Source organism: Pseudomonas sp. 2957 (assembly GCF_031456345.1).
Taxonomy (GTDB): Bacteria; Pseudomonadota; Gammaproteobacteria; order Pseudomonadales; family Pseudomonadaceae; genus Aquipseudomonas; species Aquipseudomonas siliginis.
In genome coordinates, this window is the sequence record NZ_JAVDUL010000002.1 from 919,100 (window position 1) to 976,160 (window position 57,061).

Annotated in this window: 52 protein-coding genes (2 of these 52 cut by a window edge); 27 read left to right on the top strand and 25 right to left on the bottom strand. The window is 60.6% G+C overall.

The genetic code is table 11. The features are described 5' to 3' along the window. Window positions 1-525: the 5' portion of a shikimate 5-dehydrogenase gene (locus J2Y39_RS09615; RefSeq protein ID WP_122508131.1), read on the bottom strand. The gene continues 294 nt to the left of window position 1, outside the view; only the first 525 of its 819 coding nucleotides appear in the window; its start codon is at window positions 523-525; the stop codon falls past the left edge of the window. Window positions 526-768: 243 nt separating this feature from the next. Between J2Y39_RS09615 and J2Y39_RS09620 the strand changes: the two genes are divergently transcribed. The 3 genes from J2Y39_RS09620 (at window position 769) to J2Y39_RS09630 (ending at window position 1,860) form a co-directional block, all read left to right on the top strand. Further along, complete coding sequence (locus J2Y39_RS09620) at window positions 769-1,149, top strand: hypothetical protein (RefSeq protein ID WP_024013471.1); 381 nt, start codon at window positions 769-771, stop codon at window positions 1,147-1,149. Between the two features lie 230 nt (window positions 1,150-1,379). Continuing rightward, window positions 1,380-1,574 (top strand): hypothetical protein, encoded by a 195-nt coding sequence (locus J2Y39_RS09625; RefSeq protein ID WP_056789862.1) that lies wholly within the window; start codon window positions 1,380-1,382, stop codon window positions 1,572-1,574. Between the two features lie 103 nt (window positions 1,575-1,677). Then, the gene (locus J2Y39_RS09630) at window positions 1,678-1,860 is read left to right on the top strand and encodes a hypothetical protein (protein WP_041477171.1); all 183 of its coding nucleotides are present in this window, start codon (window positions 1,678-1,680) and stop codon (window positions 1,858-1,860) included. Here J2Y39_RS09630 and J2Y39_RS09635 read toward each other — a convergent pair. Then, window positions 1,857-2,918, bottom strand: a complete 1,062-nt coding sequence (locus J2Y39_RS09635) for an AI-2E family transporter (protein WP_041477173.1) — start codon at window positions 2,916-2,918, stop codon at window positions 1,857-1,859. The two genes, J2Y39_RS09630 and J2Y39_RS09635, sit on opposite strands and share 4 nt — an antisense overlap. Window positions 2,919-3,074: 156 nt before the next feature. On the opposite strand from J2Y39_RS09635, the gene yegQ reads away from it, so the two are divergent. Beyond that, window positions 3,075-4,403, top strand: a complete 1,329-nt coding sequence (gene yegQ, locus J2Y39_RS09640; protein WP_310217032.1) for a tRNA 5-hydroxyuridine modification protein YegQ — start codon at window positions 3,075-3,077, stop codon at window positions 4,401-4,403. Between the two features lie 159 nt (window positions 4,404-4,562). Here yegQ and J2Y39_RS09645 read toward each other — a convergent pair whose 3' ends face one another. Both J2Y39_RS09645 and J2Y39_RS09650 read right to left on the bottom strand, forming a co-directional pair. Next, the gene (locus J2Y39_RS09645) at window positions 4,563-4,793 is read right to left on the bottom strand and encodes a hypothetical protein (protein WP_217851984.1); all 231 of its coding nucleotides are present in this window, start codon (window positions 4,791-4,793) and stop codon (window positions 4,563-4,565) included. 91 nt (window positions 4,794-4,884) lie between these two features. Next, a complete protein-coding gene (locus tag J2Y39_RS09650) occupies window positions 4,885-5,598 on the bottom strand; it encodes a FadR/GntR family transcriptional regulator (RefSeq protein ID WP_252867899.1) in 714 nt (237 codons plus the stop codon). A 355-nt stretch (window positions 5,599-5,953) separates the two neighbouring features. Here J2Y39_RS09650 and J2Y39_RS09655 point away from each other — a divergent pair, with 355 nt between their 5' ends. Both J2Y39_RS09655 and gudD read left to right on the top strand, forming a co-directional pair. Next, window positions 5,954-7,300: an MFS transporter gene (locus J2Y39_RS09655; RefSeq protein ID WP_016775359.1), complete on the top strand. Its 1,347-nt coding sequence runs from the start codon at window positions 5,954-5,956 to the stop codon at window positions 7,298-7,300. 25 nt (window positions 7,301-7,325) lie between these two features. Continuing rightward, entirely contained in the window at window positions 7,326-8,669 is a 1,344-nt protein-coding gene (gene gudD / locus J2Y39_RS09660; RefSeq protein WP_310217041.1) for a glucarate dehydratase, read from the top strand. Between the two features lie 129 nt (window positions 8,670-8,798). Here gudD and J2Y39_RS09665 read toward each other — a convergent pair whose 3' ends face one another. After that, on the bottom strand, window positions 8,799-9,671 hold the full coding sequence (locus tag J2Y39_RS09665; protein ID WP_310217044.1) for a LysR family transcriptional regulator: 873 nt from the start codon (window positions 9,669-9,671) through the stop codon (window positions 8,799-8,801). Window positions 9,672-9,831: 160 nt separating this feature from the next. On the opposite strand from J2Y39_RS09665, the gene ampC reads away from it, so the two are divergent. Continuing rightward, window positions 9,832-10,998 carry a class C beta-lactamase gene (gene ampC / locus J2Y39_RS09670; RefSeq protein WP_310217047.1) on the top strand — a complete coding sequence of 389 codons (1,167 nt, stop codon included), beginning with the start codon at window positions 9,832-9,834 and terminating at the stop codon, window positions 10,996-10,998. Between the two features lie 99 nt (window positions 10,999-11,097). Here ampC and J2Y39_RS09675 read toward each other — a convergent pair whose 3' ends face one another. The 5 genes from J2Y39_RS09675 to J2Y39_RS09695 all read right to left on the bottom strand — a co-directional run bounded on the left by J2Y39_RS09675 (window position 11,098) and on the right by J2Y39_RS09695 (window position 14,798). After that, a complete protein-coding gene (locus J2Y39_RS09675; protein WP_016775363.1) occupies window positions 11,098-11,364 on the bottom strand; it encodes a hypothetical protein in 267 nt (88 codons plus the stop codon). 16 nt (window positions 11,365-11,380) lie between these two features. After that, window positions 11,381-11,710 (bottom strand): DUF6124 family protein, encoded by a 330-nt coding sequence (locus J2Y39_RS09680; RefSeq protein ID WP_039763404.1) that lies wholly within the window; start codon window positions 11,708-11,710, stop codon window positions 11,381-11,383. A gap of 567 nt (window positions 11,711-12,277) precedes the next feature. Continuing rightward, a complete protein-coding gene (locus tag J2Y39_RS09685) occupies window positions 12,278-12,841 on the bottom strand; it encodes a DUF4174 domain-containing protein (RefSeq protein ID WP_016775365.1) in 564 nt (187 codons plus the stop codon). 186 nt (window positions 12,842-13,027) lie between these two features. Beyond that, window positions 13,028-13,813, bottom strand: coding sequence for a sulfite exporter TauE/SafE family protein (locus J2Y39_RS09690; RefSeq protein ID WP_041477188.1), 786 nt, complete (start codon window positions 13,811-13,813; stop codon window positions 13,028-13,030). Window positions 13,814-14,048: 235 nt separating this feature from the next. Beyond that, the gene (locus J2Y39_RS09695) at window positions 14,049-14,798 is read right to left on the bottom strand and encodes a hypothetical protein (protein ID WP_056788708.1); all 750 of its coding nucleotides are present in this window, start codon (window positions 14,796-14,798) and stop codon (window positions 14,049-14,051) included. A gap of 276 nt (window positions 14,799-15,074) precedes the next feature. Here J2Y39_RS09695 and J2Y39_RS09700 point away from each other — a divergent pair, with 276 nt between their 5' ends. The 3 genes from J2Y39_RS09700 to J2Y39_RS09710 all read left to right on the top strand — a co-directional run bounded on the left by J2Y39_RS09700 (window position 15,075) and on the right by J2Y39_RS09710 (window position 17,789). Further along, complete coding sequence (locus J2Y39_RS09700; RefSeq protein ID WP_310217052.1) at window positions 15,075-16,223, top strand: aldose epimerase family protein; 1,149 nt, start codon at window positions 15,075-15,077, stop codon at window positions 16,221-16,223. 249 nt (window positions 16,224-16,472) lie between these two features. After that, entirely contained in the window at window positions 16,473-17,294 is an 822-nt protein-coding gene (locus tag J2Y39_RS09705; protein WP_310217056.1) for an aldo/keto reductase, read from the top strand. 24 nt (window positions 17,295-17,318) lie between these two features. Beyond that, entirely contained in the window at window positions 17,319-17,789 is a 471-nt protein-coding gene (locus J2Y39_RS09710) for a DUF1810 domain-containing protein (RefSeq protein ID WP_056788700.1), read from the top strand. Here J2Y39_RS09710 and J2Y39_RS09715 read toward each other — a convergent pair. Continuing rightward, a complete protein-coding gene (locus J2Y39_RS09715) occupies window positions 17,754-20,114 on the bottom strand; it encodes a DNA polymerase II (RefSeq protein ID WP_310217061.1) in 2,361 nt (786 codons plus the stop codon). The genes J2Y39_RS09710 and J2Y39_RS09715 overlap by 36 nt on opposite strands. Window positions 20,115-20,510: 396 nt before the next feature. Here J2Y39_RS09715 and J2Y39_RS09720 point away from each other — a divergent pair, with 396 nt between their 5' ends. Then, entirely contained in the window at window positions 20,511-20,951 is a 441-nt protein-coding gene (locus tag J2Y39_RS09720) for a CBS domain-containing protein (protein WP_041477195.1), read from the top strand. Window positions 20,952-21,129: 178 nt separating this feature from the next. Here J2Y39_RS09720 and J2Y39_RS09725 read toward each other — a convergent pair whose 3' ends face one another. Beyond that, window positions 21,130-21,753: a glutathione S-transferase N-terminal domain-containing protein gene (locus tag J2Y39_RS09725; protein ID WP_125918118.1), complete on the bottom strand. Its 624-nt coding sequence runs from the start codon at window positions 21,751-21,753 to the stop codon at window positions 21,130-21,132. 1,072 nt (window positions 21,754-22,825) lie between these two features. Here J2Y39_RS09725 and J2Y39_RS09730 point away from each other — a divergent pair. The 12 genes from J2Y39_RS09730 to J2Y39_RS09785 all read left to right on the top strand — a co-directional run bounded on the left by J2Y39_RS09730 (window position 22,826) and on the right by J2Y39_RS09785 (window position 36,214). Beyond that, on the top strand, window positions 22,826-23,641 hold the full coding sequence (locus tag J2Y39_RS09730; protein WP_310217064.1) for an energy transducer TonB: 816 nt from the start codon (window positions 22,826-22,828) through the stop codon (window positions 23,639-23,641). A gap of 45 nt (window positions 23,642-23,686) precedes the next feature. After that, window positions 23,687-24,394 carry a MotA/TolQ/ExbB proton channel family protein gene (locus J2Y39_RS09735; protein ID WP_041477200.1) on the top strand — a complete coding sequence of 236 codons (708 nt, stop codon included), beginning with the start codon at window positions 23,687-23,689 and terminating at the stop codon, window positions 24,392-24,394. Beyond that, complete coding sequence (locus J2Y39_RS09740) at window positions 24,394-24,795, top strand: biopolymer transporter ExbD (RefSeq protein WP_041477201.1); 402 nt, start codon at window positions 24,394-24,396, stop codon at window positions 24,793-24,795. The genes J2Y39_RS09735 and J2Y39_RS09740 overlap by 1 nt, the downstream gene beginning before the upstream one ends. A 211-nt stretch (window positions 24,796-25,006) precedes the next feature. After that, window positions 25,007-27,718 carry a TonB-dependent receptor gene (locus J2Y39_RS09745; protein ID WP_310217068.1) on the top strand — a complete coding sequence of 904 codons (2,712 nt, stop codon included), beginning with the start codon at window positions 25,007-25,009 and terminating at the stop codon, window positions 27,716-27,718. 224 nt (window positions 27,719-27,942) lie between these two features. Then, complete coding sequence (locus J2Y39_RS09750; RefSeq protein ID WP_310217070.1) at window positions 27,943-29,808, top strand: extracellular solute-binding protein; 1,866 nt, start codon at window positions 27,943-27,945, stop codon at window positions 29,806-29,808. A 1-nt stretch (window position 29,809) separates the two neighbouring features. Beyond that, a complete protein-coding gene (locus tag J2Y39_RS09755) occupies window positions 29,810-30,874 on the top strand; it encodes a microcin C ABC transporter permease YejB (RefSeq protein ID WP_056788670.1) in 1,065 nt (354 codons plus the stop codon). Further along, a complete protein-coding gene (locus tag J2Y39_RS09760; RefSeq protein ID WP_056788667.1) occupies window positions 30,874-31,896 on the top strand; it encodes an ABC transporter permease in 1,023 nt (340 codons plus the stop codon). Before J2Y39_RS09755 ends, J2Y39_RS09760 begins: the two co-directional genes overlap by 1 nt. Window position 31,897: 1 nt before the next feature. Further along, window positions 31,898-33,532: an ABC transporter ATP-binding protein gene (locus J2Y39_RS09765; protein WP_310217077.1), complete on the top strand. Its 1,635-nt coding sequence runs from the start codon at window positions 31,898-31,900 to the stop codon at window positions 33,530-33,532. A gap of 170 nt (window positions 33,533-33,702) precedes the next feature. After that, a complete protein-coding gene (locus J2Y39_RS09770) occupies window positions 33,703-34,224 on the top strand; it encodes a DUF3455 domain-containing protein (protein ID WP_310217080.1) in 522 nt (173 codons plus the stop codon). Between the two features lie 161 nt (window positions 34,225-34,385). Then, window positions 34,386-34,913 (top strand): sigma-70 family RNA polymerase sigma factor, encoded by a 528-nt coding sequence (locus tag J2Y39_RS09775; protein ID WP_310217083.1) that lies wholly within the window; start codon window positions 34,386-34,388, stop codon window positions 34,911-34,913. Then, the gene (locus J2Y39_RS09780; RefSeq protein ID WP_150741205.1) at window positions 34,910-35,602 is read left to right on the top strand and encodes an anti-sigma factor domain-containing protein; all 693 of its coding nucleotides are present in this window, start codon (window positions 34,910-34,912) and stop codon (window positions 35,600-35,602) included. The genes J2Y39_RS09775 and J2Y39_RS09780 overlap by 4 nt, the downstream gene beginning before the upstream one ends. A 132-nt stretch (window positions 35,603-35,734) precedes the next feature. Then, entirely contained in the window at window positions 35,735-36,214 is a 480-nt protein-coding gene (locus J2Y39_RS09785; protein WP_024013496.1) for a hypothetical protein, read from the top strand. Window positions 36,215-36,284: 70 nt separating this feature from the next. On the opposite strand, the gene J2Y39_RS09790 is transcribed toward J2Y39_RS09785, so the two are convergent. After that, window positions 36,285-37,367 carry a DUF1615 domain-containing protein gene (locus tag J2Y39_RS09790; RefSeq protein WP_310217087.1) on the bottom strand — a complete coding sequence of 361 codons (1,083 nt, stop codon included), beginning with the start codon at window positions 37,365-37,367 and terminating at the stop codon, window positions 36,285-36,287. A gap of 268 nt (window positions 37,368-37,635) precedes the next feature. Here J2Y39_RS09790 and J2Y39_RS09795 point away from each other — a divergent pair, with 268 nt between their 5' ends. Further along, the gene (locus tag J2Y39_RS09795) at window positions 37,636-39,840 is read left to right on the top strand and encodes a TonB-dependent siderophore receptor (protein WP_252876609.1); all 2,205 of its coding nucleotides are present in this window, start codon (window positions 37,636-37,638) and stop codon (window positions 39,838-39,840) included. A gap of 120 nt (window positions 39,841-39,960) precedes the next feature. Here the strand turns inward: J2Y39_RS09795 and hemB are convergent, their stop codons facing one another. Then, window positions 39,961-40,935, bottom strand: coding sequence for a porphobilinogen synthase (gene hemB / locus J2Y39_RS09800; RefSeq protein ID WP_016775388.1), 975 nt, complete (start codon window positions 40,933-40,935; stop codon window positions 39,961-39,963). Window positions 40,936-41,190: 255 nt separating this feature from the next. After that, window positions 41,191-41,889 (bottom strand): glutathione binding-like protein, encoded by a 699-nt coding sequence (locus J2Y39_RS09805; RefSeq protein WP_041477217.1) that lies wholly within the window; start codon window positions 41,887-41,889, stop codon window positions 41,191-41,193. 282 nt (window positions 41,890-42,171) lie between these two features. Between J2Y39_RS09805 and J2Y39_RS09810 the strand changes: the two genes are divergently transcribed. Beyond that, window positions 42,172-42,846, top strand: coding sequence for a hypothetical protein (locus J2Y39_RS09810; RefSeq protein ID WP_024013504.1), 675 nt, complete (start codon window positions 42,172-42,174; stop codon window positions 42,844-42,846). Window positions 42,847-42,955: 109 nt separating this feature from the next. Here J2Y39_RS09810 and mnmH read toward each other — a convergent pair whose 3' ends face one another. The 10 genes from mnmH to J2Y39_RS09860 form a co-directional block, all read right to left on the bottom strand. Further along, window positions 42,956-44,062 carry a tRNA 2-selenouridine(34) synthase MnmH gene (gene mnmH / locus J2Y39_RS09815; protein ID WP_236169570.1) on the bottom strand — a complete coding sequence of 369 codons (1,107 nt, stop codon included), beginning with the start codon at window positions 44,060-44,062 and terminating at the stop codon, window positions 42,956-42,958. Continuing rightward, window positions 44,062-45,096, bottom strand: coding sequence for a selenide, water dikinase SelD (selD, locus tag J2Y39_RS09820; protein WP_310217094.1), 1,035 nt, complete (start codon window positions 45,094-45,096; stop codon window positions 44,062-44,064). The genes mnmH and selD overlap by 1 nt, the downstream gene beginning before the upstream one ends. A gap of 172 nt (window positions 45,097-45,268) precedes the next feature. After that, window positions 45,269-46,378: a hypothetical protein gene (locus tag J2Y39_RS09825; protein ID WP_310217097.1), complete on the bottom strand. Its 1,110-nt coding sequence runs from the start codon at window positions 46,376-46,378 to the stop codon at window positions 45,269-45,271. A 231-nt stretch (window positions 46,379-46,609) separates the two neighbouring features. Then, a complete protein-coding gene (locus J2Y39_RS09830; protein ID WP_305381150.1) occupies window positions 46,610-47,725 on the bottom strand; it encodes a hypothetical protein in 1,116 nt (371 codons plus the stop codon). After that, complete coding sequence (locus J2Y39_RS09835) at window positions 47,715-51,299, bottom strand: toxin VasX (protein ID WP_310217101.1); 3,585 nt, start codon at window positions 51,297-51,299, stop codon at window positions 47,715-47,717. Before J2Y39_RS09835 ends, J2Y39_RS09830 begins: the two co-directional genes overlap by 11 nt. Further along, window positions 51,296-52,162, bottom strand: coding sequence for a DUF4123 domain-containing protein (locus J2Y39_RS09840; RefSeq protein ID WP_310217103.1), 867 nt, complete (start codon window positions 52,160-52,162; stop codon window positions 51,296-51,298). Before J2Y39_RS09840 ends, J2Y39_RS09835 begins: the two co-directional genes overlap by 4 nt. Beyond that, window positions 52,159-54,162: a type VI secretion system tip protein TssI/VgrG gene (tssI, locus tag J2Y39_RS09845; RefSeq protein ID WP_310217106.1), complete on the bottom strand. Its 2,004-nt coding sequence runs from the start codon at window positions 54,160-54,162 to the stop codon at window positions 52,159-52,161. Before tssI ends, J2Y39_RS09840 begins: the two co-directional genes overlap by 4 nt. Before the next feature lie 270 nt (window positions 54,163-54,432). Next, window positions 54,433-55,389, bottom strand: a complete 957-nt coding sequence (locus tag J2Y39_RS09850; protein ID WP_310217109.1) for a zinc-binding alcohol dehydrogenase family protein — start codon at window positions 55,387-55,389, stop codon at window positions 54,433-54,435. 31 nt (window positions 55,390-55,420) lie between these two features. After that, window positions 55,421-55,594, bottom strand: coding sequence for a DUF1427 family protein (locus J2Y39_RS09855; RefSeq protein ID WP_073471384.1), 174 nt, complete (start codon window positions 55,592-55,594; stop codon window positions 55,421-55,423). 211 nt (window positions 55,595-55,805) lie between these two features. Next, window positions 55,806-56,573 carry a helix-turn-helix transcriptional regulator gene (locus J2Y39_RS09860; RefSeq protein WP_252876621.1) on the bottom strand — a complete coding sequence of 256 codons (768 nt, stop codon included), beginning with the start codon at window positions 56,571-56,573 and terminating at the stop codon, window positions 55,806-55,808. A 146-nt stretch (window positions 56,574-56,719) separates the two neighbouring features. Between J2Y39_RS09860 and J2Y39_RS09865 the strand changes: the two genes are divergently transcribed. Together J2Y39_RS09865 and J2Y39_RS09870 are read left to right on the top strand one after the other, a co-directional pair. Continuing rightward, a complete protein-coding gene (locus J2Y39_RS09865; RefSeq protein ID WP_016775403.1) occupies window positions 56,720-56,947 on the top strand; it encodes a DUF6555 family protein in 228 nt (75 codons plus the stop codon). 49 nt (window positions 56,948-56,996) lie between these two features. Then, a protein-coding gene (locus J2Y39_RS09870) for a hypothetical protein (RefSeq protein WP_056791362.1) crosses the window boundary here: on the top strand, window positions 56,997-57,061 show its 5' end (the start). 208 nt of this gene lie beyond the right edge of the window; the window shows 65 of its 273 coding nt (coding positions 1-65); it begins with the start codon at window positions 56,997-56,999; its stop codon lies off the right edge, out of view.

Consider the following 57,061-nt stretch of genomic DNA (forward strand, 5'->3'; position numbering starts at 1 on the left):
ACCCAGCTCTGCCTGCCAGCGATAACCCAGCGAATCCGCCAGGGCGCGGCCGGCCCGCTCGTTACGGGCGACAATCAAACCGTTCTTGTAGCCACCATCGCGCAGGGCGCTGGCCACCGCTTTGGCCATGCCGCCGCTGCCACGCAGAGCGAAGGTGGAATCCTTCGGCACCGCGTGGCTCTCCAGCAATTGCGCGACGGCGATGTAATCGGTGTTGTAGGCCTTGAGGTGGCCACCAGTGTTGACGATGGTGTTGATCGACTGGATCGCCGCCGCCGACGCATCCAGCTCATCGACCAGCGCAATGCAGGCTTCCTTGAACGGCATCGACACGCCGCAGCCACGAATGCCCAGTGCCCGGATGCCACCGACCGCGCCGGTCAGGTCCTGGCTGCTGAACGCCTTGTAGTAGAAGTTCAGGCCCAGCTGTTCATACAAATGGTTGTGAAAACGCAGACCGAAATTCCCCGGCCGCCCGGACAGGGACATGCACAATTGGGTGTCTTTGTTCGGGTTCATCTGCATGAAACTTCTCCTTCAAACGCACTTTCGGATGGACGGGATTGGCCAGCCCACCGGGTTCTGAATCATCATTGCGGCTTGTCTGTGGCGCTGCGCAGCCGGGTAAAGAAGCCGCTACAGACCTTACACAAAATTTACCCAGCGGCTGTGCTGAATTTCGCAAATTTGCTGTCTTAGCTGTATCCCCGCGACAACTGTGGGCCTGATTCAGGCCGCGGCGCCGGGTCGAAGAACCGAGGACTTATCATGATTCGTAAACTTCCCATCATGGCTTTGTTGATTGGCGCACTTGCCGTCACCGGCCAGGCTGAAGCGGGTGGTGGCCATGGCTGGCAGGGCCCTGCAGTGTTTGGCGCGATCGTCGGCTCGGCCATCATCGGCTCGGCACTGATCAACCAGGATCGGCCGGTGTACGTGCAGCAGCAGCCGGTTTATGTACAGCCGCAACCGGTCTACGTGCAGCAACCGCCACCGCCGGTCTATTACCAGCCGGCGCCGGTGTATGTGCAGCAACCGGTTTACGTGCAGCCGGCCCCCGTCTATTACGGTCCGCCTCGTGGTTATTACGGTCGGCCCCACGGCTACTACGGCGGCCCGCATGGCTACTACGGCGGTCCACGCTGGTAAGCGCAACACAGAGCCCCGTTTTCAAGCGGGGCTTTTTTATGACCGCTGGTCGGCCAACGTCTGAAAAAATCTCGCCAGGGTCGCTGTGAGAACAGTTTGAGCAGCTAAAGTCGGCATGATGGAATCGACCGTAGTGATTTTTTTCATCAAACGGTCACCGCTTTGTCATGACGGAACCGCAATCTGAATCCGTCCGTAAACAACAGATCGATAACAACAAGGACGACTGTATGCCCACACAAAACCCGCACCGCATCGTCGGTCTGTGCACCTCGAACAAGGTGTACAGCGCGCTCACCGAGCTCAAGCACCTGGAAGGCCATCGCTGCGCCAAGCTGCTGTCCCTGCTCGCCGAAAACCTCGTGCACAAGGGCCTGCTCAATGAGCGCGAAGTCATGCACATGCTCGATCAAGTGGTCGAATGACGCCAGACCTCACTGGCATCAATGACCACTATCGAAAGCGTTGATTGTCCGTCGTGCCGGCAAATCCCTAAGGTAGCCCCATCAGTTTGATGGAGGTTTTCCCATGGCACAGGTTCAAATCATGTCGGTGATCGGCAGCGCAGTTCCCGCTTCGCTGCGTGCATCCGGTTTGCTCGCTTGCTGGTATCTGGTGCGCGATGGCGAGCCGATCAGCGGCCCGCTCACGTCGTTGCCAGCAGCGCAGGCCTTGTCGCAACAAGTCGCCAGCAGCACATTTCACGCTTAGGGCAGTTGCACCTTGGGCTTGGTCTCGACGAACAGCGCCCAGCTCGACAGGAACAATGCGGCAATCAGCGGCCCGATCACAAAGCCGTTGAGGCCGAATACCGCGAGGCCGCCGAGGGTCGAGACCAGAATCAGGTAATCGGGCATCTTGGTATCTTTGCCGACCAGGATCGGGCGCAGCACGTTATCGACCAGGCCGATCACGAATACGCCGAACAAGCCCAGCACCACACCCTGCCAGATCATGCCGCTGAGCAGGAAGTACACCGCCACCGGCGCCCAGACAATCCCCGCGCCCACCGCTGGCAACAGCGACAGAAACGCCATCAGTACCGCCCAGAGCAACGCGCTGGGAATGTCGAGAAACCAGAAAATCAGCCCGCCCAGCGCACCTTGGGTCACGGCCACCACCACGTTGCCTTTGACTGTCGCGCGCACCACGCGGTTGAACTTCAGTTGCAGGCGGCGCTTGTGGTTTTCTTCCAGCGGCACGGCAGTGCGCATCTTGCGCGCCAGCTCGGGGCCGTCACGCAGAAAGAAAAACAGCAGATACAGCATGATGAAAAAGCTCACCACGAATTCGAACGTGCCCTGGCCGAAACTGAACGCCTGAGTCGCCAGCGCCTGGCTGCCCTGCATCGCCGCTTTGACGATCTTCTCGCGCAAGCTGTCGAGTTCGCCCATGCCAAAGCGGTCGAGCAAGTGCTGAAAGTAAGGCGGCAGGCTGTGCTTGAACTGCGCCAGATACGCAGCGATGTCCAGCTCGCCGCTTTCAATGTTCTTGTAGACCGTCGCCCCTTCCTGGACCAGCAGGATGCTGACGATGATCACCGGCAGAATCGCGACCACCAGGCACAGGCTCAAGGTGCACAGCGACGTCACGTTGCGTTGCCAGCCGAACTTCTGCTGCAACCTGCGCTGTACCGGCGCAAACAGAATGCCGAGGATGACAGCCCAGAATACCGCGCCGTAGAACGGCAGCAGAATCCAGATAAAGGCCACCGTGACCAGCACCAGCAGCACTGTCAGGGATTTGAATTGCAGACTCTTTTCGTTCATATCCGGTCCATGTCAGTCAGGCGTCACGCACGCCCGCCCCACTTAGTCAGCCGCCGAGCGCGCGAGTGCCATGTTTATTCATGGAGCATAGATCCAGATCAATGAACCCTCGCAACAGCTGCCCTACCCTGCGCGGCTTTTGCGACTGACATCCAAATGCAGACTCTCATCGCCCCCGAGCTTCTCGCCCCCGCCGGCACCCTGAAAAACATGCGCTACGCCTTCGCCTACGGCGCCGATGCGGTCTACGCTGGCCAGCCGCGCTACAGCCTGCGGGTGCGCAACAACGAGTTCGATCATGCCAACCTGGCGCTGGGCATCCGTGAGGCGCAGGCGCAGGGCAAGCGTTTCTACGTCGTGGTCAACATCGCCCCGCACAACGCCAAGCTGAAGACGTTTCTCAAGGATCTGGCGCCGGTGATCGAGATGGCCCCGGATGCGCTGATCATCTCCGACCCCGGCCTGATCATGCTGGTGCGCCGGCATTTTCCGCAGATGCCGATTCACCTGTCGGTGCAGGCCAACACGGTGAATTGGGCGAGCGTCGAGTTCTGGCAGCAACAGGGGCTGAGCCGGATCATTCTGTCGCGCGAACTGTCCCTCGAAGAAATCGGTGAAATCCGCGAGCAGGTGCCGGGCATGGAGCTGGAAGTGTTCGTGCACGGCGCGCTGTGCATGGCCTATTCCGGGCGCTGCCTGCTTTCCGGTTACATGAACAAGCGCGATGCCAATCAGGGCACCTGCACCAACGCCTGCCGCTGGAAGTACACGGCGCAAGAAGCGACGGAAAACCAGCTCGGCGAGATCGTCCAGACCTTTCAACCCGAGCCGACGCTGGGTCTCGGCGCACCGACCGATCAGGTCTTTCTGTTGCAGGAAGCCAACCGCCCCGACGAATTGATGCCGGCGTTCGAAGACGAACACGGCACCTACATCATGAACGCCAAGGACCTGCGCGCGGTGCAGCATGTCGAACGGCTGACGCGCATGGGTGTGCATTCATTGAAGATAGAAGGCCGGACCAAATCGCATTTCTACTGCGCGCGCACCACCCAGGTATATCGCCGGGCGATCGATGATGCCGTGGCCGGGCGCGAGTTTGATCGCAGCCTGATGCTGGATCTGGAATCGCTGGCCCAGCGCGGCTACACCGAAGGTTTTCTGCGCCGGCATGTGCACGACGAATATCAGAATTATCAGCACGGCAGTTCGGTGTCGGAGCGTCAGCAGTTCGTTGGCGAGCTGACCGGCGAGCGCCGGGATCGCCTGGCCGAAGTGAAAGTGAAGAATCGTTTTGCCGTGGGCGATCATCTGGAACTGATGACGCCCAAGGGCAATTTCCATTTTGATCTGCATGAATTGCAGAGTGTCAGCGGCCAAGCGATCGAAGTGGCGCCGGGGGACGGGCATACGGTGTACGTGCCGATTCCGGACGCGGTGGATTTGCGCTTTGGGTTGTTGATGCGGGATTTGCGTGTTGGTTGACTGGCGATCTTGTCTGGCACTCGCAGCATGGCCGTAATTTGTTGCGAAGCCGATGCCGTCTTCGCGAGCAGGCTCGCTCCCACAGGGAGTTTGTGTCATCCACTGTGGGAGCGAGCCTGCTCGCGAAGAGGCCGGCCCACTCAATGAATAATCCAGACCTCAGCGCAAATCATCCGACAACGGCGTCGGCTCATCCGCTGGCGGCACATCCTCGTCATCCGGCGGATCCTTCCAGTCATCCGGGCGGTCGGCATCGCTCAACGGGTCGCGGCCCGGGTCCATGCCCGGCGGTGCGTCGTGATCGCTCAGGGTCGGCTCGTCGGTGCCGGATACGGGGCGGGTCTGGTCGGTGGGCGCCATGCCACCGGGAACAAGCGAGTCATCAGCCATGCTGCACCTCACAATACTGGCCCGGATTATCCGGGGCGTATTGTTTGGAAGCGCGACCGTTGACGGCGTGCGATAGATCAGACCAGCGGCATCAGCCTTGGGCGATAAAGCGATCACGACTGTTGGTCAGGTGCAGCCACATCGCGGCACGGGCGGCATCGGCGTCCTGACGCTTGATCGCATTCAGAATCGCCTCGTGTTCCAGATTGGCCAAGTGCCCGAGCTTGCTCAGATCCGCCGCGCCGCGCTCGGCAGCATTCAGGCGATTGCGCGGGATCATCGCACTGCCCAGGTGCTGCATGATTTCGCTGAAACAAGCGTTGCCGGTGGCCTCGGCGATCAGCAGATGAAAACGCCGATCGGCTTCCACGCAGCTGTCATTGTTTGCCAGCATCCGTTGATAGTCATCCAGCGCCTGACGCATCTGCTGCACCTGCTGCTCACTGCGCCGCTGCGCCGCCAGCGCCGCCGCTTGCGTTTCCAGGCCCATGCGCAGCTCAAGAATGCTGCGCACGCCGAGCGCCGTGTCGACATTCAGGCGCAGGCCCTGCTCCGCTGCGCGTTCGATCACGAAAGTACCGATGCCATGGCGCGTCTCCACCAGCCCCGAGGCCTGCAACTTGGAAATCGCCTCGCGCACCACCGTGCGGCTGACGCCGTGCTCCTGAACGATGGAGTTCTCCGAAGGCAGCTTGTCACCGGGCGACAGTTGCCCGAGCAGGATGCTCTGGGTGAGCTTTTCCACCAAGTCATGAGCGAGGTTGTGAGTGCGTTTGCGCGCGGGCGCGTCGAGGTCTTCTTGCATGGTCGGTTCCGGTGATCGGGGCTTGCCGATCGTAGCACTGCGGAATGACGGTTGAGATGGATTTTAGCGGTCGATGAGACATCAACTTGTATGACAACACTCAATTACGTCGAATATTTTCGATAGCCAGCCATCACGCACCACCATTCATATCTCAAAAAGGCGCTCCGCTCGACTGGCGCAACAATCAACAAATACGAGCTTAAATCCTGTTTTCGCATAAGAAACCGAACAATCAGAAGAATTTAATCGCCCCTCCCCACTTGTCGGACAAAAAAACACAGTTGTATGATGTCTATCAACAACGCAACACCCAGTCCTACCCGCATAAAAATAATCAGTGGGAGAAACATCAGTGAAAACCTCCGTCTCCGGGATGCAGGACAGCGTCGATCCGACGCTCGCCTCAGCCATCTCGAAAGTCAAACGCCACGTCCTGCCGCTCTTCGTGATCATGTTCATCGTCAATTACATTGACCGGGTGAACATCGGTTTCGTCCGCACCCACATGGAAACCGATCTGGGCATTGGTGCTGCTGCCTACGGCTTCGGCGCCGGTCTGTTCTTCATCGGCTACGCGCTGTTCGAAGTGCCGTCCAATATGCTTCTGCAAAAAGTCGGCGCACGGATCTGGCTGACCCGCATCATGTTCACCTGGGGCATAGTCGCGGCCTGCATGGCGTTCATTCAGAACGAAACCCACTTCTATATTCTGCGTTTCCTGCTCGGTGTCGCCGAGGCCGGGTTCTTTCCCGGGGTGATTTATTACTTCACCCGTTGGCTGCCCGGCGTCGAGCGCGGCAAAGCGATCGCGATCTTCCTCAGCGGCTCTGCCGTGGCCTCGCTGATCTCCGGCCCGCTGTCCGGTCTGCTCCTGCAGATCAATGGGCTGGGCATGCACGGCTGGCAATGGATGTACTTCATCGAGGGGATGTTCTCGGTGTGCCTGTGCGTGTTTGTCTGGTTCTGGCTGGATGCCAAACCCCACGACGCCAAATGGCTGAGCCGCGCCGAACAGGATGCGCTGGTCAGCGCCATCGACGACGAGCAAAAGGCCCGCGAAGCCGCGACGCCGATCCGGCCGTCGCTGGGCAAACTGCTCAAGGACCGGCAGATCATTCTGTTCTGCCTGATCTACTTCTTCATTCAGTTGACCATTTATGCGGCGACTTTCTGGCTGCCGAGCATCATCAAGAAGATGGGCGAACTCAGCGACGTGCAGGTCGGCCTGTTCAACTCGATTCCATGGTTGCTGTCGATCGTCGGCATGTACGCCTTCGCCTCGCTGTCGGCGAAGTGGAAACATCAGCAAGCGTGGGTCGCCACTGCCCTGTTGATCGCCGCAGCGGGGATGTTCATGTCCACCACTGGCGGGCCGATCTTTGCCTTCGTCGCGATCTGCTTTGCGGCGCTGGGTTTCAAATCCGCCTCGTCGCTGTTCTGGCCGATTCCCCAGGCTTATCTGGATGCACGCATCGCGGCGGCAGTGATCGCGCTGATCAACTCGGTGGGCAACCTCGGCGGCTTCGTCGCGCCAACCACCTTCGGCCTGCTGGAACAGCACACCGGCTCGATTCAGGGCGGCCTCTATGGTCTGGCCGCGACCTCGATCATCGCCGCAATCATCGTCTTCGCCGCGCGCACCACGCCGAAACCCGCTGCTGAAAAGGCTGTGGCCGACGCCGCGCCGAAACACGCCTGACTTCGTCTCGACAAGGAAAACAATAATGACTACTCACGACACCGCCAAAGCTCCGATCATCACCGACATGCAAGTGATTCCGGTGGCCGGTCACGACGGCATGCTGCTCAACCTGAGCGGCGCCCACGGGCCGTTTTTCACCCGCAACATCGTCATCCTCAAGGACAACGCCGGCCACACCGGCGTCGGCGAAGTGCCCGGTGGCGAGCGCATTCGCCAGACCCTGGAGGACGCGCGCAATCTGGTGGTCGGCAGCCCCATCGGCACCTACCAGAAGATCCTCAACCAGGTGCGCCAGACCTTCGCAGACCGCGATGCCGGCGGCCGTGGTCTGCAGACGTTCGACCTGCGCATCACCATTCACGCGGTCACCGGCCTGGAAGCCGCCCTCCTCGACCTGCTCGGCCAACATCTGGACGTGCCGGTGGCGGCGCTGCTCGGTGAAGGTCAGCAACGCGACGAAGTGAAGATGCTCGGTTATCTGTTCTACGTTGGCGATCAACACGAAACCGATCTCGCCTACCGCAGCGAACCGGACGCCGACAACGACTGGTTCCGCGTGCGCCACGAGAAAGCCATGACCGCCGAAGCGGTCGTGCGTCTGGCGGAGGCGGCGCATGCCAAATACGGCTTCAAGGATTTCAAACTCAAGGGCGGCGTGCTCAGCGGCGATGCCGAAATCGAAGCGGTCACGGCACTGGCCGAGCGTTTCCCCGACGCGCGGATCACCCTCGATCCGAACGGCGCCTGGTCGCTGAAAGAAGCAATTCGTCTGTGCCGCGATCAGCACCAAGTGCTCGCCTACGCCGAAGACCCTTGCGGCGCGGAAAACGGTTATTCCGGGCGCGAAGTCATGGCCGAATTCCGCCGCGCCACCGGGCTGAAAACCGCGACCAACATGATCGCCACCGATTGGCGTGAAATGGGCCACGCGATTCAGTTGCAGTCAGTGGACATCCCGCTGGCCGACCCGCACTTCTGGACCATGCAGGGTTCGGTGCGCGTCGCGCAGATGTGCCACGAATGGGGCCTGACTTGGGGTTCGCATTCCAACAACCACTTCGATATCTCTCTGGCGATGTTTACCCATGTCGCCGCTGCGGCACCGGGCGACATCACGGCCATCGACACCCATTGGATCTGGCAGGACGGCCAGCGTCTGACCAAGGCACCGCTGCAAATTGTCGACGGCTGCGTGCAAGTGCCGCAGAAACCGGGACTGGGCGTGGAACTGGACATGGATCAAGTGGCCAAGGCCCACGAACTGTACAAAGGCATGGGCCTCGGCGCGCGGGATGACAGCGTGGCGATGCAGTTCCTGATTCCGGGGTGGAAATTCGATAACAAACGGCCGTGTCTGGTGCGGTGATCCAGCAGGCGCCGCTGATTTCAATTGTGGGAGCGAGCCTGCTCGCGAAGGCGTCAGGTCAGTCGATAGTGCTGTCGCTGATGCACCGCTTTCGCGAGCAGGCTCGCTCCCACAAGGGGGGGGTTTGTGTCAGGCAGAAACTTGCAGTAACCACGCCTTGAACGCGTTCATCGCCGCCGTTTCCGCTCGCGACTGCAACCGCGTCAGCCAGTAACTGCCGGTGGTGATCTCGATCGCGAACGGCTGGCAAATCGCATCAGCCGCCAGTTGCCGGGCGAACATCAGTGGCGGCGCCAACGCCACGCCGCCGCCCTGCAACGCCGTTTCCATCATCGCCAGTGAAGAGTCGAAGACGATGCTTTGCGGTGGCGCGGCCTGGGTCGCCAGGCCCGCCGCCTGAAACCACTGCGGCCATTCATCAGTGCGATAGGAACGCAGCAAGGTCTGCTGCAACAGGTCCGCCGGCGCGTGCAGTTGCCGGGCAATCTCCGGCACGCATAACACCGACAACGGCGCATCGAGCAAGCGTGTCGCCTCAATGCCATGCCAGGCGCCAGCGCCGAACCGAATCGCGTAATCCAGCCCTTCCGCCGCCACATCGACCCGGTTGTTGTGGGTCGACAGGCGTAAATCGATCAGCGGATATTTCGCCCGAAAGTCCGCCAGCCTCGGCAACAGCCAGCCCACCGCAAACGTGCCCACTGCGCCGACCGTCAACATGTCGCGATACTGCCCACCGGCCAGACGCTCAAGCATCTGCGCAATGTGGTCGAATGAGGTGCTGAGCACCGGCAGCAAGGTTTCGCCTTCACTGGTCAGCATCAGCCCACGGGGCAGGCGTTTGAACAGGGTCAGGTTGAGCTGCGCTTCCAGGCTTTTGACCTGATGGCTGACCGCTGCCTGCGTTACGCACAGTTCGACGGCGGCGCGGGTGAAGCTCAGGTGGCGTGCCGAAGCTTCAAACGCGCGCAGAGCGTTGAGCGGCAGTTGCGATCGAATCATGGGTTGTCCCAAATTTTTCTAAGGCTTCGTGCGAGTTTTCATCGTTTGTCGAAGGTCGGCAAAGTGCCTAAATTAACCGCGCTGATCAGCCGCCCGATGAAAAAATCACCCGCAGTGTAGCGGGATACAACAAACGACACTCATGGAGAGTGATTCACTCATGTGTTCCTTCAACCCGAGCAAGGTCTTTTCCCACAGCGCTTTCGCACTGTTCTTCGGCAGCGTTGCCTGTCATGCCGCAACGCCGACGGATGCGCAATTGCAGGCACTGGTCAGCCAAGCCGTCACCCCGGTGATGCAGCAAAACAACATCCCGGGGCTGACCGTAGCGATCACGCTGAATGGCCAGGCGCATTACTTTAATTACGGAGTCGCTGCCAAAGACACCGGGCAAAAAGTCAGTGAAAACACCCTGTTCGAAGTCGGCTCGGTGAGTAAAACCTTCACCGCCACCCTCGCCGGTTACGCCCAGGCCACCGGCAAACTCGACCTGTCGAGCAAGGCCAGCCAGCTCTGGCCGGAGCTCAAGGGCAGCGCCTTCGACAACATCAGCGTGCTGCAACTGGGCACCTACAGCGCTGGCGGTCTGCCGTTGCAATTTCCTGCCGAGGCGGATTCTTCCGACAAGATGCTCGGCTATTACCAACAGTGGAAACCGCAATTTCCCGCCGGCAGCCATCGCCTGTATTCCAACCCGAGCCTGGGCCTGTTCGGCTACCTGACGGCGAAAAGCCTCGGCCAGCCGTTCGACCAGGCAATGACGCAAACCCTGCTGCCGAAACTCGGCCTTCAGCACACCTTCCTCAGCGTACCGTCAGCGCAGTCGAAGCTTTACGCCCAAGGCTACGACAGCGCCGACCAACCGGTACGCGTCAGCCCCGGCGCCCTCGACGCCGAAGCCTACGGCATCAAAACCAGCGCCGCCGACCTGCTGCGTTACGTCCAGGCACAACTGAAACCGGCCAGCCTTGCGCCTGATCTGCACCGAGCCATCGCCAACACCCACATCGGTTATTACCGCGTCGGCGACATGACCCAAGGCCTGGGCTGGGAAGGCTACGCCTACCCGATCACCCTGGAAAAACTGCAAAACGGCAACTCGACCCCCATGGCCATGGAACCTCACAAAGTCGAGTGGCTGACCCCACCGCAAGCTGAGCCGGCCAATGTGCTGTTCAATAAAACAGGTTCTACACGGGGCTTTGGCGCGTATGTGGCGTTTGTGCCGTCGCGGGACATGGGCATTGTGATTCTTGCCAACAAGAATTACCCGAATGCCGAACGGGTGAAGATTGCGCACACAGTTTTCGCGGCGTTGGCGGATTAAGAGCAGAAGATCGCAGCCTGCGGCGGCTCCTACAGGATCGGGTTTTCACTCGGTTGATGGTGGAGCTGCCGCAGGCTGCGATCTTTTTCGTTTCAGCGCTTAAAGCTGCGCCTGCAAGCGCCAGCCAATCACATCCATCAAGTCACAGCTATCGCGCAACGGAATCGCCAGCACCCGGGCGAAATCCTGCAACAGCAATGCATCGTGTCCCTTGCCCTCGTCCAGCGAAAGGCTCTCCATCAGCTGCGTCACACAGCGCAATCGGTAAGCCGCGGTGCCGTGCAACACGTCGATGGGGGCTTCGCTGTCGATCAGCACACAGGGAATTTTGCAGTCAATCCCGGTGATCGGTATGTAGCGCGCCATGGTAGAACCTCCCTGTTCAATGTTGAGTCGCCGTTGCGGGTGAATCGAGATTGTCCAGCGCGCGGTTGACCAGCAGTTCTCCGACTACCGCCAACTGCTGGATCGACAACGTCAGGCTGCGCTGCGCACCGCTCAATTCACAGGCAAGGTCGGTGGTCAGTACGTTCAGTGAGGCAAGGGTTTCGCAGGCATGGCTCAGCAGTGTCGCCGTGTCGATGTCGGGGAGAATGGTGAAGACGTGGCTGATGGGATCGGGTTGGCCGGGGTGGCGCAGACGCGGGTTATTGGAGTCGAAGGAGCTTGAATCCATGGGGGATTCGGGGGGATTTGGAGTGTGTTTTTTCATGTGTTGATTACCGTTGTGGATTGTAGGAAACACTACCTGTCTCACTTCCACATGAGGGTGGCAGCTGTACGCAGGTGTGGAAGACCAGGCCAATCCACCAATACCCGGCGCACTCGAGAGTGCTCCTGCGCACAGCCGCCAAAACGCGGCGATGTTGACATAAAACCCGTCGACATGCGCTTTTGAGACATTGATGGATGTAACCGAACAACCGGACTTCCACATCCGACCACTGTGTTTTTCAGCGGCCAAAAGAGGTTATCCCCCTGCGCCACAACGCACCAGTTCACCACGGCCGCCGCGTCTTGCAGGAAAAATCCACAGAGATTGAAGGCGATTTGTGTCAGACATTTCGGCAGGCACATGCTGCAACGACTTTCGATCAGCAGATGACTTGTGGGAGCGAGCCTGCTCGCGAATGCGCTCGATCAGTCACCTTTCAGCGCCTGAAAAACCGCTATCGCGAGCAGGCTCGCTGCCACATTTGAACTGTGCACTTCACAAAAAAATGTGGGAGCTGGTCTACCAGCTCCCACAGGGATTTTGCTTCACTCACGCAACGCGCAATCAATCATCCGGCATCTGCGGCGGTTTGCTCGGTTTCGCCGGTTTGCTGCCCTTCGCGCCTTTGGCCGGTTCCGGCTCGGTGGCGGCAGGTGTTTGTGCGGCGGCGGCCGCAGCGGCGGCTTCTTTTTCGGCCATGGGCATGGCGTCGATGGTTTCGAAGATTTTCGCCAGGCTCAATGCCTTGGCTTCGTCACCCGAGGCGGAGAGCTTGGTTTCGCCGTCCTTGCCCACCAGGAACACTTTTGGATAAGCGCCGGCGCCGAGCTTCAGCGAGCGCAGCAGGGCCATGGTGTCCTGCTGGCCCATGTCCTTGCCGTCGAGCTGGCCGGACATGCTGAGGATGGTGTAGACCTTGATGTTGCGGTCGGTGACGCCCTTTTTGTTGGCCGGGTCTTCCAGTGACTTTTTCAGGCTCAGCCACACCGGGTCGACGGTGCTTTGCGCAATCACGATCAGCGGACGGGCGCGGCCCACGTCCCCGGCCAGGGGTGAATCGCTGTCGGCGGCGAACAGGGGGCCGGCGATTGCCAGCAAGAGGGTCAGGGTCAGGGACCTGATGAGCATGCGCATCTCCTTTTGATATCCACGCACTACTGATTGCGCATCGTGGCGATTGTTCCGGCGGCGTCTGGCAAAAAGGCATTGCCCTGTCAGAAGCTTAGGTCAGGGAGAACTTTGCGCAACATGACGCAAGCGATCATTGGCACATCCCTACGGCCGCTGCACAGGAAGTGTTTTCTCCAGGCTGACTCAGAACGCCAACTTGTAACCAATCAACACCAGCATCGTCGCCAGGCACGGGCGCAGGACTTCGTCGGAGATGCGACCGGTCAGGTGGCTGCCGAGCCAGATGCCCGGCAGCGAGCCCATCAGCAGGAAGCCCAGCACGCCCCAGTCCATGTTGCCCATGCTTGCGTGGCCGAGGCCGGCGACGAGGGTCAGTGGAACGGCGTGGGCGATTTCCGTGCCGACCAGGCGCCGGGTTGGCAGCAGTGGGTAAAGGATGAACAAGGCGACGGTGCCCAGTGCGCCGGCACCGATCGAGGTCAGGGCAACCATGGTGCCGAGGATCAGACCGGTGATCACCGTCATCACGTTAAGCCGCGAACCGCTCGGGTTGTAGTTGCCGCCGGCGCGTTTGTGGGCAAATTCGAGCAAGCGTTTCTTGAAGAAAATCGCCAGGGCGGTGGCGAAGAGGACGAAGCCGAGCGCCTGCTTGATAATGGCGTTCATCGCGTCCGGCGCGGTGTGCAGGGTGCTGAGGAACCACAGGGTCATGGCCACGGCTGGCACACTGCCGAGGGTCAGCCAGCCGGTGATCGCCCAGTCGATGTTCTTGTTCTTCTTGTGAACGAGGACGCCGCTGGATTTGGTGATCGCGGCGTACAACAGGTCCGTACCCACCGCCGTCGCCGGGTTGATGCCGAACCACAGCAGGATCGGCGTCATCAACGAACCGCCGCCGACACCGGTCATGCCGACGATAAACCCCACCACCAGCCCGGCAATCACCAGGCCGAAATTTGCCAATTCCATTCAAACGTCCAGAAAACGACAGGAAAATCTGGCCCGCAGCATAGCGATTTTTCTTATAACCACATATATCGATGCGGTCTATGGTTATGCCATATCGAATTTGCTGCAGTTCCCTGTGGGAGCGAGCCTGCTCGCGAAGGGGGTGTCAGCCGACCGATGAGTTGAATGATGCAACGCTTTCGCGAGCAGGCTCGCTCCCACAGTGGCCCCTGGCGCTACAGAAAACTTGCCGGGTTCACTGCACCGGCAGGAAATTCAAGAACAAGAGGCTTTGCGCGTAATTCAGTCCGATCCTGCGATAGCGCTCATCGAGCATCTGCGTGAGCAGGTCGAGGCGCGCGACGATTTTGCTGAATTCGGTGGCGAAGCTGAGGTTGCTGCCCTCCTCCGAGATTTCGTTGGAGAACAGCAACGGCTGGCCTTCCTTGTTTTGTCGTTGCGACAGAATCCACATGGCTTTTTCGATGTTACGCGCGGCGTTGTGCACGAAAGTCGGGTTGATCGCGTCGGTCATGTAGAACTCGGTGCGATTGCCGTGAGCGGTAACCAGCATGCTGCCGATCGCATAGATGAAGGCGCCGACGCGGTCGCCGAGGAATTCCGGACTCATCGCATAGCTCAGTGCCGCCAGATCCTTGCGTCCGCCCAGCACGGGCAACGGCTGCTGTTGCTCGACAGCGAGACGCACCTGTTTCACGGCGGCGTTGACGGTGAGGAAACCGGATTTGCGCAGTTCTTCCGGGTTGCGCAAGTAAAGCTTGCCCATCAATCGATAGAGACTGTCGAGGTTATCGCGCATCGCCAGGGTGGCCATACGGTCGACGCTGGTCTGGAGAAATTCCTGCGGCTGCCCTTCTCGTATCTGATTGAAAAATCCATTGCCGTTCTGGTGGCTGCAGCCGCTGAGCAACAGCGACAACAGGCAGGCCAGCAGCAGGCACGGGCGGCGGTGAGCGACGGTGATCAGGGCAAAAACACTCGGCATGAAATCTCGGACAGGCACATTCCTGTGCGGCGGGAGTCACCGCATCCTGGCCATGCATAGAGCCGCCGATTACGAAAAAGTGCGGTGCCCGGGCGGTGAGCCGACCTTCGGTGCTTTTCGCCATATCAATTAGTCGGACTTTATATTTGCCAACAGCGGTAAATCCGCTATAAATCTTCTTTCTCGGCTCAAATAGCATGACTAGTGACATATAGGAGCAGCCTTCGGCAGCTCCTACGGTCAATACGAAAACAACAACAAAAAGGAAGGTCAACCATGCTTCAATCCCGTCACCTGCTCTCCGGCCTCGGACTGTCCCTGATGATCGCTACCCTTTCCGCCAACGCGGCGGGCCTGACCGCCGAACACAAAGCCTTCGGCAAAACCAATGACGGCACGCCTGTCGAACAGTACATCCTGCGCAACAGCCACGGCATGCAGGCCACCGTGATCACCTACGGCGCGACCCTGCAAGCGCTGAAAGTCGCCGACAAGCACGGCAAGTTCGACGACATCGTGTTGGGTTTTGACGATGTGCAGGGCTATCAGAAAGGCACCGCGTACTTCGGCGCGACCATCGGCCGCTTCGGCAATCGTTTGGCCGAAGGTGCTTTCGAACTTGATGGCAAGCGTTATCAAGTGCCGCAGAACGACAAATCCAACGCCCTGCACGGCGGCCCCGAAGGTTTCGACAAGAAAGTCTGGAAGGCCAAAGAAACCAAGGACAAGGATTCGGTTGGCGTAACCCTGACCTACCTCTCGGCCGACGGCGAGATGGGCTTCCCAGGCAATCTGACCACCGAAGTCACCTATCGCCTGACCGACAACAACGAGCTGCGCATCGACTACAAGGCCAGCACCGACAAGCCGACCGTGCTCAACCTGACCAACCATAGCTACTTCAACCTGGCCGGTGCCGGCAATGGCGATATTCTCAAGCAAGTCGCCATGATCAACTCCAGCCGTTACACGCCGGTCACCGCGAAACTGATCCCGACCGGGGAGCTGGCGGCTGTCGCCGGCACGCCGATGGACTTCAGCAAACCGACGGCAATCGGCACGCACATCAAGGCTGATCATCCGCAGCTGAAATTCGCCGAGCCGAAACAGGGCGGCTTCGATTTCAACTGGGCGCTGGACACCAAGGGCGATGTCAGCAAGCTCGCCACCGAAGTCAGCGATCCGCAATCCGGACGGGTCCTGCAACTGTTCACCAGCGAGCCGGGCGTGCAGTTCTACACCAGCAACTTCCTCGACGGCACGGTCAAGGGCAAGGGTGGCAAGGTCTATCCGCACTGGGGCGCGTTCACACTCGAGACCCAGCACTACCCGGATTCGCCGAACCAGCCAGACTTCCCGAGCACGCGGCTTGATCCGGGGCAGACTTACGCCCACAGCGTGATCCTGAAGTTCTCCACCAAGTAACCTGCCATGCTCCCCCTGTGGCGAGGGGATTCATCCCCGTTGGGATGCGAAGCAGCCCCAAAAACCTGCAATAGAACGCTGTCTGATACAGCGCGAGTTGCAGGATCGGGGCTGCTTCGCAGCCCAGCGGGGATAAATCCCCTCGCCACGATTGACCGGTTTCATCCTTGACTCCTCCTTCCTTCCGGGAACCCTTGCTCTATCCTGCTGCCCACTAAAGATATCGACTCTTTAAGGCAGAAGGTTTGGATGCGTACTCTTGAATTGGCCGGCGTACAGGTTCCCGTGATTGGTCAGGGCACCTGGCGCATGGGCGAGGATCGTTCGGCGCACAGCCGTGAAGTGGCGGCGCTGCGCACGGGCATCGAGCTCGGCATGACCCTGATCGACACCGCCGAGATGTACGCCGAGGGCGGTGCCGAAACGGTGGTCGGCGAAGCCATCGCCGGTCTGCGCGATCAAGTCTTTCTGGTCAGCAAGGTCTACCCGCACAACGCCAGCCGCGAGGGCATCCCGCAAGCCTGCGAGCGCAGTTTGCGTCGGCTCGGCACCGACTACATCGATCTGTATCTGCTGCACTGGCGCGGTCAGTATCCGCTGGAGGAAACCGTCGAAGCCTTCGAACGCCTGCGCCAGGACGGCAAGATCGGCCGTTGGGGTGTGTCGAATTTCGATGTCGACGACCTCGAAGAACTGTCCAGCTCGGCCTGCGCCACCAATCAGGTGCTGTACAACCTCGAAGAGCGCGGTATCGAATTCGATTTGCTGCCGTGGTGCCAGCATCAGCGCCTGCCGCTGATGGCGTACTGCCCGATCGGCCAGGGCGGCGCGATGCTCGCCGAGCCGGTTCTGCAGGACATTGCCAGTCGTTACAACGCCACCCCGGCGCAGATTTCACTGGCGTGGCTCCTGCGCCAGGACGGCGTGATTGCGATTCCCAAGGCTGTGCGCCCGGAGCATGTGCAACTCAATGCCGAGGCGGCGCAGTTGCAACTGGACGCCGGGGATCTGGCGGCGCTGGACAAGGTGTTTCCGGCGCCACAACGCAAGCAGCGACTGGCCATGGTCTGAGCTGCCGACTGCGAGGGCTTCGCCATGAGAAGCACAGATCTGCACGACCCGTACAACCTGCAACGTTTTGTCCAGGCTCAGGACCCGGTGTTCGAACGGGTCCAGCGTGAACTCGAGACGGGCCGCAAGCGCAGCCACTGGATGTGGTTCGTCTTCCCGCAGTTCGCCGGGTTGGGCGGCAGCGAGATGGCACGGCGCTTTGCCATTGGTTCAGCCGAGGAAGCCCAGGCCTATCTGGCCCACGAGCTGCTCGGGGCGCGGCTGCGCACTTGCACGCAACTGGTGCTGAATGTGCCGCAGCGCTCGATTGCAGACATTTTCGGCCATCCCGATGACCTGAAATTTCATTCTTCGATGACTTTGTTCGCCCAGTTCAGCGCCGAGGACAGCCTGTTCCATCAGGCACTGGAGCGCTACTTCCACGGCATTCTCGATGAATGGACGCTGCAATTGCTCGACTCAAAACAGGCCCAGTTGCCCACCGATCAGGGTTGAGAAGTCGTCGTCGACAAACGGCAGAATCGCATCCGCCACCGGTTGCAATTGGCGGGTGATGTAGTGGTCGTAGTCGATGGCGGCGCGGCGTACCTCCAGCGGCTCCGGGCCGGCCAGGGTGATGACGTAGCTGATCCAGCCGCCGTTCTGATACTGCCGGGGCCGCCCGTGCTCGGCGTTGTATTCGTCGGCCAGCCGCGCCGCGCGGACGTGCGGCGGCACATTGCGTTCGTAGTCGTCGAGGGTGCGGCGCAGGCGCTTGCGGTAGATCAGCCGATCGTCGAACTCGCCAGCGAGCGTCTTGCGCACGTAGTCGCGCACGTAATCCTGATACGGCTTGCGCTGGAAAATCCGCTCATAGAGTTCCTGCTGAAATTGCCGCGCCAGCAGCGACCAGTCGGTGCGCACGGTTTCCAGGCCCTTGTAGACCATTTCCTCGCTGCCATCGGCGCGGGTGACCAGACCGGCGTAGCGCTTCTTGCTGCCCTCCTCGGCGCCGCGAATGGTCGGCATCAGGAAGCGCTTGTAGTGAATCTCGAACTGCAATTCCAGCGCGCTTTCCAGCCCGTATTCCTCACGCACATGCGCGCGCCACCAATCATTGACGTGCTTGACCAGCGCGTGGCCGATCTGCGCTGCTTCTTCCTGACCGTGCAGACTGCGCAGCCAGACGAAGGTTGAATCGGTGTCGCCGTAAATGACCGCGTGGCCCTGTTCTTCGATCAACTGGCGGGTGCGCAGCATGATTTCGTGGCCGCGCAAAGTGATCGACGAGGCCAGCCGGGTATCGAAAAAACGGCAACCGCTGGAGCCGAGCACGCCGTAGAAGGCGTTCATGATGATCTTTAACGCTTGGGACAGCGGCGCGTTGTGCTCGCGTTTGGCGGTCTCGCGCCCTTCGGCCACTCGCGCCACGATGGACGGCAGACAATGGCGGGTGCGCGAGAAGCGTGCGCCACGAAAACCCGGCACCGAGTCGGCGTCATCCGGGTGTTGCAGGCCCTCGATCAAGCCCACCGGGTCGATCAGAAAGGTGCGGATGATCGACGGGTAAAGGCTTTTGTAATCGAGGACCAACACCGATTCGTACAGCCCCGGGCGTGAATCCATGACAAACCCGCCGGGGCTGGCCTGGGGTGGATTGGTGCCCAGATTGGGTGCAACGAAGCCCTGGCGGTGCATCAACGGCATGTACAAATGGGTGAACGCGGCGACCGAACCGCCGCTGCGGTCGGCCGGCAAACCGGTGACGCTGGCGCGTTCAAGCAAAAACGTCAGCAGTTCGGTCTTGGCGAAGATCCGCGTGACCAGCTCGCAGTCCTTGAGGTTGTATTTGGCCAGAGCAGGCTTGTCCTCGGCGAACATGCGGTTGATCTCGTCCATGCGCTGGTATGGGTTGTTGATCGCCTTGCCTTCGCCGAGCAGGGTCTGCGCGACGTTTTCCAGGCTGAACGAAGGAAAACTCCAGGTCGCCGAACGCAACGACTCGATGCCATCGATGATCAGCCGCCCCGCTGCCGAGGCGAAGTAGTGATTGCGGCTGCCGTGCTCGCGCCACTGCATTTCTTCGCCGCCACGACCGATCTTCAGCGGCACGCCAAGACGCCGCGCGTGTTCATGGAGGATGCGCAAATCGAACTGCACGACGTTCCAGCCAATGATCGCGTCAGGGTCGTGGCGGGCGAACCAGTCGTTGAGCTTCTTCAGAATGAGCGTGCGCGAATCGCAGTATTCGAGGTCGAAATCGACAATGCTGGCATCGCCATTCGGCGCGCCGAGCATGTACACCTGGCGCTCGCCACAGCCTTCCAGCGCGATGGAATACAGCTCGCCGTTTTCGGTGGTCTCGATGTCGAGTGAGACCAAGCGCAGTTTCGGCCGGTAAATGGGGTCGGGTTTCAGTTGGGCGTTGATCAGCACGCCGTCAGCATCAGGCGTGCCGCCGAACAGCACCGGCGCGGTGATGAAGCGCTCCATCAGATAGCGTTCCGGGGGGCGCACGTCGGCTTCAAAGACGTCGACGCCGGCGCGGTTGAGCGCGGTTTCGAGGCGCATCAACTGGCCGTGCTGCTGGCAATACAGACCGAGCACCGGACGATGCTGAAAATCCAGCAGCGCCAACGGTCGCAGTTCCACATTCTTTTCATCGTGCAGCAGACGCTCGGCCGCTTCCCGCTGGGCGGCGGGAATAAACGCCACCGATGGCTGAGGCGCCAGACGCACGCGGCGCGGCCCGGCGTCCGTTGCCAGCCAGAACTCGACTTCGGTGCCGGCCGGCGTATCGCGCCAATGCCGGGTCAGGACGAAGCCCTGCTGTAAATCCACCACTGCGACCTCAACGTTTCAATCAGAACGCCATTCTACGCAGCATTTGTGGCGAGGGGATTTATCCCCGCTGGCCGCGAAGCGACCCCGCTTTTAATGAAAGGGCCTGCTGCGCAGGCCAGCGGGGATAAATCCCCTCGCCACAGATAAATCCCATCACCACAGATAAATCCCATCACCACAGATAAATCTTATTGCCACAGATAAATCCTCTGCCACAGATAATCCCCCTTGTTACAGATAAATCCCCTAGCCACAGATGCTTCATTCACCGATACAAAGATGTTTTTTCCGGCAAATGGCGTTTTTTGCACGCTAACTGCCGCTTTGCCACCTTGCTCTGCGCAGCTGCGTCTACGATGCTTGATGAACAACGACAACACCTGAGTAACCGCCATGAAGACCGTCGCCCAACTGCTCAAGCTCAAAGATCAGAAAAATCAGGAAGTGCACCAGATCAAACCCGATCACATGGTGCTCGAAGCGCTGATGAAGATGGCCGAGAAAAACGTCGGCGCCTTGCTGGTGGTCGAAGACGACAAAGTGGTCGGCATCATCAGCGAGCGCGACTATGCACGCAAACTGGTGCTGCACGGGCGCTCTTCGGTCGGTACGCCAGTGCGCGACATCATGGTCAAGGACGTGATTACCGTGGATACCCGACAAACCGTCGACACCTGCCTGGGCATCATGTCGGACAAACGCCTGCGCCACCTGCCGGTGGTCGAGGACGGGCAACTGATTGGTTTGCTGTCGATCGGCGACCTGGTGAAAGAGGCAATTGCCGAACAGGCCGAGCTGATCAAACAGCTGGAGCAGTACATTCGCGGCGACTGAGCCCACCACCGTGATCCCCTTGTGGGAGCGAGCCTGCTCGCGAATGCGCCAGGTCAGTGATGATCGTTCCCACGCTCTGCGTGGGAATGCAGCCTGGGACGCTCCGCGTCCCTCTAAAGCCGAACGCGGAGCGTCCGTTGAGGCATTCCCACGCAGAGCGTGGGAACGATCGCGCCTGTCAGGCCGGCCAATGCCGCTCGAACACCGGTGCCAGCACCGGGTGCCGGTCGATCCTTTGCAGCCACGCATAAAAGCCCGGGCGGGTCTGGCGCAGATGTTCGCGGCTGCCGGCCCAGCGGCTCACCACGGCCGCCAGCACATCCAGTGCACCGGGCGTTTCATCATCCAGATACAACTCCCCGGAAAACTGATCGGCAAACACCTCCCAACTGAAGTGCAGGCGCTGGCGGGTGCCGGCGATCAGGTTTTGCCGTGCGCTCTCGTCGGGCGCGCTCAGCCAGCGCTCGGGGTAATCGATGATGCCGACCGCTGCGTAGCAATTGCTGACGATATAGGCGAGGCCGCGAATTGCCTGATCACGATCGGCAGCCTTGCTCGGCAGCAGGCCGGACTTGGGAAACGTCAGGCCCAAGTGAATAAGGATCGCCGCACTTTCGGTCATGGCGCTGCCGTCCGGCAGTTGCAGGGTCGGTATCTGTTTCAGCGGATTGAGTTTGCCCAGCGCCTCGTCGGCCTCGGCGCTGGCTTCGGTATCAATGAAACGATAGGCGATCTGGCACAACTCCAGTGCCGCCTCGATGGCAGCCGCGCCGGAATTCTTGTGCCCGTAGAGCTGGTACATGTCCGTTCCCCCGATAAGGCCTTTGCACAGGGTAGATGGCTGGCTGGCCTGACGTAGAAAATTCTGCAAATGTGTCGTGATTGGCACGTTTTTCCCATGCACTGCCGACTTGCGAAATCAACCTTCGCCAATCAGCGCTGGCGGTGCCCATCCCGCACCAAGAGCATTCATCGAACGCTATCCGCGTTCTTGTAAGGTGCGACAGCGAACCAAAAGTTCGCCTGTCCGAGCTGGCAATAAGGAGTTCCTCCGTGAATCTTCAAATGCTCCGCCGTACGACATACCCGACTCACTCGCAAATCCAGCCCAAAGTTCAGCCGAACCTATTCAGCCTGGCGCGTTTCTCCTTTATTACCTGAAACCCAATGCACACTTTGCGTGCCTGGCGATCGAGCGATCGTCGGGCGCCGAGTGTTATTTATTTTTTAAATACGGCAATTAATAAAAGGCACAACAACAAGATTGTCGAACAATGACTTTCCGTCATTGAAGTTGCACCAAAAGCGCACGCCCGAATGTGATGCAGTTAACCAATACTCCAGAATCAAAATAAGGAACCTGTCCTGTGAACCGCTGAATGACTGACCTGCACCAAATCGATTCGCTACGCACCGATAGGTGCTAAGCCTGATCACCGAGGAGCCGCTCTATCCCGCCGATTGGCGTGATACAGCGTTCCCTCTGACTCGCTCTGGAAAAAGCCCTTCTGCGAGGACTTGAGGACCGCTTCGCGCCGAATAAACAGTGGGCGAAACTGAAACTTATATAAATGCGACATCAGTAACACCGAAGATATGCGTTCAACCCGTTTCAGCAACATCTGGCACACCTGTTGCAAACTGTAACAAACCTGAGACAGCTCACGTCTCCGCACAACAACAAGCCACGGAATGGATAATGAACAATCGATATAGATGCTACTAAGCCATTAAGTTTGTTCGAGGCCGTTTAAACAGATAGTCCAACTATCGGCTCGCGTACACCTTGAAGAAAGTTGCACCCACTCACTCGAACATCAGCCATATGTTCGGACGGCACCTTATTGCCCTTCATCTGACCCGAGGGAGCTTTAATGAACGATGCGGTAAAGCACAAAACCCTGCCGGGGCCGTTGCGGCAAGCGCCGGTCCCGCCGCCCCCGGCCAGTCCGGCGTTTACAGCCAATACGTCACGACCCGGCGGGTTGAACAAACCACAGTTGCTCTTGCTGATCGCCGTGTCGGCGCTGATACACGGCGGCGCGTGGTGGTTCTTCCATCAGGCGCGGCCGGAGCCACTGCCGACGCCGCCGGAAATTCCGGAAATGACCGTCGAGCTGACCAGCCCGACGCCTCCGGCCCCACCGACACCGGAACCACCACCGCCGCCCCCGCCGCCGGAACCCGAGCAGCCGGTGGAGGACGAGGACGCGGTCAAGCCGCCGCCCAAACCGGTGGAGAAGCCCAAGCCAATCGAAAAACCAAAACCGGTCGAGAAACTCAAACCGGTGAAGAAAGTCGAGCCACCGAAAGCGCCGCCGGCCCCGGCGCAACCTGCCGCACCTGCGGCGCCGACGACACCGAGCGCACCACCGGCACCCCCTGCTGCGCCCGCTCCTGTCAAGGAGTCGGCAGCGATTTCCGGCCTGGCCAGCCTTGGCAACCCGCCGCCGGAATACCCGTCGCTGGCGCTGCGCCGCAATTGGGAAGGCAGCTTGGTGCTGCGCATTCAGGTGCTGGCCAACGGCCGTGCCGGTGCGGTGACGGTGACCAAGTCCAGCGGCAAGCCGCAACTGGATGAGGCGGCCGTCGCGGCGGTGAAGAACTGGAAGTTCATTCCGGCCAAGCGCGGTGACACGCCGATCGACGGCTTCGCCACCCAGACCATCGATTTCAAATTGCCGCAATGACGGCACAACCGACTCATTACTGATTAACGCAAGCGAGGTGTAGCCATGAACGATTCACTGTCTTCGATGATTGTCCCCGGTGTGCTCTGGGGTCTGGTGCTGTTTTCCGTGGTCAGTTGGGCGATCCTGCTGGTCAAGTCGGCCCAGTACCTGCGCCAGAAAGCGCAGAACAAACAGTTCGCCAAAGCCTTCTGGAGCGCGCCGGACCTGCTCACCGCCGCCGAACACGCCAGCCAGTATCCGGGCTCGCTGGCGCGCATCGCCAGCAGCGGTTTCGAAGCCCTGCTGGTGGAAGATTCGCCGCGCACCACGCAGCAACTGGCGCACACCATCAACCGTTCCGACCGCCTGGAACGCAACCTGCGCCAGCAGATCCAGAAGGAACGTCGCTCGCTGGAAAACGGCCAGGCGATCCTCGCCAGTATCGGCAGCACCGCGCCGTTCATTGGTTTGTTCGGCACCGTGTGGGGAATCATGGAAGCCCTGCAAAGCATCGGCGAAACCGGCTCGGCCAGCCTTGAGGCGGTCGCCGGGCCTATCGGCCACGCGCTGATCGCCACTGGCGTGGGCATCGCCGTCGCGGTGCCGGCGGTGCTGATCTACAACTTCTTCCTGCGTCGGCTGAAACTGGCCTCAGCGGACATGGACGACTTCGCCCACGACTTCGACGCCCTCGCCTCGCGCAGTGCCTTTTCCATCAGCCGCCAGGCCATTGCCAGCAAAAGCACCACCGCCGTGCGGGAGGCCAGCTGATGTCGTTTTCCACTCAAGACAGCGATGAAGTGCTCAGCGAAATGAACGTCACGCCGCTGGTCGACGTGATGCTCGTACTGCTGGTGGTGTTCATTGTCACCGCGCCGCTGATGACCAACGCGATCAAGGTCAACCTGCCGAAAACCGACGCCGTCGCCCCTGCCGAAAAGAAAGACCCGGTGGTGGTCAGCGTCGATCAGGACGGCAAGTTCTATCTGGCCAAGACCGAACTGGCCCCGGAATCCCTCGAGGCCAGTCTCAAGGAGGTCAAGGCCAAGGACGCCGACGTGCGCGTGCAGTTGCAGGCCGACGCCGCCGTCAATTACGGCCAGGTGGCCAAGGCCATGGCATCGATCGAGCGCTCCGGCATCAGCAAGATTTCGGTGATGACCACCCACTGAGTGCGGTGCCGGATGGGTGTTGAAACACCCGCCCGGCGCCGCTGAAAAAAAGAAATCCCGTCGCACCCGGCCGACCGAAAAAACGCCACGCGTCTTCGGAGGGGATCGGCTTGCTTGAAGAAAGTGGTTTTCCGCGCGCGGTATCACCGGAAGCGGAGCAATGAGCGGCTCACAAGGCCAATTCGATAACGTCTGAAAATCGGAAACAACCATGCTGATGAACACTCCACGCTTCACGCTCAAACCTTTGGTGGCAACGATGTCTCGCCACCGTTTCGTTCCGCTGTATCTGGTGGCCATGGGGATGGGCGCCGGGACCGTGCAAGCGGCCGAGGACGACAACAGCGCCACGCCAGCAGCCGCTGTCGTGGCGGCGCCGACCACGCAACTGCAACGGGTCGAAGTGACCGGTTCGGCGATTCGCCGGGTCGATGCGGAAACGGCGGTGCCGATCACCATCCTCAAGGCTGACGAGCTGCGCAAACAGGGCGTGACCACCACCGCCGAACTGGTGCAGCGCATCACCGGCAGCCAGTCGATCAACAACAGCGCCGGCTCCGTCGGCGCGGCAACGGGCGGTGCGTCGTTTGCCGACATGCGCGGCATCGGCGCGAACAAAACCCTGGTGCTGCTCAACGGTCGACGCCTGGCCAACAATGCCTTGTCCGGCACCAACTCCGCCGGCGGCGCGGTGGATCTGAACATGATCCCGTTTGCCGCCATCGAACGCGTGGAAGTGCTGCGCGACGGCGCCTCGGCCCTGTACGGCACCGACGCCATCGGCGGTGTGATCAACTTCATCACCAAAAAATCTCTCACCGATGGCGCCCTGACCCTGGGCGGCGAAACGCCGACCCACAGCGGTGGCGGCGCGACCAAAGACATGAGCGCCAGTTGGGGCTACGGCGATCTGGAAGAAGACCGCTTCAACGTCCTCGGCGTGTTCAACTACAACAAGCAGCAGAACCTCGACGCCAACGACCGCTCCTTCGCCACCGACTACGCGCCCGGTCGCGGTCTCGATCAGACCTCCGGCACCGCGTTCCCCGGCAACTACAGCCAGAACGGCAACGCCACCAACCCGTTGGCCAACAGCAATTGCAACGGCCCCAACCTGATCGCCCGCGACGGCTTGTGCCGCTTCAGCACCCGTGAATACATCGATCTGGTGCCGCAGACCGAGAAGACCTCGTTCTTCGGCAAGACCACTGCCAAGCTCGGCGATGATCACAACGCCAACCTTGAATATTTCTGGTCGCGCAACAACAACGCCGTCGCCGTCGGCCCGGCGCCACTGACTGGTCTGAGCCTGGATTCCTCGTCGCCCTACTACCCCGGCAATGGCATCACCCCGGCGCCCACCGATTTCGCCCTCGACCCGACGCAGCCGGTGGACGTCAACTGGCGCGAGACTGCCGCCGGCCCGCGTGAATCGAAAGACCAGAACACCAGCCAGCGCTTTCTGCTGAGCTTCGATGGTCTGGTTGGCGGCTGGGATTACAACGTCGGCGCCTCGTACAACCAGAACAAAATCGTCTCCAGCGTCACCAGTGGCTATGTCAGCGATCAGGCGATGATTGACGGCCTGGCCAGCGGTTTGCTCAACCCGTTCGGCCCGCAGACCGCTGCCGGCCAGCAGTACATCGATGCCGCCGCCTACCACGGCGCCTACTCCACAGCCGTGGGCCGCGTTGCCGGTTTCGATGGCCGCGTGAGCCGTGAAATCGGCGACTGGTTCGGCGCAGGTCCGTCCGGTCTGGCGCTGGGCGGCGAGTACCGCAAGGAGAAATTCCATCAGGACTTCGAGTCGTTCGCCGGCGACATCCAGAGCCTCGGCATCGACCCGGCCGGTAGCGTCGAAGGTGATCGCAGCGTCAAGGCCGCCTATGCCGAACTCAACGTGCCGGTGCTCGACAGCCTTGAATTGTCCGCCGCTGTGCGCCACGACAAATACAGCGACTTCGGCAGCACCACCAACCCGAAATATTCGTTCCGTTATCAGCCGATCAAAGAGCTGGTGGTGCGTGGTGCCTACAGCGAAGGTTTCCGCGCGCCATCGCTGTACGAGCTGTATTCGCCGCGCAGCATCACCTTCACCCAGGGTTTCTACAACGATCCCGTGCTGTGTACCGGCGGCGTGGTGCAACCAGGCGGTAACGGCGGGCGTGATTGCGGTCAGCAATTCCTCAACCAGATTGGCGGCAACGAGGATCTGGCCCCGGAGAAGGCGCGCAACGTGACGTTGGGCTTCGTCTACCAGCCGATCAGCAATCTGTCGGTGGGTCTGGATTTCTGGTGGATTCACATCTCCAACCAGATCCAGCCGTTCCCGGAATCCACCGTGTTCGATCAGGCCGGATCCTACCCGGACCGCTTCGTGCGCAACGCCGACGGCACGCTCAACTACATCGTTACCGGCAACGCCAACCTCGGCATCGTCGAAACCAATGGTGTCGACGTGTCGCTCGACTATCGCTTCCCGAACACGCCGTACGGTCAGTTTGGTCTCGGCCTGCAAGGCACCTATGTCGACGAGTACGACTTCCAGAGCACTATCAAAGGCCCGTTCACCGACAAGGTCGGCGACTTTCAGGGTGACGGCGTGATCGCGCGCTGGAAGCACAACCTCACCGGCAGCTGGAGCCTGGGTGCGGCGCGAGCAGCGCTGACCAACCGCTTCACCACCGGTTACAACGATTACGACCGCGAGACGCACGCGCGGGTGGCGTCGTATTCGGTGTGGGACCTGTCGGCCGGCTACACCTTCAACAAAGTGCTCGACGTTGATGCCGGGATGAAGAACGTGTTCGACCGCAACCCGCCGTTCTCCAACCAGGCTTACAACTTCCAGAGCGGCTATGACCCGCGCTACACCGACCCGCTGGGCCGGACATTGTTTGCGCGCATGACTTACCACTTCTAACCCCAAATAAAACGCATCCCTCTGTGGGAGCGAGCCTTTGTGGTGAGGGGATTTATCTCTGATGGGGTGCGAAGCGCCCCCAAGACCTGCCGACGCGGAGAATCAGAAGTACCGCATGCATTGATCTTGCGACTGCTGCGCAGCCGATCGGGGATAAATCCCCTCGCCACAAAAGCTCGCCTCACATCGGGTCCGGGTTCCTTCAGGGATTTCAAGGTGACTTCATGAGTTTTTTGCGCAACATGGCTGGCCTGCTGCTCGGCAGTGCGCTGCTGTGCTTCGGGGCGTCGGCGTTGGCCGGCGGCAGTTATGCGCTGACGGTGTACGGCGAGGCGCCGAAGTATCCGGCCGGCTTCAAGCATTTCGATTTTGTTAACCCTGACGCGCCCAAGGGCGGTTCGCTCAGCCGTGCGTCGATGGAGATCGGTCAGTACAACTACATCACGCCGTATGCCGATCAGGGCATTTCGGTGGTGCAGGTCAATGATTGGGTCTACGCGCCGCTGGCGTTCCGTTCGCTGGATGAGCCCTACACGGTTTACGCTCTGGTTGCGCAGCAGATCGAGCGCGATCCGGAGGGCTTGTGGGTGCGCTTCACCCTCAACCCCAAGGCACGTTTCGCCGATGGCACGCCGATCACCGCCGAAGACGTGCGCTACACCTTCAACCTGCTGATGACCAAGGGCAGCCTGAGTTACCGCCAGCAATACGCCGACGTGCAGGACGTGCTGGTCGAAGGTCCACGGCAGGTCCGTTTCACCTTCAAGAACAACCTCAATCGCACCCTCGCGCTGGATCTGGCGACGCTGCGCGTGCTGCCCGAGCACTGGTGGAAAACCCGCGACTTCGCCAACGGCGGCGGCTTCGAGCCACCGCTGGGCAGCGGCCCGTACCGGGTGAGCAAAGTCGACGCCGGGCGCAGCATCAGTTTCCAGCGTGACCCGGACTGGTGGGGCAAGGACCTGCCGGTCAGTCGCGGCATGTACAACTTCGACAGCCTGACGGTGAATTTCTACGGCGACACCGACGTCGCCCGCCAGCTGTTGCAGGCCGGCGCGTTCGACTACAACCGCGAGTTCTCCTCGTCCGGTTATGTGGTCGGCTATGACAGCCCGGCATTGCGCGACGGTCGTTTGCAACAGTCGATCCTCGCCCCGGACAAACCCACCGCCGCTCAGGGCTTCGTGTTCAACCTGCAGAACCCGTTCTTCAAGGATCGCCGCGTGCGTCAGGCGATCAGCCTGCTCTGGGATTTCGAGTGGACCAACAAACAGATGATGCGCGGCTTCTACGTGCGTCAGAACAGCTTCTGGCCCAAGAGTGAAATGGCCGCCAGCGCCCTGCCCGATGCCGAGGAATTGAAGATCCTCGAACCGCTGCGCGGCAAGGTCCCTGACGAGGTGTTCACCACGGTCTATGAAGCGCCGAAAACCGATGGCAGCGGCTACATCCGCGACAAGCAACTGCAAGCGCTGAAGCTGCTCGCCGAAGCCGGTTGGACGGCGAAAAACAATCGTCTGGCCAACGCCGCCGGCGAGCCGCTGGAATTCACCTTTCTCGATGGCCAGGGCGGCTTCGATCGCATGCTGCTGCCGTTCAAACGCACCCTCGCTCAGATCGGCATCACGCTCAATCTGCGCCGCATCGATTCGGCGCAATACATCAACCGTCTCAACGCCCGCGATTACGACATGATCGTCTGCGCGTTCCCGCGCAGTGGCGATCCGATCGTCTCCCCGGGCCGCGAGTTGTACAGCCTGTACGGCTCGCAAAGTGCCACGCAAGTCGGCAGCTCGAACGCGATGGTGCTGGCCGATCCGGCAATCGATCAACTGATTGACGGGCTGGTCCAGGCCAACAGCCGCGAAGCCATGGTGCATTACGCCCGCGCCCTCGACCGGGTGCTGCAATGGGGTTACTACATGATTCCCAACTACTACTCCAAAGGCACGCCGACGGTGTATCAGAACCGCTTCGGCATGCCCGCCGTGCAACCTTCGTATGACGAAGGTCTCAACACCTGGTGGGAAGTCTCGGCCAGGCCGCTGACGACTCAGCAGATGAGCGCTCAGCTTGCGGGAGGCCAGTGACATGCTGCGTTATCTGAGTCGCCGATTGCTGCTGATCATCCCCACGCTGTTGTGCATTCTGGTGGTGAATTTTCTTATCGTGCAGGCCGCGCCCGGCGGCCCGGTGGAACAAGCCATCGCCCGCCTGCAAGGCTTTGGCGGGCACAGCATGGGCGGCGGTGGCGAAGTCGCGGCGGTCGGCGGTGCCGGGCGCAGCAGCCGTGGGCTGGACCCGGCGCTGATCGAGGAAATCAAACACCATTACGGCTTCGACAAACCGCTGCACGAACGCCTGTGGCTGCTGCTGAAAAACTACGCACAACTGGATCTGGGCAACAGCTTCTTTCGCGGCGCCAAGGTCACCGACCTGATCGTGCAGAAGCTGCCGGTGTCGTTGTCGCTGGGCTTGTGGGCGACGCTGATCACCTACCTGATTTCGATTCCGCTGGGCATTCGCAAGGCGATCAGGAACGGCAGCGCCTTCGATGTCTGGAGCAGCACCGCGATCATCGTTGGCTATGCCATGCCAGCGTTTCTCTTCGCCATTCTGTTGATCGTGGTGTTCGCCGGGGGCAGCTACGTCAACTGGTTTCCGGTGCAGGGATTGGTGTCGGACAACTTCGACAGCCTCAGCACATTGGGCAAGGTCGGCGACTACCTCTGGCACCTCGTACTGCCGGTCACGGCGCTGGTGATCGGCGGCTTCGCCACGCTGACGATCCTGACCAAGAACAGCTTTCTCAACGAGATCAGCCGGCAGTACGTGATCACCGCACGAGCCAAGGGCCTGACCGAGCGGCGCGTGCTGTACGGCCACGTGTTTCGCAACGCCATGCTGCTGGTGGTGGCCGGCGTGCCGTCGGCGCTGATCGAAGTGTTTTTCGCCGGCTCCCTGCTGATCGAAACCATCTTCAACCTCGACGGCCTCGGGCGCATGAGCTACGAAGCGGCGGTGTCGCGTGACTATCCGGTGGTGTTCGGCGCGCTGTTTCTGTTCACCCTGTTCGGCCTGCTGATCAAGCTGATCGGCGACCTCTGCTACACCCTGCTCGACCCGCGCATCGATTTCTCGGCGAGGACTGCCTGATGTTCACACTGTCGCCTCTGGGCCAGCGCCGCGTCGCGCAATTCAAGGCCAACCGCCGTGGGCGCTGGTCACTGTGGCTGTTTATCGGCCTGTGCCTGATCTGCCTCGGTGGCGAGCTGATCGCCAATGACAAGCCGCTGGTGATCCGCTACCACGACGCCTTCTACTTTCCGATCCTCAGCGATTATCTGGAAACCGATTTCGGCGGCGAGCTGCCGTTTCAGCCGGATTACGCCAGCAGTTACGTGCACAAGCTGATCGAGGATCAGGGCGGCTGGATGCTGTTTCCGCCGATCCCGTTCAGTTACGACACGGTCAACTACGACCTCACCGAACCGGCGCCCAGCCCGCCGTCATCGAGCAATTGGCTGGGCACCGACGATCAGGCTCGCGATGTTCTGGCGCGGGTTATTTTCGGCACGCGGATCTCGATTCTGTTCGCGCTGATCCTCACCGCCATCAGCGCGTTGATCGGCATTCTCGCCGGGGCTTTACAGGGTTATTACGGCGGCTGGGTCGACTTGCTCGGGCAGCGCGTTCTGGAAATCTGGTCGGGGCTGCCGGTGCTGTATCTGCTGATCATTCTGTCCGGCTTCGTCTCGCCGAGTTTCTGGTGGCTGCTGGGGATCATGGCGCTGTTTTCCTGGCTGGCGCTGGTCGACGTGGTGCGCGCCGAGTTCCTGCGGGGGCGCAATCTCGAATACGTGAAAGCCGCGCGCGCGCTGGGCCTGACCGACAGCGAACTGATGCGTCGGCACATTCTGCCCAACGCCATGACCTCCACCCTCACCTACCTGCCGTTCATTCTCACCGGCGCCATCGCCACCCTGACCGCGCTGGATTTCCTCGGCTTCGGCATGCCCGCCGGTACCGCGTCGCTGGGCGAGTTGATCGGCCAGGCCAAACGCAATCTGCAGGCACCGTGGCTGGGGCTGACGGCGTTTTTTGCCCTGGCGCTGATCCTGTCTTTGTTGGTTTTCATCGGTGAAGCGTGCCGAGATGCCTTTGATCCGAGGAGCTGACATGCAAGACCATTTAATCGAGATCCGCGACCTGCGCGTCGCCTTCGCAGGGCAAGAAGTGGTGCACGGTGTGAACCTCGATATTCGCCGTGGCGAGTGTCTGGCGCTGGTCGGCGAGTCCGGCTCGGGCAAGTCGGTGACGGCGCATTCGATTCTGCGTTTGTTGCCGGGCAAGAACGTCAGCAGCAGCGGCGCGATTCGCTACAACGGCGTGGATTTGCTGCACGCCAGCGAACAGCAGATGCGTGGTTTGCGCGGCAATCGCATTGCGATGATTTTCCAGGAGCCGATGACCTCGCTGAACCCGTTGCACACGGTGGAAAAACAGATCAGCGAAGTGTTGGAAATCCACAAGGGCCTCAAAGGCCGCGCCGCCCGCGCGCGGACGCTGGAGCTGCTCGAGCTGGTGGGTATCCGCCAGCCGTTGCAGCGACTCAAAGCCTATCCGCATCAGCTTTCCGGTGGTCAGCGCCAACGGGTAATGATCGCCATGGCGCTGGCCAACGAGCCGGAACTGTTGATTGCCGATGAACCGACCACGGCGCTGGACGTGACCGTACAGCAGAAGATTCTTGAGCTGCTGATCGAGTTGCAGCAGCGCCTCGGCATGTCGCTGTTGCTGATCAGCCACGACCTCAATCTGGTACGCCGGATCGCTCAGCGCGTGTGCGTAATGCGTCAGGGCGAGATCGTTGAACAGGCCGATTGCGAGACGCTGTTCCAAGCGCCGCAACACCCCTATAGCCGGTTGTTGATCGAAGCGGAACCGAGCGGCGCGCCAGTGCCCAGTGAGTACGAGCACAACCTGCTGGAAGTCGATGATTTGAAGGTGTGGTTTGCCCTGCCGAAAAAACTCTTCAGCCGCCAGCAGGATTACATCAAAGCGGTGGACGGCGTCAGTTTCACCCTGCAACGCGGCAAGACCCTGGGGATTGTCGGCGAATCGGGGTCGGGCAAGTCGACGCTGGGCCAGGCGATCCTGCGCCTGGTCGAATCAGAGGGCAATATCCGTTTCGGCAACAAGCAGTTGAGCCTGCTCAATCAGCGTCTGATGCGCCCGTTGCGCCGGCAGATTCAGGTGGTGTTTCAGGACCCGTTCGGCAGCCTCAGCCCACGCATGTCGGTGCAGCAGATCATTGCCGAAGGCTTGCTGACCCACGGCATCGGCAGCGAGGCCGAGCGCGAGGCAGCGGTGATTCGCGTGCTGGAGGAAGTCGGCCTCGATCCGCAAAGCCGCCATCGTTATCCCCACGAATTTTCCGGCGGCCAGCGCCAGCGCATCTCCATCGCCCGCGCACTGGTGCTGGAACCGGCGCTGATTCTGCTCGACGAACCGACGTCGGCGCTGGATCGCACGGTGCAGAAGCAAGTGGTGGAGTTGTTGCGCCAGTTGCAGATCAGGCATGGGCTGACGTACCTGTTCATCAGCCATGATCTGGCGGTGGTGCATGCACTGGCGCATGACTTGATGGTGATCAAGGACGGCAAGGTGGTTGAACAAGGCTCGTCGCGGGAGATTTTCGCTGCGCCGCAACATCCGTATACCCAAGAGTTACTGAAAGCCTCGGGCCTCAAGCCGTACAGAGAACCCTGTGGGAGCGAGCCTGCTCGCGAATGCGGTGCATCAGTCACATAAGTGCTGGCTGACCCGACGCTTTCGCGAGCAGGCTCGCTCCCACAGGTTTGATCGGTGGTGTTTGAAATTTATTTTTCCGGCACTGCATCCAATCGCCTCCGTCACGGGTAGTCCCTGTAACAGCCCACTCTGGTGCTGTAAGCGCCCTACCCTTTTCGGAGAATCATCGGATGAAAATCACCCAGCTGATTGGCTTCACCGGTTTGCTCGCCTTCACCGCGACCACCTTCGCCCAGAGCAGTTATCCCGACGCGATCAAGGTGCCGGACGGGCACAAGATTGCCCTGGAAACCACCGGGGTTGGCGAGATCACCTACGAATGCCGCGACAAGCCCAATATGGCCGGGCAGACCGAATGGACCTTTGTCGGCCCGAAAGCGGTGCTCAATGATCGCAGCGGCAAACAGGTCGGCACCTATTTCGGCCCGCCAGCGACCTGGCAAGCCAAGGACGGTTCGAAAGTCACCGGCACACAACTCGCCGTGGCACCGTCGAGCCCGGGCAACCTGCCCTATCAACTGGTCAAGGCCAATCCCGCCGAGGGCAAAGGCGCAATGACCGGGGTCAGCTATATCCAGCGTGTCGCGCTCAAGGGCGGCGTGGCGCCGGGCAGTGAGTGCACGATGGCGAACAAGGGCAAGCAGGAAGTGGTGAAGTACCAGGCGGATTATATTTTCTGGGCGGCGAACTGATATCCGGAAGCAGTGCACAATCCTGTGGGAGCGAGCCTGCTCGCGAAGACGGAGTGTCAGTCGCCTTATTACTTTCTGACCCACCGCATTCGCGAGCAAGCTCGCTCCCACAGGGAACCATGCCTCTGGATGTTTGGGAAATGTGAGCTAGATTGCACCCCATGCCTTTACCCGAATCCGTTTTCGATTACGAAGCCCGCCTCGCCGCCTGTGCCCGGGGCGAGCGCGCGGCTTTGCGCGATTTGTATGTGCAGGAAGGCCCGCGCCTGCTCGGTGTGGCCAAGCGGCTGGTGCGCGATACGGCGCTGGCGGAGGACATTGTGCATGAGGCATTCATCAAGATCTGGCACGGCGCGGCCGGGTTCGACCCGGCGCGCGGCTCGGCGCGGGGCTGGATGTTCAGCGTGACCCGGCACCTTGCCTTGAATCAGTTGCGCAAGCAAAGTCGGGAAACGCCGTTCAGCGAAGAACATGAGGCAGCGGCGCCTGATGAGCTGGCCGATATTCACTCGGCGCGCATTCATCGCTGCCTCGAACAACTGGAACCGCAGCGGCGCAGCTGCATCCTCCATGCCTACGTCGACGGTTATAGCCACGCGCAGATTTCCGCGCGCCTCGACACGCCGCTGGGCACGGTCAAAGCGTGGATCAAGCGCAGCCTCAATGCTTTGCGGGAGTGCATGGGATGACCGGCGAATCAGCGCAGGAACGGGATGAACTGGCCGGCGAATACGTGCTCGGCACCTTGTCGTTCGAGCAGCGCATCGAGGTGCAACGGCGCCTGCCGAACGATCCCGAACTGCGTGCAGCGGTGGATGCCTGGGAGCGGCGTCTGCTGGAGCTGACCGATCTGGCCGAACCTCAGCAACCCTCGGCGCAGCTGTGGCCACGCATCGAGCGCAGTCTCGAACGGCTTACGGTGAAGAAGCCGCTGACCTCGTGGTGGAATCTGCTGCCACTGTGGCGTGGCCTGAGTGCGGCGGGCCTGGCTGCGACGCTGATTCTGGGCGCGATGCTACTGACCCAGACTGCGCCGAAACCGAGTTATCTGGTCGTGCTGGTGGCGCCGCAGGACAAGGCGCCGGGTTGGGTGATTCAGGCGAGCAATGCGCGGGAGATCCAGTTGATTCCGCTAGGGGTGGTCGAGGTGCCGGCGGACAAGGCGCTGGAGTTCTGGACCAAGGCTGACGGCTGGTCGGGACCGGTGTCATTGGGACTGGTCAAACCGGGGCAAGCGTTGTCGGTGCCGCTGGACAAGTTGCCGCCGCTGCAACCGAACCAGCTGTTTGAGCTGACCCTGGAAGGCGCCAATGGCTCACCGATCGGCAAACCGACCGGGCCGATTCAGGCGATCGGGCGTGCGGTGAAGGTGCTCTGAGGCTCTGCTACGCGGTTGTCCGCAACCATCATCGACGTCGATGTTCACCATCACGGCAATGAAGTTCTCATAAAAAATTCCGGGCGTAACATCAGCTCCATACCAACCAACAACACCCCGGAGCACACCATCATGAAACGCCAGACTCTTCTCAGCATCGCTTTCTCGGTTTTCGCAGTTAACGCTTTCGCCGCCACCCCGGCGCACACCATGATCGCCGAAGGCGGCTCGGACAAACTGATCGAAAGCCGTCTGGCTGAAGGCGGTTCGGATCGTCTGATCGAACGCCGCGTTGCCGAAGGTGGTTCGGATCGTCTGATTGAACGCCGCGTTGCCGAAGGTGGTTCCGATCGTCTGATCGAACGCCGCGTTGCCGAAGGTGGCTCTGATCGTCTGATCGAGCGCCGCGTTGCCGAAGGTGGTTCGGATCGTCTGATCGAACGCCGCGTTGCCGAAGGTGGTTCGGATCGTCTGATCGAACGCCGCGTTGCCGAAGGTGGCTCTGATCGTCTGATCGAGCGCCGCGTTGCCGAAGGTGGTTCGGATCGTCTGATCGAACGCCGCGTTGCTGAAGGTGGCTCGGATCGTCTGATCGAACGCCGTGTTGCCTGATGCATCACTGCAAGCGCAACACCGCAGAGAAACCCGGCTCCCGCAGCCGGGTTTTTTATGTCTGCGTGTTTTATCCGGCCTTCGCCATGCAGCGCTTGTAACGCTCGTCCACGCGCTTGGCGAACCAGGCAGTGGTGAGTTTGCGGGTGATCTTCGGACTCTGCAGCACAATCCCCGGCAATACCGCGCGCGGTAACGCCTTGCCTTCGGCCCGCTCCGCCAGTTCGAACACGCGTTGATAGAGTCTGGTCTCTTCGAATTCCAGGGTTTTGCCCTTCTCCAGTTGATCGCGAATCGTCGGGTTGCGCATGCCCAGCGACTTGCCGAGGGTGCGCACCGCCAGTTCGGTACTGCCGGGCATGATCGAGTCGTAGCGAATCAGGTCGCCGTCCAGAGTCAGGGGGATGCCGGACGCGCGGCTGACCGCATTCTGAAACGCGGCATTGCGACTGGCGTACCAGCCGGCGTTGAAATCGGCGAAGCGATACAACGGCTCGCGGTAATTCACCGGGTAACCGAGCAAATGGGCGATGCCGAAATACATGCCGCCGCGCCGGCTGAACACTTCACGGCGGATCGTGCCGTCCACCGTGTACGGATAATCCTTGGCGTGCTCCTCGGCGAATTCGATGCTGACCTGCATCGGCCCGCCGGTGTGCACCGGGTTGAAGCCGCCGAACAGCGTACGGCCCATCGGCACCATGCCGATGAAGTCGTCGAAAATCGCGCTCAGTTCCTTTTCACTGCGCGCCGCATTCAGACGCTCGCTGTAGCTCTTGCCGTTGGGCGAGCGCACTTGTAAAGCGCCGCTGACCAGCAGGCTGGGGATGTGCACCTTGGCGGCGCGGCGGTCGATTTCGTCGCGGGCAATCTTGCCCAGCCCGGGCACCGTCGGGTCGGCTTGGAAAGTCGATTCCTGCTCGGCCACGGCCAGTACCGAACACAGATTTTGCGTGGTGGTGCTGATGCCTTGTGCGGCAAACGCAGCGTAGATGTCCGTGGCCCAGCCCTGACGGTCGGCGGTTTTTGCCGGCAACAGCCGAACGATTTCCGCCTTCACTTCAGCCGGCGGACGCGGCGCCGGTTCGTTGCTGCGCTGGCTGGCGCAACCGGCGAGCAGTAGCACGGCGCCGAGAGTAATGAGTAATCGCATGTTGCTCCATCCAATCAAATTCGCCACAACACCATACACAACCCCCGTAGGAGCTGCCGCAGGCTGCGATCTTTTGATCTTGCTTTTTGCAGATCAGATCAAGATCAAGATCAAAAGATCGCAGCCTGCGGCAGCTCCTACACGCTGATGACAAACTGATTGCAAAACGTTACTGCGAAACCCTATCATTCGCGCCTGGAGTCGCATTAGCGCAAGGAGTTCCGCGCCGCCCTTATTTTTCTTTGGCCGCTCGCCTCCAGGATCCGACATGCCCGCTTCAGCTCGACTCGGCGCTCCATTTCGCCCGACTTTGCTTGCCCTGCTGTGCTCCCTGACCGTTACCGCCCACGCCGCTGAACAAAACAGCAAAGAGCTGGTGCTCGACGACGTCAACGTCAATGCCCAAGCCCCGACACCCAACGCCCTGCCCCCGGTCTACGCTGGCGGTCAGGTTGCGCGCGGCGGCCAGTTGGGCGTGCTCGGCAATCAGGACATGATGGACGTGCCCTTCAGCGCCGCGTCCTACACCGAGCAATTGATCCAGGATCAGCAGGCGGAAAACGTCGCCGATGTACTGCTCAACGATTCTTCCGTGCGCCAGGCCTCGGGCTTCTCCAACCAGGCGCAGGTCTTCATGATTCGCGGCCTGCCGCTCAATGGCGACGACATTTCCTATAACGGCCTGTACGGCGTGTTGCCCCGGCAGATCATTTCCACCGATGCGCTGGAGCGCGTGGAAGTGTTCAAAGGCCCCAACGCTTTCATCAACGGCGTGACCCCGACCGGTTCCGGCATCGGCGGCGGCGTCAACCTGCAACCCAAGCGGGCCGGCGACGTGCCGCTGCGTCGTTACACCACCGACATCAACAGCGAAGGCCGCATCGGTCATCACTTCGACATCGGCCAGCGTTTCGGTGAAGACAACCGCTTCGGCGCGCGGGTCAACCTGTCGCAGCGCGAAGGCGACACCGGTATCGATCACGAGAACCAGCGCTCGAAACTGTTCGCCATCGGTCTGGATTATCGCGGCGATGCGCTACGGGTTTCCGGTGACTTTGCCTATCAGAAGGAACGCGTTAACGGTGGCCGCAGCTCGGTCAACCTCGGCACCGCCACGCACATCCCGGACGCGCCATCGGCGGACACCAACTACGCGCCGAAATGGGGCTACACCGACATCGAAGACACCTTCGGCATGCTCCGCGCCGAGTACGACCTCAACGACAGCTGGACCGCCTACGCCGCCGGTGGCGCCAAGCACACCCGTGAAGTCGGGCGCTATAACTCGACCACGCTGGTCGGCAACAACGGCGCCTCGTTCACCACCGGCTCGTTCGTCCCGCATGACGAGGACAACACCAGCGTCATGGCCGGCCTCAACGGCAAATTCAACACCGGCCCGGTCAGCCACAAGCTGAATTTCGGCCTGACCGGGATCTGGGCCGAGCAGCGCAGTGCCTATGACTTCGACCTGACCCGCTACTCCAACAACATCTATCACCCGATCACTACCCCAGCGCCGGTAGGCAACTTCTCTGGCGGCGATCTCAACGATCCGGGCATCGTCGGCAAGACCTTCAACCGCAGCGTGGCGATTTCCGACACCCTCGGGTTCTTCGACGATCGCCTGCTGGTCACCGCCGGTCTGCGTCGTCAGCAACTGGTGGTGCAGGGTTACAGCTACGCCAGCTACGGCAGCGGCCCGCGTTCGTCGAGCTACGACGAATCGATCACCACTCCGGTGTACGGCATCGTGTTCAAGCCGTGGGAGCATGTGTCGTTCTACGCCAACCATATCGAAGGCCTGGCCCAAGGGCCGACTTCGCCGACCAGCTCCGGCGGTTTCCGCGTCACCAACGGCAACGAGGTCTACGCACCGAAACGCTCCAAGCAGACCGAACTGGGCGTGAAAGTCGACATGGGCACCTACGGTGCGAGCCTCGGTGTTTACCGCATCGAACAGCCAAGCGATGGCTACTGCGAAATCAACAGTCCGACCACTTGCACCTACGTCCGTGAAGGCGAACAGATCAACAAAGGCGTGGAGATGAACGTGTTCGGCGAGCCGATCGACGGCCTGCGCCTGATCAGTGGCCTGACCCTGATGGACACCGAACTGAAAAACACCCTCAATGGCGCCAACGACGGTAACCACGCCATCGGCGTACCGACCTTCCAGTTCAACGCTGGCGTGGACTGGGACGTGCCAGGCCTGCAAGGCGTTGCGCTGAACGCGCGGATGCTGCGCACCGGCGGACAATACGCCGACGCAGCAAACAACCTCAGCCTGCCGACGTGGAACCGCTTCGATGCCGGCGCGCGTTATGCGTTCAAGGTGTCGGAGAAGGATGTGACCGTGCGGTTCGGTGTTGAGAACCTGGCGAACAAGAAGTACTGGGAATCGGCTCAGGGCGGCTACCTGACCCAGGGCGAACCGCGAGTGGCGAAGTTGTCCGGGACTATCGACTTCTAAGCGTGATTGCGTCGTAAAAAAGGCCCTGCAGTTTCATGGTTGCGGGGCCTTTGTGCTTTTGTGGTGCTTGACCGGACGCTTCGCGAGCAGGCTCGCTCCCACAAGGGTACGAAGTGCGGCTTAGATCCCGGCCAACGCCAGATCCATCGCAAAGTAAGTGAAGATCAGATCCGCCCCGGCACGCTTGATCGCGCCAAGGCTTTCGCGGACCACGCGATCCTCATCGATCGCGCCGGCCTGGGCGCCGAACTTGATCATCGCGTATTCGCCGCTGACCTGATACGCCGCCAGTGGCAGGTTCGAGGCCTGGCGGATGTCGCGGATGATGTCGAGGTAGGCGCCGGCCGGTTTGACCATCAGCGCATCGGCACCTTCCTGCTCATCGAGCAGCGATTCGCGCAGGGCTTCGCGGCGGTTCATCGGGTTCATCTGATAGCTTTTGCGATCGCCCTTGAGCGCGCTGCCGCCAGCCTCGCGGAACGGGCCGTATAGTGCCGAAGCGAATTTGGTCGAGTAGGCCATGATCGGAATCTGCGTGAAGCCGGCGGCGTCGAGCGCCTGGCGAATCGCGCGCACCTGGCCGTCCATTGCTGCCGACGGTGCGATCACGTCAGCCCCGGCGCGGGCGGCCGCTACGGCTTGTTTGCCAAGGTTGATCAGAGTCTGGTCGTTGTCGACTTCGTGGTTGTGCATCACGCCGCAATGGCCGTGATCGGTGTATTCGCAGAAGCAGGTGTCGGACATCACGATCATTTCCGGCACGGCGTCCTTGGCAATGCGCGACATGCGCGACACCAGACCGTCTTCGCGCCAGGTGTCGCTGCCGTTGGCATCGAGATGATGGGACACGCCAAAAGTCATCACCGACTTGATGCCGGCACGGGCATAGCGCTCGATTTCGCTGGCCAGTTTGCGCTCGGGAATGCGCTGCACGCCGGGCATGCTGGTGATCGGCACGAAGTCGTCGATGTCTTCCTCGACGAAGATCGGCAGGACCAGATCGTTCAGGCTGAACTCGGTTTCCTGGAACAGACTGCGCAGGCTCGCATTGCGGCGCAGACGGCGGGGACGTGCTTCGGGGAACTGACTGGACATGGGGCCTTTCCTGAAAACAGCGGATGAGACGAAAGTCGTAGGGGGCGAAGCTTATGCCTTGCGGCGGGTGCGGGACAAACCTGGATCAATCAAGAGAGCGTTACCGGGCTTGTAATAATCTTGCATGTACATTTCAAATTCCTGTGGGAGCTGGCTTGCCAGCGATGGCGGCAGGTCAGTCACCAATGATGTTGACTGTGCTGGCTTCATCGCTGGCAAGCCAGCTCCCACAGGGGGCATGTGTACAACTGAAAGTCAGGATGGGATGGTCAGGCCACGAATGACCGCCGGGCGAGCAAGAAACCGCTCCAGCACCCGTGTGACATTGGGGAAATTCTCAATCCCGACCAGATCCCCCGCCTCATAAAACCCGAGCAGATTGCGCACCCACGGGAACGTGGCGATGTCAGCGATGGTGTAACGCTCGCCCATGATCCAGTCGCGGCCTTCGAGGCGGGTGTTGAGCACGTTCAGCAGGCGTTTGCTCTCCTCGACATACCGATCGCGTGGACGCTTGTCCTCGTAATCCTTGCCGGCAAATTTGTTGAAGAAACCGAGCTGGCCGAACATCGGGCCAATGCCGCCCATCTGCCACATCAGCCATTGGATGGTCTCGTAGCGCAGCGCGCCTTCTTGAGCGAGCAACTGACCGCTCTTGTCGGCCAGATAAATCAGGATCGCGCCGGATTCGAACAGCGGCAGCGGTTTATCTTCAGGGCCATGCGGGTCGAGGATCGCCGGGATCTTGTTGTTCGGGTTCAGCGAGAGAAATTCCGCCGAGGTCTGGTCGTTGGTGTCGAAACCGACGCGGTGCGGCTCATACGGCAGGCCAATCTCTTCGAGCATGATCGACACTTTGACGCCGTTGGGGGTCGGCAGGGAGTAGAGCTGAATCCAGTCCGGGTACTGCGCCGGCCATTTCTGAGTAATCGGGAATGCAGACAGATCGGTCATTGGAAGCATCCAGTCACAAATTGAAAACCGATCATAAAGTAGGCCTGCCGCTGCGCCTACACGAACCGTAACATCCTGTCGCTAACCTGCCTGCATGCCCGCAAAGGTTGCCGCTAGAGTGCTGCGCACTGGCCTGGAACGAACCAAACGGCGTTACAGGACTCTGAGTTATGCCTTTCTCGCAGAGGAAGCTGTTTATGACAGGGAAACACCCGGTGCTGGGAGCCCGCGGTGCCAAGGTTTGTCAGCCTTAACCGATTTTGCTGAAGAACCCTCGAATTGATGACGAACCTGATGAGTTTCGCCAAACGTTTCAAACATCGCGCGTACGTGGCCCTGCCCTCCCTGCTGGCAGTCAGCGCGCTTTTTCTGTCCCTCGAATCCAGCGAAAGCCGCGCCCAACCGGCGGACGGCACACAGACGCTGGTGTTCCTGCGCCACGCGGAAAAGCCCGAAGGCGGCCTCGGCCAGCTCAACTGCCAGGGCCTGAACCGCGCCATCGACCTGTCGACGCTGCTGCCGGAAAAATTCGGCAAGGCCGATTACGTGTTCGCCGCCAACCCGACGCGCAATGTCGAGGAAGGCGAGCTGGATAATTCCTACAGCTACATTCGTCCGCTGATGACCATCAGCCCGGCCGCGATCAAGCTCGGCCTGCCGGTGAACATCGAATTCTCTGCCAACGACACCAGCGATCTGGCCCGCGAGCTGCTGGACGAGAAGTACCACAACTCGACGATCTACACCGCCTGGTCCCACGGTTATCTGCCGGATCTGATCAACAAGGTCGCCGGCAACGCAGTGGGCGAGCGACAGAAGATCACCGATGACTGGGCCGGCGATGACTTCGATTCGCTGTATGTGCTGACCCTGAAGTGGCACAACGGCAAGGCCAGTTTGCAGAGCCATGTCTACAAACAGGGGCTGGATAACGGCAAGGACACTTGCCCGACCTGAGTTTTGTATCGCCCGATCTTGCGTCTTCGCGAGCAGGCTCGCTCCCACAGGGGAACGCATTTCAACTGTGGGAGCGAGCCTGCTCGCGAAGAGGCCAGTTGCTTGCACCTCAAGCCTTCTGGCTGACCCGCTCGCGCAAATACTCGATCACCGCCTGACGCTCCCCGGCAAACTCGATCCGCCCGCCCTTCTTCTCGCGCTGGAATACATACATCGGGTCGTAGTACTCGCGCAGCAACACGCTTGTCCAATCGCGAAACAACTCGACCGAACCGCTAAGGGCCTGTTCGGCCAGTGCAGCCTCCATCTGACCGTACAGTCGTTGATAGCGCTCGCCACCCAGGCGACGCTGAATATTGTTCAGGCTGGCAATCAATCGCTCGGCATATAGGGCGAAACCCACCTGCTCGCCATGCAAGGCGACGAACTCGGCGTGCAGGTCAATCACGTAATCCTGCAGGATTCGCTCTACCCGATTCTCGAGGCTGTCTTCAAGCCAGACCAGCGGTGCCGCTTGCATGCCCCGGTACAGCGGCAACGGCAAGGCACAGCTGCCGACCACCCGACTCTCGTCTTCCAGGACAAATTGCCCGATCCCGCGGGCGCGCTTTTTCAGCACATCGACAGCCAGGCGATTTTCGAAATCAATGTTGCCCGGCTGCCCGGTGGCGCGCTTGCCGAAACTCGAACCGCGGTGATTGGCATGGCCTTCAAGATCCAGACCATTGCTCAACTGCACCAGCACTTCGGTCTTGCCAGTACCGGTCATGCCACCGAGCAGAACCAGATCGCATTCGGCCACAGCCTGATCGACGGTTTCCAGGAGGAACGTGCGCATGGCCTTGTAGCCACCGCCCACACGCGGGTAATCGATGCCACCCTCGTCCTTGATCCATTGCTGGACGATCTGTGAACGCAGGCCACCGCGGAAACAATAGAGATAGCCGTCGGGGTGGTTACGGGCGAATTCGACCCAGCCCTGAATGCGTGCCTCCCGAACCTCGGCCGACACCAGCCGCTCACCCAGTGCAATCGCGGCTTGCTGCCCGTGCTGTTTGTAACAGGTGCCGACCTGTTCGCGCTCACGGTCGTTCATCAGCGGCAGATTGATCACACCCGGGAACGCGCCGTGGGAAAATTCAACCGGCGCGCGGACATCCATCATTGGCCGGTCGTTGAGGAAAATATCGCGGTAGTCGGTGCAGTCGCGGAGCATCAAATCACCTCGACCGCGTTCGTCTGTCGCTCAACCAGTTCGCCGATCGGCGCAAGGCTCAGGCCCAGTTCGGCGGCGACGCCAAGGAACTCGTCATTACCTGCAGGCGTGACCGCAATCAGCAGACCACCGCTGGTCTGCGGATCGCACAGCACGCGTTTGTGCAACTCCTGCACGCGGCCAACCTTGCTCGAATAGCTGTCAAAGTTGCGCAGCGTACCGCCCGGCACGCAGCCCTGATCGAGGTAGTACTCGACGCTGTCCAGACGCGGCACGCGGTCATAGGCGATGCGCGCGGTCAACTGGCTGCCGTCGGCCATTTCCACCAGATGCCCGAGCAGGCCGAAACCGGTGACGTCAGTCATCGCCGTAACGCCGGCGAGTTTGCCGAAACGGCTGCCAGGCTTGTTCAGGGTGCACATCCAGTCGCGGGCGACACCGACGTCGACGGCGCGCAACTTGCCCTTCTTTTCGGCGGTGGTGAGGATGCCGATGCCCAACGGTTTGGTCAGGTACAACAGGCAACCGGCGGTGGCGGTGTCGTTGCGTTTCATGTGGCGCTTTTCCACAAGCCCGGTGACGGCGAGGCCGAAGATCGGCTCCGGCGCATCGATCGAATGCCCGCCCGCCAGTGGAATACCCGCCGCGTCGCACACCGAGCGACCGCCACGAATCACTTCCCGCGCCACTTCCGGCGCCAGCACATTCACCGGCCAGCCGAGGATCGCGATCGCCATCAACGGATCGCCACCCATCGCGTAGATGTCGCTGATTGCGTTGGTTGCGGCGATGCGGCCGAAGTCGAACGGGTCATCGACAATCGGCATGAAAAAATCGGTGGTCGACACCACACCACGCTCGGCATCGATCGCATACACCGCCGCGTCATCGCGCGAGGCGTTGCCGACCCAGAGTTTTGGATCAAGGTTCTGTGCGCCGCTGCCGGCGAGGATCACTTCCAGCACCTGCGGGGAAATCTTGCAGCCACAACCGGCGCCATGGCTGTATTGGGTCAGACGAATCGGCTCGCTCATGGGAGAGTCTCTGGCAATGAATGGGGCGGATTCTAGCAGAGCGCGAGCGCGCAGATTTTTGTGCTGACCGAGCGGCCCCTTCGCGAGCAGGCTCGCTCCCACATTTGTACGGTGGTCTCCTGTGGGAGCGAGCCCGCTCGCGAAAGCAATCGAACCTGCCTGCACCGTCCAGTCAGCCCCGCCTGCAAACCTCAGCGAAAATCTGCGTAATCGGCCGATGCGGCTGGCGCTTGTGCATACGCCGCACTTGTTCGCTCAGCCGCAGCAACTCTTCACTGGGCTTGGCCCATTGCTCTTTCGGCAGCGGCTCAGACCATTCGCGCATGACTTCCGGCAACGCCTGCTTGCCGATTCTTTCCAGCCGACGCACTTCCCATTCGACCAGACGATTGGGAATCGTCCATAAAGTCATGACGTGATACAGGTACCAAAAAAATCCCGACAGCCGCGAGCGGTGGCCTTCACGGATCTGCTGATGCATCCGCGCGCGGGCATTGCGGAAAGTGTGCAGGCCTTCGTGGGGCGGGTCGTCCGGGCCTTGCAGATCCTGCAAATCCTGAATTGATTTGAGGTCGTTGACTTCGTACTCCATGTAACCGCGAATCGCTTCCCAATGGCTGATCGCGAGCTCCAGGCCGGCGCATTGGAATTCAAGGCTGGTGAGGGTATCGCCGTGATGAAAACCGATGCCCATGCCATATTGACGATGGATGCCGAATTGGGTGGTGCCTTTGGCTTCGATGATCCAGGCGCTGAGCGATTCCCATGGAACGAAAACTGGTTCGGTGGCGCCTTCGGGCATGAAACAGACTTCGCGGCGTTGGCGGTTGAAGCGGGTTGGGATGAGGGAGAGACGTTTTTTGTGGACGTGGTGCCAGACGCCTAGGCCAATAAGTAGGATCGAGGGGCCGCAGATTAATTGGTTCTTGTAAGCCTCTTCGAATACACCAATCATTGATTCCCAAATTGCCCCGTTTCCATAGCCAAAAATAATGCCTAGTAACCCTGTAACTAAAGGAAATAAAACGATGATCATAAAGGCGCCTGCGGTTGGCGCGCCGAGAATTACCTGCCACGAAAATACCTCTGGCAGTCCAAGCCCAAAGTCCATGTATCCGTCATTGAACGCTCCGATATGAGGTCCGTAAGGCGGCATTGATGTAGGTAATGGCAACGGTGCGAGGTAGGTAATTTTCCCGCTTGGGAACGGCTCAATATCGCCCGCTTTTTTAACCCCCTCATATTCCGAACTGGAAAGAGGATTACTGCGATTATTCAGCATGGTCGGCCCATTCGAGGTATTGAGTTTCTACCAGCAGAACCATCGGGTTTTCCTTGACCGACCCGGTAGCAACAACTGAGAAATGGCCGCCACCCCGAGGGTCTCCCACCTCGGCCAAGATCAACAGAAACATCCGCATCCAGCGCGGTCCCCTGTGGGAGCGAGCCTGCTCGCGAAGGCGCTCAAACAGGCAAAAAACCTCCCCTCCTCTGGTCACAAAACTGCTCTGCATCAGTCCACAGCCCGCCTGCAAACCTCAGCAAAAATCTGTGTAATCGGCCGATGCGGCTGGCGCTTGTGCATCCGCCGCACTTGTTCACCCAGTCGCAACAACTCTTCACTGGGCTTGGCCCATTGCTCTTTCGGCAGCGGCTCGGACCAGGCGCGCATGACTTCCGGCAGCGCCTGCTTGCCGATTCTTTCGAGTCGGCGCACTTCCCATTCGACCAAACGGTTTGGAATCGTCCATAAAGTCATGACGTGATACAGGTACCAAAAGAACCCCGACAGCCGCGAGCGGCGGCCTTCACGAATCTGCTGGTGCATCCGCGCGCGGGCGTTACGGAAAGTGTGCAGGCCTTCGTAGGGCGGGTCGTCCGGGCCTTGCAGATCCTGCAAATCCTGAATTGATTTGAGGTCGTTGACTTCGTACTCCATGTAACCGCGAATCGCCTCCCAATGGCTGATCGCGAGCTCCAGGCCGGCGCATTGGAATTCCTGGCTTATGAGGGTTTCACCTTGGTAGAAACCGATGCCCATGCCGTATTGGCGGTGGATGCCGAACTGGGTGGCGCCTTTGGCTTCGATGATCCAGGCAGACAGCGATTCCCATGGGACGAAGACTGGCTCGATGGCGCCTTCGGGCATGAAGCAGACTTCGCGGCGTTGGCGGTTGAAGCGGGTTGGGATGAGGGAGAGGCGCTTTTTGTGGACGTGGTGCCAGACGCCGAGGCCGATGAACAGGGTCAAGGGGCCGCAAATTAACTCATTTTCCAATGCCACTTCGAATACACCTACCATTGATTCCCAAATTGCCTCGTTCCCATAGCCAAAAAGAATTCCTAGCAAGCCCGTGAACAAAGGAAATAAAACGAGCACCATAAAAGTGCCTGCGGTCGTTCCGCCGAAAATTAGCTGCCATGGGAATACCTCCAGTGAGCCGAGACCAAAATCCATGTATCCGTCATTGAACGCTCCGATATGAGGTCCGTAAGGCGGCATTGATGTAGGTAATGGCAACGGTGCGAGATAGGTAATCTTCCCGCTAGGAAACGGCTCAATATCGCCCGCTTTTTTAACCCCCTCATATTCCGAACTGGAAAGAGGATTACTGCGATTATTCAGCATGGTCAGCCCATTCGAGGTATTGAGTTTCTACCAGCAAAACCGGAGGATTGTCTTTAACCGAGCCAGGAGTTACTACAGCAAAATGACCGCTATCCAGAGGGTCAATATGAATCACGCGCGTTCTTGACTCCGCCCCACCTTTGCCATTGACGGTCTGGATACATATGGCAAGTTCGAGCGTTTCCTTTGCAGGCGTATAGTCAGAATCGTGACGGATGGGGTACTGAAGACAAAGCACCAAACCATCTGTCGATGACTTCACGATTCGCAGACTGCTCAATATCTCCTCACTAATGACTTCCTTGCGTACTTGCGGCACACCGCGACCATGCAGCGGTGCAACAAGTCTATGGCCACCGATTCCCAAGCGTTGACTCGGTTTACCGTTTAACGGTGGCAGAAGATCATTTAGTGCCAGCCTCGGCAGAACCAAATGGATATCACTGGGTTTGGCGCCAAATAATAAAGTCTTCAGCCAGGTGTCACTGGGATCAGGTCCTGATTGGGCGTAAGGAGCGTGTATCAAAAACGCCAGATAATTTTGATAGTCATCCAGAGAGTGGTCTCCGCGCATCTCGTCATCACGGCTCCAAGGCGTAATTTTCAGCCACTTCTCATGGGCAGAAAGGTTGTAACGATTGAACAGCCAAGTACCGACGAACTCCAGCACGGTGAACAACGCACCGGCCAAATTGAAGCGAAAGAACACTAAAGAAAGACGTGTACCAGCTGCAGCCCAAGCGGCCGTGCGTGCCGAGCTATTAGGTGCAGTGAACACTTTGAAAGAAGCGTAGACAGTGTTACTCGCTCCATATCCGTTAGCTGCAACCATACCTGCGGCGCCCAACGTTGCCAGCGCAGCCGCCCTTTGCTCAGATGGAGTGCCACTGCGGATCGCGTCTTGCCATTTTCGATCCTGGTTTCCGAGGCTGGTAATAGAAGTTCTTAAACCAAAAAAATAAGTAAAAAAGCCCAAACCAACATGCAACTTACCCATTTGCACACGAACCTGTTGCAACGCTTCAAGCTGCAAACTCCCAACTAGACTCGTGCTGCGAGCCTTCAAAGCTGTATCAGCAAGCCCCTGTGCAGCGGTAAAACCCGCCGCGCCTGTCGCGGCAAGGGCCGCGGAAAACTCCGCCCGTTTCTTCCTGTCCCTCGTCTGCTTCATCACCTCCCGATACGCCCCCACCAAATTCACCACCTGCACCAACACCACCAACAACCCCATCCCCTCCGTCCGCACCAGACTCGCCTTCGAAACCCCCGCCACCCCCGCGCGAATGTTTTCCAGCAACCCGCGCAATTCCCCGTGCTGCGCCGGCGGAAACACCACCGTCACGCCCGCTTTCGCCGGGGTGGCGCCATACAGCCGTGCCGAGCGATCCGGCAGTTCATCAATCGGGCTCAACGCCGCCGCGAGGCGGCCTTCGAACAGCGCCAATTGCGTGCGCACGCGGACGATTTCCTGCTGCAATTCCACCGCCCGGGCGGTTTTGTGGCCTTGGCGGTTTTTATTGTGGGTGAGCTGGTTGCGTTCGCGGTTGAGGGTTTTCAGGTAGTCGCGTTCGCGCAGCACTTCCTTGATCGTGGCTTGCAGCGCCGCTTGCTCCGCCGGGGTGGACACGGTGAAGGTCACGCCGCTGGTTCGCGCGGCGTCGAACACGCGCAGGCGCAGGGCTTTGGGCAGGCGCTGGAACAGTTCGTCGAGGTCGGGAATTTTCTCGCCGGCGAGATCAAAGCCTTCCAGCGCCCGGCTCAGGCCGAGGTTCAGCGCCGGGCTGTAGGTGTCCTGCACGGCATCGGCGAGGACGCGGCTGTGTGCCGGCAGATCATCCAGCGCGGGCAGCTGCGGCTGCTCGATGCTCTGCAATTTGGCCAGCCAGTCCGGCAGGTTGTTGAACATCGCCATGCCGGCGTTGAACAGCGTTGAATATTGCCCGGCCTGTTCGGTCTGCAAACGCAGCGACAAGGTGTAGAACAACGGGCGGGTCAGTTGCGGGTGTTGTTCGAGGTAATCGAGCATTTGTTCGTTGGCCGCGTCGCTGCGGCCGATGTCCTTGAGGCAGGCGTATTCGCTGGCGAGCGCCTGATCGATCTGCACTTGACCGTCGAAATACCACGCCGAGCGATGGAAACGCCCGGCGCACAGCAGTTGCGCGCGGTCGGCGGTGATGCGTTCGAGCAGGCGATTCCAGCGTCCGAGGTTGTCGCGATGACTGTTGAGCACCTCGTCCATGGCCGGGCGGTCGATCAGGTCGTTGATGCCGCGCTTGCCGCTGAGCAGCGGGCCGTCGAGAACGTCCTTCATGCGCCGGCTCTGATCCTTGCCGAGCTCGACCAGTGTGCTGAGGTGGCGCTCGACGAAATCGGCCGGGGCGACTTCAGCAAAATATTCACGGGTGTAAAAGCGTCGGTCCGCCTCGGCGGTGACGCGAGCGTGCGCGGTGAAATCCGGGGCAACGCCGTCGAAGCGGTTCAGCGCCAATGACTCGTCCAAAGCCTTTTCGCGCTGTTGCTGCAGTTCAGGTCGAGCCTGGGTATCGGTCGGGACAACCTCACCACCCTTGTTCAAATAGTCGAGCAGCGCCTGCCGGGTATTTTCCCGATCCGGCTCGGGCAATTGCTCCAGTTCAGCAAACAATGCCTGGGCGCGCGGATCGTCGCTGGCCTTGGCCAAGGAGTCGAAATCCTGAGCGCCGAGCTGGCTCAGCGACTCGATGTAACTGGCCAGCAGATAGTCGCGCTCGTTGTTGTCGGTGTTGCTCCACTGCTCGATCCAGCCGACCACCAGGTCCTGATAATCAGCCAGATCGCGCATCACGCCGAGGTCGTCGTTGACCAGCAGAAACAGCGTGTCGTCCTGATATGGCCCGCGCACCCGCCCGAGAAATTCGCCGATATGCGCCTCGCGAAAACGTCGCGGGTTTTCCCACAGATAGGGTTCGCGTTCGTGCTCCGGCGCATCGCTGACCTGCACCGTCGGCATCCGCGTGGCGTCCGCCTCGGCCAGCGGTTTCGCTGTGCAGGCCACTTCCGCCAGCCACTGTTTGGCCTGGGCCACGGTGAGCAGATGCTCGCCGCCGATCAGACAATGCACCGGGCCGAGATCGACCGCCTGCATGAAGTGCTCGCGTTCCTCCGCGCTGTCCAGCACCTGTCGGCACTTCGCCGCGCTCAACTGCACATCGGCGAAGGTCACGTAGAGCGTGCTTTTGCGCGAGAAGATCAACGCCGGACGTTCTTCGATGGCGCTGCGCTGATCCTCGCTGACGCTTTTGCCGCGATGCAGCAATGCGCTGATGACGCCTTCCAGCACGCGGTATTCGTAGAGCTCACCGCTGAGGCTGTCGACGATGTACAGCCAACCGTCGCGCAGGCGGCGGATGCCCATGGGGCGCGCGGTCAGGGTGTACGGCAGCGTGAATTCGGTGCTGGGGTCGAAGGGTTTTTCCACCACGCCGTACGCGAGGGGCAGCAGTTGCACGTGGGTGTTGCGCAAGGGGCAGGCGGCGGGACCGATGATCGGGGCTTTGGACGCGGCGGCTGCCGCAAGGTCGGCGGGATGGTTCATGGTCGGACTCTTTCAGACGCCCATTGGCGGGCCATTGAAACGGCCAGCGTCAAGCGCTCACCGATCGGTTGCAGGGAGGGCTCGTGTAGCAAGTGCTGGATCTGCGGATGCTGATCCGGATCAGCACCATTGAGAGACGCGACAAGGTTGGCGAAGTAAAGCCATTCCGATTGGCTGCTCAGGCCGAGCGCGCTGGCTTTTGCCTCGATTTGTTCCAGAAGCATCCAACGTTCAGCGATGGTTTCCCCGGTATGAAACCGGGGAAAATATTCAAGCAAATACGCATCGACTTGTAGCAACACCCGCCGCCGATCCACCCGATCCAGCGCGGCATCCTGCTCCGCACTCAACCGATACGGCGCCACCAGCGCCACACCCTGCCCGTGCCGAGGTCGCTGAAAGTGCCAGACTCCCCGCGCGCCATCCGCCGTGACCACGCAACCCAGCGGCCCGAACAGACTCGCATCGCCGCTGGCAAACAGCGCCTGCGCCACCGCGGCATCCGCCAGGCGCAACAACACCGGCGAGCCGACCGGCAACTCGACGATCAGCAACTGACGCAAGTGCGCGACTATTTCATGCGCCGGCGCGGTGCTGAACAACAGCACGCCCCATTCCTGTTGGGCGTGCTGGCGATAAAACCGCGCTACCGGATCGTCAGCGTCAGCGAGCGCCACCAGCAGCGGCGAGACGTCACGCAGGGCCGAAAACGGTGGCTGGTCGTACAGCGCGAAAGCGTTGGCGGCGGGGTCGAGCCTTCGCAGTTGCGCCGGCAAATCCGCGATCGTCGCACCGTCGAGCAGCACAAACGCCTGCTGCTCAGCCCACGGCACACCTTCAGGCCAATCCGTCAAAAGGCTCATGCCTGGGCCGCCTCGCAAATCAGGCAACGCGAGGTCCGCGTGGTCAGCAGCGCATGCCGTTGCTGCACGGCATCGAACGTCGCCTTGAGCAACGGCGCAGCCCCCGGTAGCAACGGTTCCGCTGGCAGACACACCGTCGGCGCCCCGCCCTGCACCACCGGCACACTGCTGAAAATGCCGGCCGCGCCGACCGTCAGCCAATGCCCGCCAGCAGCCAGGGTGATCTGCAGGCCGCTGTTGAAAACCACCTGCTCGCCCGCGCCGAAATGCAGCTGCTGCGCGGCACTGACGCGCTGGCTGGCGACCCGCACATGCTGCTCGCCCTGCACCCACAGATGATCGTCCTGCTTGAGTTCAGTCAGGCGATTGCCATGGGTCAGATGATGTTCTTCGTCGCGCAACTCAAGGCTGGAGACGCCGCCAATCACTTGGCTGTGCAGGTTGTCGATCTGCACACGCAAGTCATTGAGCACGTGCTGCACCAAGTCGCGCTGCGCCCTGATGGAGATTTCTTCCGCGCCTTGCCGGTCCTCGATGCGCAGTTCGTTGTAACCACCGCCACCGGGACTGCTCTGGCTGCGCCAGATGCTACGCGTCTGTTGCGCCGGCAGGTCCAGTGGCACCGGGGTTTCGGCGTTGGGCAGGCAGGCGAGCACATGCGGTTTGTCCGGATCGCCATCGGTGAACCCCACTAGCACTTCCATACCGACGCGAGGAATCTGCACGCTGCCGTAGCGGTCATGTGCCCAGGCAGTGGCCACGCGCAGCCAGCAACTTGACTGTTCATCACGCTGGCCGTCGCGATCCCAGAGCATTTGCACTTTCACGCGGCCGTAGGCATCGCTGTAGATTTCTTCGCCGGGCGGGCCGGTCACCACCGCCAGCTGACTGCCGCTGACGCGCGGTTTGACATGCCTGAGCTGCGGGCGAAACACCACGTCCCACGGTGTCGCGACGAAATGGTTGCGATAGCCCTGACTGAAACCATCAGCGTCGACCTGCTCGGTGAACGCTTCTTCGAGCACTTGCGGCTGTTTGCCGATGTGCTCGACCTCGGTCAGCAACCATAAATCGTTGCAGTCGGCGCGCGAGTAATCCGCCATGGTCATGAAACTGCCGCCGCGCATCAGCGCCTGATTGCTGCGCCCGTTAGCCAGACGATAGTCGGCACCATGGCGCTCCAGCGCACGCTGGCTGAGGTGTTTGCCGCGCTCGCGATGGGTGAACTGCCCGGGAAACTCATAATCTTCCAGCAGCGGAACTTGCGCTGCACTGACCTTGGCGTCCAACTGCACTGCGGGCTTTTCGAAGTGATAATCGCGGCGCTCGACGATGTTGGAGCGTGGCTCCAGGCGCACAGTGAACTGGTCGATAACCGGCGCATCGGCAACCAGGCCGTTGCCCTGCACATAGCGCGTCGTCACGTCGTGTTTGAGGAACGCCGTTTGATCGTCGCCGAACACCAACAGGTGCGCCTCACGGCGGTGGCGGAAGTGAAAGTGCAGGCCCTCCTCTTCGCACAGCCTCTGGATGAAGTGCAGATCTGATTCCTGGTATTGCACGCAATACACCCGCGCCGGGTACTCGGCGCTGAGCTGAAAATGCCAGGCATCGGCCTGCATGCCGTGATCGCTCAACACATTGGCGATGATCTGCGGCACGCTCAGGTTCTGGAAAATCCGCTGATTGCGCCGATGCGCGAGGTAGGCAAGATGTGGCGCCAGGGTGATCTGGTAACGGCTCAGCCGAACACCGCAATCACCCTGGCCGACCCGATAGACCAGCCCGTGCATGCCGCTACCGTCGGCACCGAAACAGAGAAAGGCCGGCCGATGCAGCAAGCCTTCCAGATCCACATCGGGCCGCTCGCTGACCAGCTCGAGATCCAGTTCATAGGTCTGGTTGAGCACTTCCCGGGTGCGAAAACCGAACACTTGAAGATCGTGGGCAACGCCTTCTATCTCGAGAGTGAAAACAACGGGCCTGCCAGCGATGCGCATCCACCTGTCCCTGTGTCTGATTGAAAGACGGGACTGTGCAACGGTGCACTGCAATGGGTGAAGTCAGAGGTTTCCCTGTTTTGCCGGTCTGCGAGCGAAAAGGACGTGGCCCACAGAGAAACGCTCGGGATCCTACGGAAATGATCCCGAATCCTATGCCTTTCCCCTGTGAGAGCGAGCCTGCTCGCGAAAGCGGTGTGTCAGTCGCCGACCGTTTAACTGATCTACCGTCATCGCGAGCAGGCTCGCTCCCACAGGGATTTGCGTGAATCAGGGCAGCAAGATGATCTTGTCGCCACCACCTTGATTGACCTCAGCATAGCGCGCCGGCCCTTCAGACAGCCGCACCTCCACCAAGCCCTGCGGCAGCGGCAAGCGGTCCTCATCGAAGAAGCGCCCGAACTGCTCGAGCATCGCCGCGCACGCCTCAACGCCGTACAACAACGAATTGATCCCGACCACCGAGCCGCCCTTGCGATACAGCGCCAGCGCCGGCAATTGCACATGGCCGTCGACCGGTGCGGCGATGATGGCGATGCGGCCGAAGGTCGCCAGTGCGGCGACCGAGGCCGGCAGCCAGAAACCGGTGGTGTCGAAGATCACATCGGCGCCGCCGCGATACACCGCATTGACCTGGGCACCGAGGTCTTCTGGCTTATCCAGTTGAATCGTCTGATAGCCCTGCTGCTGCAGATCCGCGACCTGCTCGGGCCGGCGCGCCGCCGCCAGCAATTGCGCGCCGCGCACTTTTGCCAGGGCCAAAGCCGCAGTTGCCACTGCCCCGCCGCCGATCACCAGCAAACGTGTATCGGCGCTGACCAGGCTGCGTCCCAACGCATCCCACGCCGTGGTGTACGGCACGCCCAAGCTGGCCGCTTGGGCGAAACTCAGATGCACCGGTTTGTGCGCCACGCCGCTCGCCGGAAGTTTGACGAATTGCGCATGGGCGCCGTCGGCGAAGAAGCCCAGCTCGCGGCCGGTACCCCAGACTTCCTGACCGATCAACGCTTGCGGCCCCTCGACCACCACCCCGGCAAAATCCCGCCCCGGAACCCGTGGCAGTGTGGTGTAAGGGAAACGCCCAAGGACGTTTTTCACATCGCTGGGATTGAGCCCGGCAGCCTTGATCTGCACCAGCACTTCATCGGCGCCGGACACCGGGGTCGGAACGTCGACGAAACGCAGGGAAGACAGGTCGCCGGTCTGATCGAATTGCAACGCTTTCATGGGCACATCCACCGAAAAGAAAAAGGGAAATTCAGGACAACCAGCCAGCGACCAGTTGCCGGCCCAGCGGCCACAACTGCTCACCGGCCAACATGCCAAGCAGACCGACCAGCGCGATGGCCGGTGGGGCGGGAGAACGGAAATCGAGCGCGCCGTAGAGCAGGCCGACGCCCAGGCCGATGGCCAGAGAAATGAGGTAGTTCATGAAAGGAACTCCGCCGCGATAAGTGATGGGCAGAGTCTAGGGAATGAGCCGGAGCGGTATCGGCCAAGGACTTCTGAATTTCGGACAAACCTTCTGCAGCCGCCATAGAACCGTGTGGGAGCGAGCCTGCTCGCGAATGCGGTCTTCCAGTCAGCACTTCATTGCCTGGTGCAAAGCTTTCGCGAGCAGGCTCGCTCCCACATGGATCTGTTCAAGTTGCCGAGAATTGCGAAGGCGCTACGCCAAGTTCCCGGCGAAACATGTCGCTGAAACTGCTCGGTGAATAACCCAGTTCGCGAGCAATGACGCTCACCGCCACGCCCTGAATCAATGCTGCCACCGCCGTCGCCAACTGCACCTGCCGTCGCCATTCGGCGAAGCCCATGCCGAGGCTGTCCTTGAACAACCGCGCCAGCGTGCGCACGCTGGCCCCGGCGTTTTCTGCATGCTGCTCGAACGGGATCTCCAGCGACGGCGCGGCCATCACCGCCTGACACAGATTCATCAAACGCCGGTCGGACTCATCTGGCAGGGGAATCTTCAGTTGCGAACGCCTTGCCCGGCGCAATTCCAGCAACGCCAGCCCGACCAGCGCATCGTAATACTCAGCCTCGCCGTCATCGTCCTGCGCCACCAGTCCGACGATCAACTCGCGCAGCAAACCACCGACTTCGATCACCTGCACCGTCGCATCCAGCGTCGCCGCCAGCGCCGGGCGCAGGTAGATATTGCGCATCTGCAAATCCGACACCACACGAATCCCGTGCGGCACCCCCGGCGGCAACCACACCGCCCGCTGCGGCGGCACCACCAGCGCTTCGTGCGGGGTTTCGACCCACATCACCCCGCTCATCGCATACAGCAACTGCCCCCAGACATGCTCGTGCGGCTCGATGAACAAACCACGCGGATACGTCCGCGCCAGCGGTTGCACGGGCACATCGGTGTCGGTCAGATCAGGGGGCGCGGCGAGGGCCATGGCGAGCGTTCACAGGGGGTTGGCGAAGCCGCCATGGTAACCAGCACGCCGCGCCCTCGCCAACGATAGATACCGTCGGACAATCCGAATGAATTTTCCCGGCACAGCGCGATCCGTTTAATACCACAGGGAGGAATTCGGGCTTTATGAACAACGCAAAACTTTACGTCATCGACTACACACTGCATGGCACCCCCAAGTCGTTCATTATCCGCTCGGACAAAATGGACAACGCCGAAGCCTGGCATTGGGCAAGCTGCGACGCGGGCGTGGGTCGCATCCCGCGCTTCGGCCGCGAGAAAGTGCAAAAGACCAGCAAACCGATGGCAGAAAAATTCGGCCTGGAAAACGTCACCTGGCGCCAGACCAACTGACCCCACCGCCTCCACCGCAGGCTTGGCAATCGACAGGGGGAATCGACCGATGACCGACACTTATCACACGGCCCGACTGGACTACGGCCTGACCACCTTCTTCGGCCAGATCAC

Bases quoted from the DNA above. Each gene is read 5' to 3' on its own strand.
- selD (WP_310217094.1), bottom strand. From the start codon at position 45,096: ATGAGCGAGCCGATTCGTCTGACCCAATACAGCCATGGCGCCGGTTGT.
- J2Y39_RS09785 (WP_024013496.1), top strand. From the start codon at position 35,735: ATGAAACGCCAGACTCTTCTCAGCATCGCTTTCTCGGTTTTCGCAGTT.
- J2Y39_RS09735 (WP_041477200.1), top strand. From the start codon at position 23,687: ATGAACGATTCACTGTCTTCGATGATTGTCCCCGGTGTGCTCTGGGGT.
- J2Y39_RS09705 (WP_310217056.1), top strand. From the start codon at position 16,473: ATGCGTACTCTTGAATTGGCCGGCGTACAGGTTCCCGTGATTGGTCAG.
- J2Y39_RS09680 (WP_039763404.1), bottom strand. From the start codon at position 11,710: ATGAAAAAACACACTCCAAATCCCCCCGAATCCCCCATGGATTCAAGC.
- ampC (WP_310217047.1), top strand. From the start codon at position 9,832: ATGTGTTCCTTCAACCCGAGCAAGGTCTTTTCCCACAGCGCTTTCGCA.
- J2Y39_RS09780 (WP_150741205.1), top strand. From the start codon at position 34,910: ATGACCGGCGAATCAGCGCAGGAACGGGATGAACTGGCCGGCGAATAC.
- tssI (WP_310217106.1), bottom strand. From the start codon at position 54,162: ATGCGCATCGCTGGCAGGCCCGTTGTTTTCACTCTCGAGATAGAAGGC.
- J2Y39_RS09830 (WP_305381150.1), bottom strand. From the start codon at position 47,725: ATGCTGAATAATCGCAGTAATCCTCTTTCCAGTTCGGAATATGAGGGG.
- J2Y39_RS09675 (WP_016775363.1), bottom strand. From the start codon at position 11,364: ATGGCGCGCTACATACCGATCACCGGGATTGACTGCAAAATTCCCTGT.
- J2Y39_RS09805 (WP_041477217.1), bottom strand. From the start codon at position 41,889: ATGACCGATCTGTCTGCATTCCCGATTACTCAGAAATGGCCGGCGCAG.
- J2Y39_RS09850 (WP_310217109.1), bottom strand. From the start codon at position 55,389: ATGAAAGCGTTGCAATTCGATCAGACCGGCGACCTGTCTTCCCTGCGT.
- J2Y39_RS09745 (WP_310217068.1), top strand. From the start codon at position 25,007: ATGCTGATGAACACTCCACGCTTCACGCTCAAACCTTTGGTGGCAACG.
- mnmH (WP_236169570.1), bottom strand. From the start codon at position 44,062: ATGCTCCGCGACTGCACCGACTACCGCGATATTTTCCTCAACGACCGG.
- J2Y39_RS09695 (WP_056788708.1), bottom strand. From the start codon at position 14,798: ATGCCGAGTGTTTTTGCCCTGATCACCGTCGCTCACCGCCGCCCGTGC.
- J2Y39_RS09865 (WP_016775403.1), top strand. From the start codon at position 56,720: ATGAACAACGCAAAACTTTACGTCATCGACTACACACTGCATGGCACC.
- yegQ (WP_310217032.1), top strand. From the start codon at position 3,075: ATGCAGACTCTCATCGCCCCCGAGCTTCTCGCCCCCGCCGGCACCCTG.
- J2Y39_RS09810 (WP_024013504.1), top strand. From the start codon at position 42,172: ATGACGAACCTGATGAGTTTCGCCAAACGTTTCAAACATCGCGCGTAC.
- J2Y39_RS09710 (WP_056788700.1), top strand. From the start codon at position 17,319: ATGAGAAGCACAGATCTGCACGACCCGTACAACCTGCAACGTTTTGTC.
- J2Y39_RS09825 (WP_310217097.1), bottom strand. From the start codon at position 46,378: ATGCTGAATAATCGCAGTAATCCTCTTTCCAGTTCGGAATATGAGGGG.
- J2Y39_RS09855 (WP_073471384.1), bottom strand. From the start codon at position 55,594: ATGAACTACCTCATTTCTCTGGCCATCGGCCTGGGCGTCGGCCTGCTC.
- J2Y39_RS09750 (WP_310217070.1), top strand. From the start codon at position 27,943: ATGAGTTTTTTGCGCAACATGGCTGGCCTGCTGCTCGGCAGTGCGCTG.
- J2Y39_RS09645 (WP_217851984.1), bottom strand. From the start codon at position 4,793: ATGGCTGATGACTCGCTTGTTCCCGGTGGCATGGCGCCCACCGACCAG.
- J2Y39_RS09835 (WP_310217101.1), bottom strand. From the start codon at position 51,299: ATGAACCATCCCGCCGACCTTGCGGCAGCCGCCGCGTCCAAAGCCCCG.
- J2Y39_RS09840 (WP_310217103.1), bottom strand. From the start codon at position 52,162: ATGAGCCTTTTGACGGATTGGCCTGAAGGTGTGCCGTGGGCTGAGCAG.
- J2Y39_RS09775 (WP_310217083.1), top strand. From the start codon at position 34,386: ATGCCTTTACCCGAATCCGTTTTCGATTACGAAGCCCGCCTCGCCGCC.
- J2Y39_RS09620 (WP_024013471.1), top strand. From the start codon at position 769: ATGATTCGTAAACTTCCCATCATGGCTTTGTTGATTGGCGCACTTGCC.
- J2Y39_RS09700 (WP_310217052.1), top strand. From the start codon at position 15,075: ATGCTTCAATCCCGTCACCTGCTCTCCGGCCTCGGACTGTCCCTGATG.
- J2Y39_RS09765 (WP_310217077.1), top strand. From the start codon at position 31,898: ATGCAAGACCATTTAATCGAGATCCGCGACCTGCGCGTCGCCTTCGCA.
- J2Y39_RS09770 (WP_310217080.1), top strand. From the start codon at position 33,703: ATGAAAATCACCCAGCTGATTGGCTTCACCGGTTTGCTCGCCTTCACC.
- J2Y39_RS09760 (WP_056788667.1), top strand. From the start codon at position 30,874: ATGTTCACACTGTCGCCTCTGGGCCAGCGCCGCGTCGCGCAATTCAAG.
- J2Y39_RS09725 (WP_125918118.1), bottom strand. From the start codon at position 21,753: ATGTACCAGCTCTACGGGCACAAGAATTCCGGCGCGGCTGCCATCGAG.
- J2Y39_RS09630 (WP_041477171.1), top strand. From the start codon at position 1,678: ATGGCACAGGTTCAAATCATGTCGGTGATCGGCAGCGCAGTTCCCGCT.
- J2Y39_RS09740 (WP_041477201.1), top strand. From the start codon at position 24,394: ATGTCGTTTTCCACTCAAGACAGCGATGAAGTGCTCAGCGAAATGAAC.
- J2Y39_RS09720 (WP_041477195.1), top strand. From the start codon at position 20,511: ATGAAGACCGTCGCCCAACTGCTCAAGCTCAAAGATCAGAAAAATCAG.
- J2Y39_RS09790 (WP_310217087.1), bottom strand. From the start codon at position 37,367: ATGCGATTACTCATTACTCTCGGCGCCGTGCTACTGCTCGCCGGTTGC.
- J2Y39_RS09730 (WP_310217064.1), top strand. From the start codon at position 22,826: ATGAACGATGCGGTAAAGCACAAAACCCTGCCGGGGCCGTTGCGGCAA.
- J2Y39_RS09635 (WP_041477173.1), bottom strand. From the start codon at position 2,918: ATGAACGAAAAGAGTCTGCAATTCAAATCCCTGACAGTGCTGCTGGTG.
- J2Y39_RS09795 (WP_252876609.1), top strand. From the start codon at position 37,636: ATGCCCGCTTCAGCTCGACTCGGCGCTCCATTTCGCCCGACTTTGCTT.
- J2Y39_RS09860 (WP_252876621.1), bottom strand. From the start codon at position 56,573: ATGGCCCTCGCCGCGCCCCCTGATCTGACCGACACCGATGTGCCCGTG.
- J2Y39_RS09755 (WP_056788670.1), top strand. From the start codon at position 29,810: ATGCTGCGTTATCTGAGTCGCCGATTGCTGCTGATCATCCCCACGCTG.
- gudD (WP_310217041.1), top strand. From the start codon at position 7,326: ATGACTACTCACGACACCGCCAAAGCTCCGATCATCACCGACATGCAA.
- J2Y39_RS09650 (WP_252867899.1), bottom strand. From the start codon at position 5,598: ATGCAAGAAGACCTCGACGCGCCCGCGCGCAAACGCACTCACAACCTC.
- J2Y39_RS09625 (WP_056789862.1), top strand. From the start codon at position 1,380: ATGCCCACACAAAACCCGCACCGCATCGTCGGTCTGTGCACCTCGAAC.
- J2Y39_RS09665 (WP_310217044.1), bottom strand. From the start codon at position 9,671: ATGATTCGATCGCAACTGCCGCTCAACGCTCTGCGCGCGTTTGAAGCT.
- J2Y39_RS09685 (WP_016775365.1), bottom strand. From the start codon at position 12,841: ATGCTCATCAGGTCCCTGACCCTGACCCTCTTGCTGGCAATCGCCGGC.
- hemB (WP_016775388.1), bottom strand. From the start codon at position 40,935: ATGTCCAGTCAGTTCCCCGAAGCACGTCCCCGCCGTCTGCGCCGCAAT.
- J2Y39_RS09690 (WP_041477188.1), bottom strand. From the start codon at position 13,813: ATGGAATTGGCAAATTTCGGCCTGGTGATTGCCGGGCTGGTGGTGGGG.